General features: G+C 64.3%; 56 protein-coding genes and 1 pseudogene (2 of these 57 running past the window's edge). 39 read left to right on the top strand and 18 right to left on the bottom strand.

Going from position 1 to position 56385, the window contains the following annotated elements; translation table 11 throughout:
* Window positions 1-266, bottom strand: partial view of an Rne/Rng family ribonuclease gene (locus AAG612_RS02020; RefSeq protein ID WP_342506754.1) — the beginning only. 2641 nt of this gene lie to the left of the window's left edge; only the first 266 of its 2907 coding nucleotides appear in the window; its start codon is at window positions 264-266; its stop codon lies off the left edge, out of view.
* A gap of 482 nt (window positions 267-748) precedes the next feature.
* Here AAG612_RS02020 and AAG612_RS02025 point away from each other — a divergent pair, with 482 nt between their 5' ends.
* The 7 genes from AAG612_RS02025 (at window position 749) to AAG612_RS02055 (ending at window position 8793) form a co-directional block, all read left to right on the top strand.
* Complete coding sequence (locus AAG612_RS02025; protein WP_342506756.1) at window positions 749-1618, top strand: N-acetylmuramoyl-L-alanine amidase family protein; 870 nt, start codon at window positions 749-751, stop codon at window positions 1616-1618.
* 89 nt (window positions 1619-1707) lie between these two features.
* Window positions 1708-4200 (top strand): penicillin-binding protein 1A, encoded by a 2493-nt coding sequence (locus AAG612_RS02030; protein WP_342506757.1) that lies wholly within the window; start codon window positions 1708-1710, stop codon window positions 4198-4200.
* A 102-nt stretch (window positions 4201-4302) separates the two neighbouring features.
* Complete coding sequence (gene prfB / locus AAG612_RS02035; RefSeq protein WP_342506759.1) at window positions 4303-5430, top strand: peptide chain release factor 2; 1128 nt, start codon at window positions 4303-4305, stop codon at window positions 5428-5430.
* A 73-nt stretch (window positions 5431-5503) separates the two neighbouring features.
* Complete coding sequence (locus AAG612_RS02040; RefSeq protein WP_342506761.1) at window positions 5504-5752, top strand: phage tail protein; 249 nt, start codon at window positions 5504-5506, stop codon at window positions 5750-5752.
* Between the two features lie 112 nt (window positions 5753-5864).
* Window positions 5865-6605, top strand: coding sequence for a class I SAM-dependent methyltransferase (locus AAG612_RS02045; protein WP_342506763.1), 741 nt, complete (start codon window positions 5865-5867; stop codon window positions 6603-6605).
* A gap of 15 nt (window positions 6606-6620) precedes the next feature.
* Window positions 6621-8027, top strand: coding sequence for an NAD(P)H-dependent flavin oxidoreductase (locus tag AAG612_RS02050; RefSeq protein WP_342506765.1), 1407 nt, complete (start codon window positions 6621-6623; stop codon window positions 8025-8027).
* A 4-nt stretch (window positions 8028-8031) separates the two neighbouring features.
* Window positions 8032-8793: a lipase family alpha/beta hydrolase gene (locus tag AAG612_RS02055; protein WP_342506767.1), complete on the top strand. Its 762-nt coding sequence runs from the start codon at window positions 8032-8034 to the stop codon at window positions 8791-8793.
* On the opposite strand, the gene AAG612_RS02060 is transcribed toward AAG612_RS02055, so the two are convergent.
* Both AAG612_RS02060 and AAG612_RS02065 read right to left on the bottom strand, forming a co-directional pair.
* Complete coding sequence (locus tag AAG612_RS02060; protein ID WP_342506769.1) at window positions 8790-10103, bottom strand: ammonium transporter; 1314 nt, start codon at window positions 10101-10103, stop codon at window positions 8790-8792. The two genes, AAG612_RS02055 and AAG612_RS02060, sit on opposite strands and share 4 nt — an antisense overlap.
* Before the next feature lie 132 nt (window positions 10104-10235).
* Window positions 10236-11252, bottom strand: a complete 1017-nt coding sequence (locus AAG612_RS02065; protein ID WP_342506771.1) for a 2-hydroxyacid dehydrogenase — start codon at window positions 11250-11252, stop codon at window positions 10236-10238.
* Between the two features lie 121 nt (window positions 11253-11373).
* Between AAG612_RS02065 and AAG612_RS02070 the strand changes: the two genes are divergently transcribed.
* Window positions 11374-11844 carry an SH3 domain-containing protein gene (locus tag AAG612_RS02070; protein ID WP_342506772.1) on the top strand — a complete coding sequence of 157 codons (471 nt, stop codon included), beginning with the start codon at window positions 11374-11376 and terminating at the stop codon, window positions 11842-11844.
* Window positions 11845-11862: 18 nt separating this feature from the next.
* On the opposite strand, the gene AAG612_RS02075 is transcribed toward AAG612_RS02070, so the two are convergent.
* Window positions 11863-12258: a hypothetical protein gene (locus tag AAG612_RS02075; RefSeq protein WP_342506774.1), complete on the bottom strand. Its 396-nt coding sequence runs from the start codon at window positions 12256-12258 to the stop codon at window positions 11863-11865.
* Window positions 12258-13454, bottom strand: a complete 1197-nt coding sequence (locus AAG612_RS02080; protein ID WP_342506776.1) for a thiolase family protein — start codon at window positions 13452-13454, stop codon at window positions 12258-12260. Before AAG612_RS02080 ends, AAG612_RS02075 begins: the two co-directional genes overlap by 1 nt.
* 89 nt (window positions 13455-13543) lie before the next feature.
* On the opposite strand from AAG612_RS02080, the pseudogene AAG612_RS02085 reads away from it, so the two are divergent.
* The 27 genes and pseudogenes from AAG612_RS02085 to AAG612_RS02215 form a co-directional block, all read left to right on the top strand.
* A pseudogene (locus AAG612_RS02085) lies at window positions 13544-14980 on the top strand (coniferyl aldehyde dehydrogenase); the annotation flags it as partial.
* 126 nt (window positions 14981-15106) lie between these two features.
* Complete coding sequence (ndhC, locus tag AAG612_RS02090; RefSeq protein ID WP_342506778.1) at window positions 15107-15481, top strand: NADH-quinone oxidoreductase subunit A; 375 nt, start codon at window positions 15107-15109, stop codon at window positions 15479-15481.
* 33 nt (window positions 15482-15514) lie between these two features.
* On the top strand, window positions 15515-16093 hold the full coding sequence (locus tag AAG612_RS02095) for a NuoB/complex I 20 kDa subunit family protein (protein WP_342506780.1): 579 nt from the start codon (window positions 15515-15517) through the stop codon (window positions 16091-16093).
* Between the two features lie 3 nt (window positions 16094-16096).
* A complete protein-coding gene (locus tag AAG612_RS02100; protein WP_342506782.1) occupies window positions 16097-16945 on the top strand; it encodes an NADH-quinone oxidoreductase subunit C in 849 nt (282 codons plus the stop codon).
* A 61-nt stretch (window positions 16946-17006) separates the two neighbouring features.
* Window positions 17007-17552, top strand: coding sequence for a hypothetical protein (locus tag AAG612_RS02105; RefSeq protein ID WP_342506784.1), 546 nt, complete (start codon window positions 17007-17009; stop codon window positions 17550-17552).
* Window positions 17553-17560: 8 nt separating this feature from the next.
* On the top strand, window positions 17561-18778 hold the full coding sequence (locus tag AAG612_RS02110; RefSeq protein ID WP_342506786.1) for an NADH-quinone oxidoreductase subunit D: 1218 nt from the start codon (window positions 17561-17563) through the stop codon (window positions 18776-18778).
* Window positions 18778-18954 (top strand): hypothetical protein, encoded by a 177-nt coding sequence (locus AAG612_RS02115; protein ID WP_342506788.1) that lies wholly within the window; start codon window positions 18778-18780, stop codon window positions 18952-18954. The genes AAG612_RS02110 and AAG612_RS02115 overlap by 1 nt, the downstream gene beginning before the upstream one ends.
* Window positions 18947-19615, top strand: coding sequence for an NADH-quinone oxidoreductase subunit NuoE (gene nuoE / locus AAG612_RS02120; RefSeq protein WP_342506790.1), 669 nt, complete (start codon window positions 18947-18949; stop codon window positions 19613-19615). The genes AAG612_RS02115 and nuoE overlap by 8 nt, the downstream gene beginning before the upstream one ends.
* Window positions 19615-19785, top strand: coding sequence for a hypothetical protein (locus AAG612_RS02125; RefSeq protein WP_342506792.1), 171 nt, complete (start codon window positions 19615-19617; stop codon window positions 19783-19785). The genes nuoE and AAG612_RS02125 overlap by 1 nt, the downstream gene beginning before the upstream one ends.
* A complete protein-coding gene (locus AAG612_RS02130) occupies window positions 19782-19970 on the top strand; it encodes a hypothetical protein (protein WP_342506794.1) in 189 nt (62 codons plus the stop codon). Before AAG612_RS02125 ends, AAG612_RS02130 begins: the two co-directional genes overlap by 4 nt.
* Window positions 19970-20113: a hypothetical protein gene (locus tag AAG612_RS02135; protein ID WP_342506796.1), complete on the top strand. Its 144-nt coding sequence runs from the start codon at window positions 19970-19972 to the stop codon at window positions 20111-20113. Before AAG612_RS02130 ends, AAG612_RS02135 begins: the two co-directional genes overlap by 1 nt.
* Window positions 20110-20280 (top strand): hypothetical protein, encoded by a 171-nt coding sequence (locus AAG612_RS02140; protein WP_342506798.1) that lies wholly within the window; start codon window positions 20110-20112, stop codon window positions 20278-20280. Before AAG612_RS02135 ends, AAG612_RS02140 begins: the two co-directional genes overlap by 4 nt.
* Entirely contained in the window at window positions 20277-21572 is a 1296-nt protein-coding gene (gene nuoF / locus AAG612_RS02145) for an NADH-quinone oxidoreductase subunit NuoF (protein WP_342506800.1), read from the top strand. The genes AAG612_RS02140 and nuoF overlap by 4 nt, the downstream gene beginning before the upstream one ends.
* A complete protein-coding gene (locus AAG612_RS02150; RefSeq protein ID WP_342506802.1) occupies window positions 21569-22312 on the top strand; it encodes a hypothetical protein in 744 nt (247 codons plus the stop codon). The genes nuoF and AAG612_RS02150 overlap by 4 nt, the downstream gene beginning before the upstream one ends.
* A 166-nt stretch (window positions 22313-22478) precedes the next feature.
* The gene (locus AAG612_RS02155; RefSeq protein WP_342506804.1) at window positions 22479-23009 is read left to right on the top strand and encodes a hypothetical protein; all 531 of its coding nucleotides are present in this window, start codon (window positions 22479-22481) and stop codon (window positions 23007-23009) included.
* Window positions 23009-25051, top strand: a complete 2043-nt coding sequence (gene nuoG, locus AAG612_RS02160) for an NADH-quinone oxidoreductase subunit NuoG (protein WP_342506806.1) — start codon at window positions 23009-23011, stop codon at window positions 25049-25051. The genes AAG612_RS02155 and nuoG overlap by 1 nt, the downstream gene beginning before the upstream one ends.
* Complete coding sequence (nuoH, locus tag AAG612_RS02165) at window positions 25048-26094, top strand: NADH-quinone oxidoreductase subunit NuoH (protein WP_342506808.1); 1047 nt, start codon at window positions 25048-25050, stop codon at window positions 26092-26094. The genes nuoG and nuoH overlap by 4 nt, the downstream gene beginning before the upstream one ends.
* Window positions 26091-26576 (top strand): NADH-quinone oxidoreductase subunit NuoI, encoded by a 486-nt coding sequence (nuoI, locus tag AAG612_RS02170; protein WP_342506810.1) that lies wholly within the window; start codon window positions 26091-26093, stop codon window positions 26574-26576. The genes nuoH and nuoI overlap by 4 nt, the downstream gene beginning before the upstream one ends.
* 39 nt (window positions 26577-26615) lie before the next feature.
* The gene (locus tag AAG612_RS02175) at window positions 26616-27236 is read left to right on the top strand and encodes an NADH-quinone oxidoreductase subunit J (protein WP_342506812.1); all 621 of its coding nucleotides are present in this window, start codon (window positions 26616-26618) and stop codon (window positions 27234-27236) included.
* Window positions 27233-27538 carry an NADH-quinone oxidoreductase subunit NuoK gene (gene nuoK, locus AAG612_RS02180; protein WP_115492329.1) on the top strand — a complete coding sequence of 102 codons (306 nt, stop codon included), beginning with the start codon at window positions 27233-27235 and terminating at the stop codon, window positions 27536-27538. Before AAG612_RS02175 ends, nuoK begins: the two co-directional genes overlap by 4 nt.
* 8 nt (window positions 27539-27546) lie before the next feature.
* Entirely contained in the window at window positions 27547-29607 is a 2061-nt protein-coding gene (gene nuoL, locus AAG612_RS02185; RefSeq protein ID WP_342506817.1) for an NADH-quinone oxidoreductase subunit L, read from the top strand.
* Window positions 29607-31202, top strand: a complete 1596-nt coding sequence (locus AAG612_RS02190) for an NADH-quinone oxidoreductase subunit M (RefSeq protein ID WP_342506819.1) — start codon at window positions 29607-29609, stop codon at window positions 31200-31202. The genes nuoL and AAG612_RS02190 overlap by 1 nt, the downstream gene beginning before the upstream one ends.
* A complete protein-coding gene (nuoN, locus tag AAG612_RS02195; RefSeq protein ID WP_342506821.1) occupies window positions 31202-32665 on the top strand; it encodes an NADH-quinone oxidoreductase subunit NuoN in 1464 nt (487 codons plus the stop codon). Before AAG612_RS02190 ends, nuoN begins: the two co-directional genes overlap by 1 nt.
* 22 nt (window positions 32666-32687) lie before the next feature.
* Entirely contained in the window at window positions 32688-33401 is a 714-nt protein-coding gene (locus AAG612_RS02200; protein ID WP_342506823.1) for a biotin--[acetyl-CoA-carboxylase] ligase, read from the top strand.
* 20 nt (window positions 33402-33421) lie between these two features.
* On the top strand, window positions 33422-34204 hold the full coding sequence (locus tag AAG612_RS02205; protein WP_342506825.1) for a type III pantothenate kinase: 783 nt from the start codon (window positions 33422-33424) through the stop codon (window positions 34202-34204).
* 1 nt (window position 34205) lies between these two features.
* Entirely contained in the window at window positions 34206-35861 is a 1656-nt protein-coding gene (locus tag AAG612_RS02210; RefSeq protein ID WP_342506827.1) for a ribonuclease J, read from the top strand.
* On the top strand, window positions 35858-36136 hold the full coding sequence (locus tag AAG612_RS02215; RefSeq protein WP_342506829.1) for a DUF1467 family protein: 279 nt from the start codon (window positions 35858-35860) through the stop codon (window positions 36134-36136). The genes AAG612_RS02210 and AAG612_RS02215 overlap by 4 nt, the downstream gene beginning before the upstream one ends.
* Window positions 36137-36158: 22 nt before the next feature.
* On the opposite strand, the gene AAG612_RS02220 is transcribed toward AAG612_RS02215, so the two are convergent.
* Entirely contained in the window at window positions 36159-38612 is a 2454-nt protein-coding gene (locus AAG612_RS02220; protein ID WP_342506832.1) for a coiled-coil domain-containing protein, read from the bottom strand.
* A gap of 71 nt (window positions 38613-38683) precedes the next feature.
* Between AAG612_RS02220 and AAG612_RS02225 the strand changes: the two genes are divergently transcribed.
* The 3 genes from AAG612_RS02225 to AAG612_RS02235 all read left to right on the top strand — a co-directional run bounded on the left by AAG612_RS02225 (window position 38684) and on the right by AAG612_RS02235 (window position 41556).
* Window positions 38684-38995: an Hpt domain-containing protein gene (locus tag AAG612_RS02225; RefSeq protein WP_342506834.1), complete on the top strand. Its 312-nt coding sequence runs from the start codon at window positions 38684-38686 to the stop codon at window positions 38993-38995.
* 196 nt (window positions 38996-39191) lie between these two features.
* Window positions 39192-40166 carry a hypothetical protein gene (locus AAG612_RS02230; protein WP_342506837.1) on the top strand — a complete coding sequence of 325 codons (975 nt, stop codon included), beginning with the start codon at window positions 39192-39194 and terminating at the stop codon, window positions 40164-40166.
* Window positions 40167-40173: 7 nt separating this feature from the next.
* The gene (locus tag AAG612_RS02235; RefSeq protein WP_342506839.1) at window positions 40174-41556 is read left to right on the top strand and encodes a sensor histidine kinase; all 1383 of its coding nucleotides are present in this window, start codon (window positions 40174-40176) and stop codon (window positions 41554-41556) included.
* A 54-nt stretch (window positions 41557-41610) separates the two neighbouring features.
* Here the strand turns inward: AAG612_RS02235 and AAG612_RS02240 are convergent, their stop codons facing one another.
* Together AAG612_RS02240 and gltX are read right to left on the bottom strand one after the other, a co-directional pair.
* Complete coding sequence (locus AAG612_RS02240) at window positions 41611-42897, bottom strand: citrate synthase (protein ID WP_342506841.1); 1287 nt, start codon at window positions 42895-42897, stop codon at window positions 41611-41613.
* An 11-nt stretch (window positions 42898-42908) separates the two neighbouring features.
* Window positions 42909-44354 (bottom strand): glutamate--tRNA ligase, encoded by a 1446-nt coding sequence (gene gltX / locus AAG612_RS02245; protein ID WP_342506843.1) that lies wholly within the window; start codon window positions 44352-44354, stop codon window positions 42909-42911.
* A gap of 29 nt (window positions 44355-44383) precedes the next feature.
* Between gltX and AAG612_RS02250 the strand changes: the two genes are divergently transcribed.
* Window positions 44384-46678 (top strand): ComEC/Rec2 family competence protein, encoded by a 2295-nt coding sequence (locus AAG612_RS02250; RefSeq protein WP_342506845.1) that lies wholly within the window; start codon window positions 44384-44386, stop codon window positions 46676-46678.
* Here AAG612_RS02250 and lexA read toward each other — a convergent pair.
* The 10 genes from lexA to AAG612_RS02300 form a co-directional block, all read right to left on the bottom strand.
* Entirely contained in the window at window positions 46672-47358 is a 687-nt protein-coding gene (gene lexA, locus AAG612_RS02255) for a transcriptional repressor LexA (protein WP_342506847.1), read from the bottom strand. The genes AAG612_RS02250 and lexA overlap by 7 nt on opposite strands.
* A gap of 76 nt (window positions 47359-47434) precedes the next feature.
* Window positions 47435-48619: a molybdopterin molybdotransferase MoeA gene (locus AAG612_RS02260; RefSeq protein ID WP_342506849.1), complete on the bottom strand. Its 1185-nt coding sequence runs from the start codon at window positions 48617-48619 to the stop codon at window positions 47435-47437.
* Window positions 48616-49098 carry a cyclic pyranopterin monophosphate synthase MoaC gene (moaC, locus tag AAG612_RS02265; protein ID WP_342506852.1) on the bottom strand — a complete coding sequence of 161 codons (483 nt, stop codon included), beginning with the start codon at window positions 49096-49098 and terminating at the stop codon, window positions 48616-48618. The genes AAG612_RS02260 and moaC overlap by 4 nt, the downstream gene beginning before the upstream one ends.
* 160 nt (window positions 49099-49258) lie before the next feature.
* A complete protein-coding gene (trpC, locus tag AAG612_RS02270) occupies window positions 49259-50047 on the bottom strand; it encodes an indole-3-glycerol phosphate synthase TrpC (protein ID WP_342506854.1) in 789 nt (262 codons plus the stop codon).
* 121 nt (window positions 50048-50168) lie between these two features.
* Complete coding sequence (gene trpD, locus AAG612_RS02275; RefSeq protein ID WP_342506856.1) at window positions 50169-51161, bottom strand: anthranilate phosphoribosyltransferase; 993 nt, start codon at window positions 51159-51161, stop codon at window positions 50169-50171.
* Window positions 51158-51775 (bottom strand): anthranilate synthase component II, encoded by a 618-nt coding sequence (locus AAG612_RS02280; RefSeq protein WP_342506859.1) that lies wholly within the window; start codon window positions 51773-51775, stop codon window positions 51158-51160. Before AAG612_RS02280 ends, trpD begins: the two co-directional genes overlap by 4 nt.
* Window positions 51776-51890: 115 nt before the next feature.
* The gene (gene pip / locus AAG612_RS02285; protein WP_342506861.1) at window positions 51891-52847 is read right to left on the bottom strand and encodes a prolyl aminopeptidase; all 957 of its coding nucleotides are present in this window, start codon (window positions 52845-52847) and stop codon (window positions 51891-51893) included.
* Entirely contained in the window at window positions 52847-53713 is an 867-nt protein-coding gene (locus AAG612_RS02290; RefSeq protein ID WP_342506863.1) for a phosphodiester glycosidase family protein, read from the bottom strand. The genes pip and AAG612_RS02290 overlap by 1 nt, the downstream gene beginning before the upstream one ends.
* On the bottom strand, window positions 53710-55227 hold the full coding sequence (gene trpE / locus AAG612_RS02295) for an anthranilate synthase component I (RefSeq protein WP_342506865.1): 1518 nt from the start codon (window positions 55225-55227) through the stop codon (window positions 53710-53712). The genes AAG612_RS02290 and trpE overlap by 4 nt, the downstream gene beginning before the upstream one ends.
* 2 nt (window positions 55228-55229) lie before the next feature.
* On the bottom strand, window positions 55230-56385 hold the 3' portion of the coding sequence (locus tag AAG612_RS02300; protein ID WP_342506867.1) for a peptidyl-prolyl cis-trans isomerase. The gene runs 782 nt beyond the window's last position; only the last 1156 of its 1938 coding nucleotides appear in the window; its start codon lies beyond the right edge, outside the window; the stop codon is at window positions 55230-55232.

The raw sequence follows: 56385 nt of genomic DNA on the forward strand, positions 1-56385 counted from the left end.
AGCGCGTCGCGATCTTCCTTGGGGATCTGGTAATAGTCCGGATGAATCTCGCTAAAGGCGAGGAACCCGTGCCGGTTGCCGCCGAAATCGACGAATGCTGCCTGGAGAGACGGTTCTACCCGCGTGACCTTGGCGAGGTAGATGTTGCCCTTGATCTGTTTGTGTTCAGCCGACTCGAAGTCGAATTCTTCTATCCGGTTGCCCTTGAGGACCGCCACACGGGTTTCTTCCGCGTGGCGCGCATCGATAAGCATGCGCTGTGCCATTGATATTTCTCCACGCGCCTTGCGCGCCGACCCTGCCCTGTTGCGGGCGGTCGGCTGAGAAGCGCGTTATCTGTGATAAAAAACTGCCCGGCCCTGCGGCCATGGCGAGATGGGAAATCCCTCGTCGGCCGGTTGCCGGGCCAGCGGGGAGCGTATGTGTCTGCGACCAGGCGCACGTCTGCCGACATGTGAACCACCTGTCCGGCCCCCGCAGCGCACGCGTCCGCGCGGTCGTGAGACCTGGCGGTTTCGAGTGGGCGGGGGGTGCGCATTGGTCGCATCAACCTGTAATCTTGTTATGCCACCACGCGAACGGATCGCCGCGTGGCTAATGTAATATCCCGATCGCTTGCGGCCTGCAGAACCGGAAAAACGGTCCTTTCAAGGGCCTCGCGCCTCGTGACCCAATCTGGCTAGCATCGTGCGCAAGTCGCGGCAACTCTATTGCGCTGGCGATGCGCGGCCTTTTACAGCGGGCCTACATGGTGCGCTTCTTTCAGATCCTGGCAATTTTCCTGTTACCGGTCCTGCTGGTGGGTGGGCTGTATGTCTTCGGCCTGAGCCTGCCGGTCCCACATCTCGGGCGCGACTATGTCATCAGCCTGGTGCTGCCCGAGGCTGGCCAGCCGCTCGATCTGCCCACGATCTACGGCCCGCCCGACAATTCGCGTCCGCTGGTGGTGATCGATGCGGGGCACGGCGGCAAGGACCCGGGGACGGTTTCGGGAGGGCGGCGAGAGAAGGACATCGTGCTCGCCCTGGCGCTGGAGTTGAAGGAGCGATTGCTGGATGAGGGCGGTATTCGCGTCGCGCTCACGCGGGAAGACGACACCTTCCTGGTCCTGCAGGAACGCCCCGAAATCGCGCGTCGCTTGAATGCCGATCTGTTCATCTCGCTGCATGCGGACAGCGCGGGCGATTATACCCGGGCTTCCGGCGCGAGCGTCTATACCCTGTCGAGCGAGGCATCGAGCGAGGCGGCTGCCCGGTTCGCCAATCGCGAGAACAATGCCGATCTGCTGAACGGCGTGGTGGTTAAGAACCAGAGCGATCCGGTAAACGATATTCTCGTCGAGCTCTCGCAGCGCCGCGTTCAGGAGACGAGCCGCGAGTTCGGGAGACTGATCGAGCGCGAAGGGCAGGGGCGCCACCGCTTCCATTCGCAGACCCAGCGCTCCGCCGCGCTGGCGGTGCTGCGCGCGCCCGATGTTCCCGCCGTGCTGTTCGAAGTCGGCTTCCTGACCAATCCCGAGGATGCGGAGCGGCTATCTTCCCCAGAGGGGCAGGAGGAGTTTGCCGAGTTCGTCGCGCAGGCGATCCGTGTGTTCTTCGCCCGCCAGTCGGTCTCCTAGATCGCGCGATTTTTGCGAAAAGGATCGGGCATGTTCACCTTTGGTTATGGCGATTCTCTTCAAGCCCGTGCTAGGGGCTGCCTCGCATCATGACCGAAATCGACGTCGAACATCTTCGCTACCGGATCCAGCGCGGATCGTCGGACGCCTTTGCCGAGTTCAGGCAGACCTGGCGGGATAACTGGGCTGTGCGCTGGATCGTCTACGGCACCGCGGCGCTGCTGGTGCTGTTCGCGGTTGCATGGTTCCTGATCGGGCGCGACCTGCCCGACGCGACTGCCTTGCAGGATTACGAGACTCCGCTGCCCACCGTGGTGCGCGGCAATGACGGCGAAATCGTGGGCAGCTATGCGCGCGACCGGCGGGTTCAGCTGGATTATGTCGATTTTCCCGCGCCGCTGGTCAACGCCTTCCTGTCTGCGGAGGACGAGACGTTCTGGAGCCACAATGGCGTCGACATCACCGGCACCCTCAACGCGGTGCTCGACTATGCGCGCAAGGCGGGCACGGACGAGCGCGCGGTCGGCGGTTCCACCATTACCCAGCAGGTCGCCAAGAACGTTCTGCTGAGCGACGAATATTCGATCACCCGCAAGCTCAAGGAAATGCTGGTCGCAAGGCGGATCGAGCAGACCTTGACCAAGCAGGAAATCATCACCCTCTATCTCAACGAGATTCCTCTCGGACGGCGCAGCTTCGGGGTGCAGGCGGCAGCGCGCGCCTATTTCGACAAGGATGTCGGCGATCTCGACCTGCACGAGATGGCGTTCCTTTCGATCTTGCCCAAGGCTCCCGAACGCTATGGGCGCGAAAAGTACGAGGACATGGCGATTACGCGCCGCAATTACGTTCTCGACAAGATGGCGGAGAATGGCTGGGCGACTGATTCCGCCGTGGCCGCCGCCAAGGCCGAGCCGCTTGGGCTGACGTCGGGCGCGGCTTCGATCCGCAACGCCGATGCGGGCTATTTCATCGAGGAAGTGCGTCGCCAGTTGCTCGATCGCTTTGGCGAGACGGCGGAAGACGGCCCCAACAGCGTTTACGCAGGCGGCCTGTGGGTGCGCACCTCGCTCGACCTCGATTATCAGGACGCAGCCCGCGACGCTTTGCGCAAGGGCATGATGCGCTACCACGGATCACGAGGATTGAGCGGGCCGATCGCCACGCTCGATCCCAGCAAGGGCGACCTTACGAGCCAGCTTGCCAGCGCGAATATCGGCATCAACTACGAAGACTGGCGCGTGGCGGTGTTCACCGGCTCGGGTGCGATCGGCTTTTCGGATGGCGAGACCGCGACGCTTAACGGCGGGCCGAACTCGCTCCAGCTCGGTGACGTGATCGCAGTGCGCCCGCAGGGCAATGCGTGGCGCGTCGCGACCATTCCCGATGCGGCAGGCGGTTTGATCGCGCAGGACCCGCAGACCGGCCGGATCATGGCGATGCAGGGCGGCTTCGACAGCCGTTTGGAAAGCTTCAACCGCGCGACCCAGGCCAATCGCCAGCCGGGCTCCACCATCAAGCCCTTCGTCTATGCCGCCGGGCTCGACCAGGGTATGACCCCCGCGACCCAGATCGAGAACGGCAGTTTCTGCGCCTATCAGGGCGAGCGTTTGGGCGAGAAATGTTTCCGCGGCGGGCGCGGCGGGTCCTATCCGATGCGTTTCGGCCTCGAGAATTCGCAGAACATCATGACCGTCCACATCGCCAACGACGCAGGCATGGCGAACGTGATCAAGACCTACGAGCGCGTCGGGATCGGTTCCTACGACCCGTATCTCGCATTCGCACTGGGCGCGGGCGAGACGACGGTCGAGAAGATGGTCAACGCCTATTCCACGCTCGCCAACCACGGCCGCTACAATGATCCGACCGTGATCGACTATGTGCAGGACCGCCACGGCAAGGTGATCTGGCGCGCAGACCAGCGTGCGTGCGAGGGCTGCAACAGCCCTGAATGGGATGGCTCGGCCATGCCACGCCCCGGCCCGATGGGCCGCCAGGTGATCGACGCACGCACTGCATTCCAGGTCACCCACATGCTTGAAGGCGTGATCACTCGCGGCACAGCCAAAGTTCTTCGCGACCAGAACCTGCCGCTGTTCGGCAAGACCGGCACGACCACCGGTCCGAAGGACGTGTGGTTCATCGGAGGCACGCAGCAGCTGATGGTCGGCACCTATCTGGGCTTCGACCAGCCGCGCAACATGGGCGGCTATGCGCAGGGCGGTACGGTTGCGGCGCCGATCGTGAAGACTTTTATCCAGGAAACGCGCGATCGCTGGCGCGACAATCCGCCCGTAGCGCCGGCCGGCGTGCGGATGGTGCGGATCGACCGGCGGACCGGCGGGCGCGTGTTCGATGCCTGGCCGGGGACCGAGGATAATGCGGCGATCATCTGGGAGGCTTTCAAGCCCGATACCGAACCGCCGCGGTCGACCCGCGCTTCGGAGATCGCGGCCCAGCGGCAGGAATTGCTCGATCTGATCCGCCGTGCCCGCCGCGCCCAGGCAAGCCTCGACGCTCCGGTCGAGCGCGAGGAACCGCCCGAGAACTTCGTCGAGGAACAGGGCGGCATCTACTAGCCGCTGCGTGGGCCTGAAGGCGTCGCCGCTTGCGTCGGCGGCGCCATCGCCCTAGCGCTTCGCGCCCCGTCTCGTGCCCGAGCAAGTGAGAGAGATCAGCCTATGCGTGCCGAAGGGCAGGCCTTTATCGACCGGATCGAAGCTGCGTTGGCGCTGGTTCGCCAATCGCTCGACTGGGAGCGTGCGCTCCGCGAACTCGACGAGTTGAATGCGCGGGTAGAGGACCCGACCCTGTGGGACGATCCCAAGCAGGCGCAGGCGATCATGCGTGAGCAAAAACGCCTCGAAAGCGCGATCGGCACCGTGAACACGATCTCGTCCGAGATGGCCGACGCGATCGAGTTCGTCGAAATGGGCGAGGCCGAGGGCGACGACGAGATCGTGAACGAAGGCCTCGTCAGCCTCGAAAAGCTCGCCGCGCGCGCCGATGCGGACAAGGTGCAGGCGCTGCTCTCGGGCGAAGCCGATGCGAACGATGCCTATCTGGAAGTTCACGCCGGGGCAGGGGGGACCGAGAGTCAGGACTGGGCCGAAATGCTCATGCGGATGTATGTTCGCTGGGCGGAAAAGCGTGGCTTCAAGGTCGAGACGGTCGAGTATCAGCCGGGCGAGCAGGCCGGCATCAAGTCGGTCACGCTGCTCATCAAGGGCGAGAACGCCTATGGCTACGCCAAGACCGAAAGCGGCGTGCATCGGCTCGTCCGCATCAGCCCGTATGACAGCAGCGCGCGGCGGCACACCTCATTCAGCTCGGTCTGGGTCTATCCGGTGATCGACGACGATATCGAGATCGAAATCAACGAGAGCGATCTCAAGATCGACACCTATCGCGCCTCGGGCGCGGGCGGTCAGCACGTCAACACGACCGACTCAGCGGTACGGATCACCCACCAGCCGACCGGGATCGTCGTCGCAAGTCAGAACGACCGCAGCCAGCACAAGAACCGGGCGACCGCGATGAACATGCTGAAAGCGCGTCTGTTCGAGCGCGAGATGGCGGAACGCGAGGCGGCGGCTTCGGGCGAATATGCCGAGAAGACCGAGATCGGCTGGGGGCACCAGATCCGCAGCTACGTGCTCCAGCCCTATCAGATGGTGAAGGATCTGCGCACGGGCGAAACCTCTACCGCGCCGGGCGACGTGCTCGACGGTGCGATCGATCCCTTCATCTCCGCCGCCTTGGCGCAGCGCGTGACGGGCGAAGCGGTCGACGTGGAAGATGTGGAGTAGCGCTCCGGCAAGATTGGTGATCTAACCTGTCCGTCGGCCAGCGGCCGCGCGATCGACGAGGAGGGACCCGAACATGCCAAGTGAACCGTATATCGGCGAAATGATGCTCTATCCGGGCGATCGCGCACCCCAGGGATGGGCTGCGGCCAAGGGTCAGATATTGTCGATCTCGCAGAACACCACGCTTTTTTCGATCATCGGAGCCAGCTTTGGCGGCGACGGCAAGACGAATTTCGCTCTCCCCGACATGCGCGATGCCGCTCCGCAGACGAAGGGTTTGGGGTGGTATATTGCCTTGCAGGGAATCTATCCCAACTTCTAAACGGGAGAAATCTTTGCGGACTGGTGCGCGTCACCCCTTTGCCAAGCGAAGGACACGCGGCTAAGTGCGGCGCGAGATGATGGCGCGGGTGGCTTTTTCTGGATTGCTCGGCATGGCGCTTGCGTTGGCCGCATGCGGTGGTGCGGACGGCGATGCCGACCGGCCCGAAACCGCGCGCGCCTTTCCCGAACCCGACCGCCCGGTCTCCGATCTGGGGGCGAACGAGTTTTCCACCGAAGACGAGCGCGATAGCCAGGGCGAGGCGCAGAAGGTGATGGACCTTGCCGAAATACGCCCCGGGATGACCTTGGCGGATATCGGCGCGGGCGAGGGTTACTACACCATCCGCTTGGGCGATCGCGTGGGCAGCGAAGGGCGCGTGCTTGCGCAGGATATCGACAGCCCCGTGCTCGAACGGCTCGGCCGCCGGGTGGAGCGCGAGCGGCTCGACAACGTCTCCATAAAGCTCGGCGCAGAAGACGATCCGCGCCTGCCCGAAGACAGTTTCGACCGCGTTTTCATGGTCCACATGTATCACGAAGTAGGGGAGCCTTACGCCTTCTTGTGGCGCCTGTGGCCTTCGCTCAAGGAGGGCGGGAAGGTCATCGTAGTCGATATCGACCGGCCGACCGATCGCCACGGCATCCCGCCCGCGCTGCTATCCTGCGAGTTCGAACGGGTCGGCTACCGGCTCGACAGGATCGAGCAGGCCCCGGAGCTCGCGGGGTACTATGCACAGTTCAGTCGCGGCGCTACAAGGCCGGACCCAGATGAAATCGTGCCCTGTACCGGGCAGGAAAGCGCAGCCAAAGCCGACAGAGGCGAGGCCGGAGAGCCGGGCGCGCGTAGCTGAATAATTGGAAGTTTGATGGCATTTAAAGGACTGCGCCCGATCGAATATGGCGGTCGCGAGGTGTGGCCGCTGATCGAAGGCGGCAAGGGCGTTTCGGCAACCAATCACGCAAGTTCTGGCGCGTGGGCCGCTGCTGGCGGCATCGGCACCGTGTCTGCGGTCAACGCGGACAGCTACGATGAGGATGGCAACCCTATCCCGCAGGTCTATCCGCAGGCCACCCGCAAGGAACGGTTCGAGCAGTTGGTCCGCTACGCCATCGACGGCGCGACCGAACAGGTGAAGCGCGCGCACGAGATTGCCGACGGCAGGGGCGCGCTCAACATCAATGTGCTGTGGGAAATGGGCGGCGCGCAGCAGGTCCTCGAAGGCGTGCTGGAAAATTGCCAGGGCATGATCACCGGCGTCACGTGTGGCGCGGGCATGCCCTATAAGCTCGCCGAGATCGCGGCGCGCTATAACGTGCATTACCTGCCGATCGTCAGCTCCGCGCGCGCATTCCGCGCGCTGTGGAAGCGCAGCTATTCCAAGGTACCCGACCTGATGGCGGCGGTGGTCTACGAAGACCCTTGGCTGGCTGGTGGGCACAATGGCCTTTCCAACGCCGAAAACCCGCGCGAGCCGCAGGATCCGTACCCGCGCGTCAAGGAACTGCGCGATACGATGCGCAAGGAAGGCGTCTCCGAAGATACCGCCATCGTGATGGCGGGCGGCGTATGGTTCCTGCGCGAGTGGGAAGAGTGGATCGACAATCCCGAGCTGGGCAAGATCGCATTTCAGTTCGGCACGCGGCCCTTGCTGACCGAAGAAAGCCCGATCCCGCAGGTGTGGAAGGACATGCTGCGCACGGTCGAGCCGGGCGACGTCCTGCTGCACAAGTTTTCGCCCACCGGGTTCTATTCGAGCGCGGTCAAGACGCCATTCCTCTACGATCTGATGCACCGTTCAGAACGGCAAATTCCGATCTTCAAGCGCGACGAGGAAGAGGGCACGATTCCGCTGTCCGATCACGGCAAGGCCAAATATTTCTTCGTCCACCCCGGTGACCAGCGCAAAGCGCAGGCCTGGATGCACGAAGGCTTCACCGAAGCGTTGAAGACCCCGGATAACACCGTGGTTTTCGTGACCCCGGAAAGTGCCGAACAGATCCGCGCCGACCAGCAGGGTTGCATGGGCTGCCTGTCGCATTGCCAGTTTTCGAGCTGGAAAGATCACGACGATCACACCACCGGCCGCCTCGCCGATCCGCGCAGCTTCTGCATCCAGAAGACCCTGCAGGACATCGCACATGGCGGCGACCCGGACGAAAATCTCGCCTTTGCCGGTCACGCAGCCTATCGGTTCAAGCAGGACCCGTTCTATTCGAACAATTTCACCCCGTCGGTGAAGCAATTGGTCGATAGGATCCTCACCGGAGACTGACCGCATGCCGCAGCCAACAGACGAAAGACGTGACGACCATCGGGCGCCGTCTTTCGGCCATTGGCTGCGCGAACTGCCGAACCTGCCGAAGATCTGGTCCAGCTCGATCCGGCCGGTGCGGCTGCCGGACAGCGAAGCATCGCGCTTGCCGCCCGGCGTCGATCAGCAGCCGGTGCTGGTCATTCCGGGCATTCTCTCGCGCGATTATTCGAGCTCGCTCTTGCGGCGCACGCTGAACGCTGCCGGGTACGATGCCTATGCATCCGAACTGGGTGTTCTCACCGGGATAACGCGCGAGATGTTCGCCCGCGCGGAAGCGCGACTCGATGAAGTTTACACCCTGACCGGGCAGAAGGTCGCGCTGATCGGGATCAGTCTGGGTGGTCTGTACGCGCGCGTGCTGGCACAGCGCCATCCGGAAAAGGTCGCGCTGGTTATGACGCTGGGCACGCCATTCTCGGGCGACAGGCGGGCCAATAATGCGTGGCGGTTGTACGAGGCGATGAACGACCACAAGGTCGACGATCCGCCCCTTTCCGACGATCCGCGCCAGAAACCGCCGGTTCGCACCATCGCGATCTGGTCGCCGCACGACGGGATCGTGGCGCCTGCCTGTTCGCGCGGCGAAGAGGGCGAATGCGACCGGGCGATCGAAGTGCCCGAGCGGCATTTCGAATTTTCCGCCAGCCGCGCCTCGATCGAGCGTGTGCTGTCGATCCTCGGCGAAGAGCTGCCTATTGCGCGCTCCGGATGTCGGGACGACTAGTCGCCGAGATGCCAGCCACGTTCGCCGTGGCTGGTTATGTCGAGCCCCTCGATCTCGTCTTTCTTCTTCACCCGCATCGGCGCGATGAGCCCGACGCCCAGCGCCAGTACTGCGGTGAGCACGGCGCTCCACAAGGCGACCACCATCACGCCCATCGCCTGCGCGCCGATCTGGCCGAGCGGGGTCATCCCCTCGGCAAAGCCGGTCCCCCCCAGGTTGGAGGAGATGAACAGGCCGAGCAGCAAGGTGCCGAGGATGCCGCCCACGCCGTGCACCGCAAAGACATCGAGCGAATCGTCGATTCCCAGCTTGCGCACCTGCAGCACCGCGAAATAGCACAGGACCGAAGCAAGCGCGCCGAACAGGATCGAGGCCCCCGGCGAGATGAAGCCCGCAGCGGGCGTGATCGTTGCCAGCCCGGCGATCGCGCCGGTTGCCCAGCCGACCATGGTCGTCTTGCCGAACCCGATCCGCTCGATCAGCAGCCAGACCAGCGACGCGACGGCCGCTGCGACATGGGTGTTGATGATCGCGCTCGATGCGTCGTCGGTTGCCGCCAGCGCCGATCCGCCGTTGAAGCCGAACCAGCCGACCCACAGCATCGCCGCGCCGACCATCGTCAGTACGGGCGCATGCGGGATCATCGGCTTGTCGGGAAAGGCCCGCCGCTTGCCCATCAGGATCGCGACCACGAGAGCGGAGACGCCCGCGGTGGTGTGAACCACCAGCCCGCCCGCGAAATCCGCGGTTCCGAAACTGCTCGCCAGCCAGCCGCCGCCCCAGATCCAGTGCGCGACCGGGGCGTAGACGACCACGCTCCACAGCGCGCAGAAGATCACCACCCAGCTGAACCGCGCCCGGTCCACCCAGGCACCGATCATCAGCGCGGGCGCGATGATCGCGAAGGTCATCTGGAACAGCACAAAGGCGCTTTCGGGAATGGTGGTTTCGAAACGGACATTGGTCAGTTCGATCAGCATCCACGCGCGTCCGTTGCCGACCCAGCCGCTGGTCGGATCGCCGAACGCCAGCGTATAGCCCACGATAATCCACAGCAGCGACACGATGCTCGCCACCGCACCGGTCTGCAGCGCGACCGACAGGACATTCTTGGCCCGGACCAGCCCGCCGTAGAACAGCGCGAGGCCGGGCAGGGTCATCATCAGCACGAGCGCGGAAGACGTGAGGATCCACGCGGTATCGCCGGTATCGTTCTGGACGATCTCGCCGATTGCCTGCGCCGAAAGCGGCGTGGCCAACAGCCCTGCGAACACGAGCATGCCGAGCGAGCGGGCAGTGAATCTGGTCATGGGGTCTAAGATCCTTGGCCAACCGGTACGCGCGGATGATGGTATCGGCGCGTGCTGGACAAGCCCTATAGCCCGCCTTTTGCGCATAAGTGGTTAATCGCGCGTCAACGGCGAAGCCGAGGCAGAGGCGCGTCAGATCAGGGCGTCGAGCACTTGATCGGGCGGGCGATGCCCGTCGGTCCACATGTGGATATTGGCGATCACCTTCACCCCCGATTCCTCACGGCCCTCGCGCGTGGCGCTGCCGATATGGGGCAGGGTCATCACGTTCGGGTGGCGGATCAGGCGCTCGTCGACCCTGGGCTCGTCGGGATAGACGTCGAGGCCCGCGCCTGCGAGACGGCCGCTTTCGAGCGCCTCGATCAGCGCTTCCTGGTCGACCAGATCGCCGCGCGCGGTGTTGATGAGGCAGGCGCCATCCTTCATCGCACGGATCGCATCGGCATCGATCATGTGATGGCTTTGGGGGTTGGAGGGGCAGTGCAGGGTGAGGATATCGGTCTGCGCCAGCAGCTCGCCGAGCGTTCCGACATAGGTCGCCCCGAACATCCGCTCGACCGCTTCGGGCAGGCGCTTGCGGTTGTGGTAGGCGATGTCGAGCCCGAAGGCCTTGGCGCGGTGGGCAACCGCCTGGCCGATCCGGCCCATGCCAACGATCCCCAGCGTCTTGCTCGCCAGTTTGCGGCCGAGCATCGCGGTCGGAGCCCAGCCGCTCCATTCGCCGCTGCGCACCAGCGCCACGCCTTCGCGCATCCGCCGGGGAACGCCGATGATCAGCGCCATCGCGAGGTCGGCGGTGTCTTCGGTAAAGACGCTAGGCGTATTGGTCACGGTGATGCGGCGCTTCGCTGCCGCGGCGAGATCGATATGGTCGGTGCCCGCGCCGAAGCTGGCGATCAGGCGCAGCCGCTCGCCCGCCTGCTCGATCATGGCGGCATCGATCCGGTCGGTGACGGTCGGCACCAGCACATCCGCTTCGTTCATTGCCGCGATCAGCCCTTCGCGGGTGAGCGGCGTGTCGTCGCGGTTGAGACGGCAGTCGAACAATTCGCTCAGCCGCGCCTCGATCGATGGGGACAGGGCGCGGGTCACGATGACGCGGGGTTTGCCGTCGACGCGGCGGGCGGGGGTTTGCGATGCGCTGGCCATTGCCGTCACGCTTGGCGCGTGGTGGGGGGCGGGTCAAGCCGGGGCTCTTCGCCAGCTTGTCAGACCTCAATTGTCGGACCCCGTTGTCAGACTGGCGCGAACTGAGGTAAATGTTTCCCCCATGCTCAGACGCGTCATCACGCTCGCCATGGGGGGCATCCTCCTTACCGCAACGCCCGCCGGAGGGCAGAACGCCGAGACGCCCTATTGGGCGACGATCGACGTGACCGAGGCGAACATGCGCGTCGGGCCGAGCGCGGAATACAAGATCGACTGGGTTTACAAGCGCAAGGGCCTGCCGGTGAAGGTGCTGCGCGTGCGCGAAGGCTGGCGGCTCGTCGAGGACCCGGACGGCGACAAAGGCTGGATCGCCGCGCGGCTGCTCAGCCGGACGCGCGGCGGGTTCGTGACCGGCGACGGGCTGGCGGAGATGCACGAAAGCGAGCGCGCCGGTTCGGCGGTCAAGTGGAAGTTGCAGCCCGGCGTGGTCGGTGCACTTGGCGCATGCGCCGATAACTGGTGCGAATTCTCGGTCGGCAAGCGCAGCGGTTTCGTCGAGCAGAATCGGCTGTGGGGCGCGGGCGAGCCTTAAGGGCTGCCGACCTTCCGGCTATTCCTCAAGCGGCATCACCCGGTACTCTCCCTCGCCATCGACCTGGAGCGACCGAAAGCTGCCGTCTTCATCCGGGGCTTCGTTACGCCAGCAGCGTTCCTGCTGGTCCTCGCCGTCGCCTTCGGGATCGAAGCAGATCACATCCTCTCGGCTGGACCAGCTGCCGCCGCCCACCGTCTCGCCCGCCTCGGTCATATCGGTATAGGTTCCGTCGGCGGAGAGGCGCGTGCGGGCATAGACCGTGGTCCCGTCGCCCACCGCGTACAGGCCCGGACCCATCGGCTGCGTCGCAGGGATGAGCGCGGCCCCTTCGGTCGGCGCGGCCTCGTCGGGAATCTCGCCACCACAGCCTGCCAGTGCAAGCGCGCCGATGAGAGCAAGCCTCGCGCGCATCACACCATCTCCACCGCAACGGCCGTGGCTTCGCCGCCGCCGATGCACAGGCTCGCGATGCCCTTCTTCTTGCCCTGCTGCTTGAGCGCGTTGAGCAGCGTCACGATGATGCGCGTGCCGCTGGCGCCGATCGGGTGACCCAGCGCAGTGCCGCCACCGTTGACGTTGATCTTGTCGTGGGGGATGCCAATGTCGCGCATCGCGAACATGGCGACGCATGCGAAGGCTTCGTTGACTTCCCACAGGTCGACGTCTTCCGCGCTCCAGCCCGTCTGTTCGAGCAGTTTCTCGATCGCACCGATCGGCGCGACGGTGAACTTGCTCGGCTCCTGCGCGTGGGCCGTGAGGCCGACGATTTTCGCCACCGGCGTCTGACCATTTTCCTTGGCGACGCTTTCGCGGCTGAGGACCACTGCGGCGGCACCGTCGGAGATGCTGGACGAGGTCGCGGCGGTGATCGTCCCGTCCTTGGCGAAGGCGGGTCGCAGCTGCGGTATCTTGTCGGGCTTGCCCTTGCCGGGCGCTTCGTCATGCTCAACCAGCGTCTCGTCCTTGCGGGTGACGATCGCGACGGGGACGACTTCGCCATCGAAGGCGCCGCTTTCGATCGCGGCATTGGCGCGGCGTAGCGATTCGATGGAATATTCGTCCATTTCCTCGCGGGTCAGCTGGTACTCGTTGGCGGTTTCCTGCGCGAAGGTGCCCATCGCCCGGCCTTCCTCATAGGCGTCTTCGAGCCCGTCGAGAAACATGTGGTCGTAGGCGGTGTCGTGGCCCAGCCGCGCGCCAGAGCGGTGTTTCTTGAGCAGGTAGGGCGCGTTGGTCATGCTCTCCATGCCGCCTGCGACCACGTAGTTCACGGTGCCGCTGGCGAGCGCTTCGGAGCCCATGATGACGGTCTGCATGCCCGAGCCGCAGACCTTGTTGACCGTGGTCGCCTGCACCGATTTGGGCAGGCCTGCCTTGATCGACGCCTGGCGCGCAGGTGCCTGGCCGAGCCCGGCGGGAAGCACACAGCCCATGTAGGTCCGGTCGAACTTCTCCACCGGCACGCCCGAGCGGTCGACCGCCGCCTTCACCGCCGTCGCGCCGAGATCGGTCGCGGTGGCGTCGGCCAGTGCGCCCTGCATGCTGCCCATCGGGGTGCGCGCGTAGGAGAGGATGACGATCGGATCTGCTTCGGAAAACTGGGGCATTGGTAAGTTGTGCCTTTTCTGTTGTCGCAACGCTTTGGCGGTTTTCGCGTTCGATGTAATAGCACGGGCAAGAAACACAATCGGAGAGCCGAGACATGAGCGACACCGCACCCCAGACCCTCGATCGCATTCTGGAAACGCAGCGCAGCGCGTTCACCGCCGCGCGCCCTGAGGCGCTGTCGGTCCGGCGCGACCGGATCAAGCGGGCGATGTCGATCCTGTCCGATCACGGCAAATCGCTGGCCGAGGCGATGAACAGCGATTTCGGGAGCCGCAGCTACGAGGGTTCGATGATGACGGACATCGTCAGCACCATCGGCTTCGGTAAATACTGCCTCAAGAACATGGACCACTGGGCCGCGCCCGACAAACGCTCGGTCCGCTTCCCGCTCGGCCTGATGGGCGCGAAGGCCGAGGTCCGCTACGAACCCAAGGGTGTGGTGGGGATCATGAGCCCGTGGAATTTCCCGGTAAACCTGAGCTTCGGCCCGCTGATGCAGGTGCTCGCCGCGGGCAACCGCGCGATGATCAAGCCGAGCGAGTTCACGCCCGCCACAAGCGAGCGGATGCGCGAACTGGTTGCCGATGCGTTCGGTGAGGATGAAGTGGCGGTAGTGACCGGCGGCCCCGATGTGGCGCAGGCATTCTCCTCGCTGCCCTTCGACCACCTCGTCTTTACCGGGTCGACCGAAACCGGGCGCAAGGTGATGGAGGCCGCGGCCAAGAACCTCGTCCCCGTCACGCTGGAACTGGGGGGCAAGAGCCCGACGATCATCGGCAAGGGTGCCGATCTGAAGCGCGCAGGAGAGCGCATCGCGCTCGGCAAGATGCTGAACGCGGGGCAGATCTGCCTCGCGCCGGATTACCTGCTTGTGCCCGAGGATCAGGAAGAAGGCGTCGTAGCCGCCGTGCAGCTCGGCGTGCACGAAATGTACCCCACGCTGCTCGATAACGAGGACTATACCGCAATCATCTCCGACAAGCACTTCGAGCGCCTGAAGGGCCTGGTCGATGATGCAAAGGCCAAGGGGGCCGAAGTGATCGAGGTGAACCCCGCGGGCGAGAAGTTCTCCAGCGCCAACACCCGCAAGATGCCGCTGACGATCCTGCGCGGCGTCACCGACGACATGAAGGCGATGCAGGAGGAAATCTTCGGCCCTGTCCTGCCGGTGAAAACCTATAAGGCGGTCGATCAGGCGATCGATTACATCAACGACCACGATCGCCCGCTGGGGCTCTACTATTTCGGGTCTGACTCGAACGAGCGCGAGCAGGTGCTGGACCGCACGATTTCCGGCGGGGTGACCATTAACGACGTAATCTTCCACATTTCGGTGGACGACATGCCGTTCGGCGGGGTCGGCCCGTCGGGCATCGGCAGCTATCACGGGCCCGAGGGTTTCCGGGAATTCAGCCACGCGCGCAGTACCTATCAGCAGCCCAAGATCGACATTGCCAAGCTCGCAGGGCTCAAGCCGCCGTATGGCGATGCGGCGAAAAAGGCGATCGCCCGCGAAATGAAGTAGCGGGGGCGGGGCGTGCTCGCCCTATGTTGCGCAAAAGGATACAGGACTTGCGTCGCAGGCTCCCTTGCGCCGTGGCGGTGCCCGTCCTAGAGGCGGGGCCCGAAAGCCGGACTCTGGGAATCACACGTGATCGATCTCGAACAATACCTGCCCATCCTGCTGTTTCTCGGCGTCGCGCTGGCGATTTCGTGCGTCTTCGTGTTCCTGCCCATGGGCGTGTCGCGACTGACGGGCACGCATAATCCCACGGCCGAGAAAATCAGCGAGTACGAGTGCGGGTTTCCCGCCTTCGAAGAGCCGCGCAGCCAGTTCGATGTGCGCTTCTACCTCGTTGCGATCCTGTTCATCATCTTCGATCTCGAAGCGGCCTTCCTGTTCCCGTGGGCGGTCAGTCTCGATTTCACCGGCTGGTCGGGCTGGGCGACTATGATGGTCTTTATCGGCGAACTGGCCATCGGACTGGCCTATGCTTGGAAAGTGGGCGCGCTCGAGTGGGAGTAATCCCGCAAGGCGTACGGCTCGAATGGAATTGACATGAGCGAGAACCAGACGATCACCCCTGCGGGCCGCGACCCGCACCTGCAGCCCACGGCGCAGCCGGGCGAGGTGCGCGCACCCGACGCGGAATATTTCAACGCGCTGCAGACCGAAGTGAACGACAAAGGCTTCCTGCTGACCAGCACGGAAGACCTGTTCCAGTGGGCCCGCACCGGCTCGCTGTGGTGGATGACCTTCGGTCTTGCGTGCTGCGCGGTGGAGATGATTCACGTCAACATGCCGCGTTACGACATGGAGCGTTTCGGCGTCGCCCCGCGCGCTAGCCCACGCCAGAGCGACGTGATGATCGTCGCCGGTACGCTGTGCAACAAGATGGCGCCTGCGCTGCGCAAGGTCTACGATCAGATGTCCAACCCGAAATATGTCATTTCGATGGGCAGCTGCGCCAATGGCGGTGGCTATTACCACTACAGCTATTCCGTGGTGCGCGGATGCGACCGGATCGTGCCTGTCGACATCTATGTGCCCGGCTGCCCGCCGACCGCCGAAGCCCTGCTGTACGGCGTAATGCAGCTGCAGCGTAAGATACGCCGCAGCGGTACGGTGGAGCGCTAAGCTATGGCCGTTCTTCACTCTGCCCCCAAGTTCACCTTGATCGGTGGGCTCAAAGACAAGCTCTCCGGCGCGCTGGGGGATATTCTCCTCGAAGCGCGCGAAGAGCATGGCGAGTTGCTGCTGACCGTGCAGCGCGACCGGATCGAAGATGCCCTGCGCCTGCTGCGTGACGATCATGGCTATCAGCAGCTGATGGAGATTGCCGGCGCCGACTACCCCAGCCGCGCGGAGCGGTTCGAGGTGGTCTACATGCTGCTTTCGCTGACCGAGAACAGCCGGATCATGGTCAAGCTTACCGCCAGCGAGACGACAACCGTGCCGACGGTCACCACGCTGTGGCCTAACGCTGGATGGCTCGAGCGCGAAGTGTTCGACATGTTCGGCGTGGTCTTCGCGGGGAATGCGGACCTGCGGCGTATCCTGACCGATTACGGCTTCGAAGGGCATCCTTTCCGGAAGGATTTCCCGCTCACCGGCTATGTCGAATTGCGCTATTCGGAAGAAGAGCAGCGGGTCGTATACGAGCCGGTGGAACTGGCGCAGGATTTGCGCAGCTTCGATTTCATGAGCCCTTGGGAAGGTGCGGACTACGTTCTGCCTGGCGACGAAAAGGCAGACGTTCCGCCTGTCGACGAAGCCAAGACCACCGACAGCCCGAAGGAAACCGGGGCCGGACCCAAAGCGGACGAAAAAGCCGACGAGAAGGTCAGCGCCGGTGCTCCGGCCGAAGAGAACAGCGGCAAGGACCGCACGCCTGCGCCCGAGCCGACCGAAGATCGCGCCGAACGGCCCGAGCGCAAAGGCGACACCAAAGACACGGCTTCGGCCACACAGCCCAAGAAGAAGGATTGATCCGCAGCGGCGGGCGCTCGCGCCCTGCCTTTGAGGTTACGCGACGATGGAGTTGGTTTCGATGAAAACACTGCTGACGATGTCCGCCGCGATCTTTCTTGCGGCATGCTCGCAGGGCGAAGACACTGGCGAGAGCGGCGACGATTTCGCCGCGCGCGTCGGTGCGGGGCAGGGCGATGGCTCACCGGTCGTTGAAGGAACCAACGCGCCGGTCGAAAGCACCGAGGCACGCACTTCTGCGGTTCCGGCGGGTGCCGATCCCTTGGCGCTCGAAAAGCTGGGCAATATTGGCCGGGTCGACCTGGGTCCGCGCGATGGTGGATGCACCTATAGCCAGCAGGCCACCGAAGTCTTGCTGGTCGGCGCGCCCGACGATGGCGCTGTGAAAGGCAAGGGCGTCGTCCGCATTGGTGGCGAGCTGGTCAATCTGACTGCCGAGGAAGGCGGTCTGGACACGATTTATGCCGGGCCCACACTGAGCGCGGAAGGCGTGACCGTGAGGGTCGTGCCGGCTGCCGGCAATGATATGGTGCGGACCGCCGATCTGTACGTCGCGGCAAACGGCAAACAGCGCAAGTTCGCCGGCGGGCAATGGGCCTGCGGATAGGAAACGAGATGGCACACGGACTGACGATCGAAGAATCGCCGACCACCGGCGACGACGAGATCACGAACTACACGATCAATTTCGGCCCGCAGCACCCGGCGGCCCATGGCGTGCTGCGCATGGTGTTGGAGCTCGACGGCGAAATCGTGGAGCGAGTCGATCCGCATGTCGGCCTGCTGCATCGCGGCACCGAGAAGCTGATCGAGCACAAGACCTACCTTCAGGCGCTCCCCTATTTCGACCGCCTCGATTACTGCTCGCCGCTGTGTCAGGAACACTCCTACGTGCTCGCGATCGAGAAGCTGCTCAATCTCGAAGTGCCGATCCGCGCGCAGTACCTGCGGGTGCTGTTCGCCGAGCTGACGCGCATGTCGAACCACTTCCTCAATATCGGCGCGCACGTGATGGACGTCGGCGCGATGACACCGAACCTGTGGATTTTCGAGCTGCGCGAAGATTGCATGAATTTCTTCGAGCGGGCGTCTGGCGCGCGCATGCACTCCGCCTGGTTCCGCCCCGGCGGGGTCCATCAGGACGTGCCCGAGAAGCTGCTGGTCGATATTGGCGAATGGCTCGACAATCGTGTGCCGGAATTGTTCGGCGACGCGATGAGCCTCGTGATGGACAACCGCATCTTCAAGCAGCGTAACGTCGATATCGCGGTCGTCAGCCGCGAAGACGCGATTGCCTGGGGCTTTTCCGGCCCGATGCTGCGCGCGGCGGGCGTGCCGTGGGATCTGCGCAAGTCGCAGCCTTACGATGTCTATGACCGCATGGAATTCGACGTCCCTGTCGGCACCAATTCCGATTGCTACGACCGCTTCATGGTCCGCGTGCAGGAAGTCTACCAGAGCGCGCGCATCATCAAGCAGTGTCTCGCCGAAATGCCATCGGGCCCTGTCGCCAGCGACGACCGCAAGGTGGTGCCGCCCAAGCGGGGCGAGATGAAGCAGTCGATGGAAGCGCTGATCCACCACTTCAAGCTCTACACCGAAGGCTTCCACGTGCCCGCAGGCGAAGTCTACGTCGCGACCGAGAGCCCCAAGGGCGAGTTCGGCGTGTACCTGGTCAGCGACGGGTCGAACAAACCCTACCGCTGCAAGATCCGCCCGACCGCGTTTAGCCACCTGCAGGCGATGGACATGATGACCAAGGGCCACATGCTGCCCGACGCAACCGCCATCCTCGGCGCGATCGACGTCGTGTTCGGGGAGTGCGACCGGTAATGGACAGGCTGACGATCAATACGATCGGCGTTGCGGTCCTTGGGATTGTGCTCGTCCTCCACGTGTCCGGCGCGATCGACATCGGCGCCGGGGTCTGGGTGGTAGCGGTAGTTTCGATCTTCGCGGCCTTCAATGTGATCAGCAGGCGGCGCGAACAGGAAGAGTCCAATGGCTGACAGACACACCGCACCCGACACCCCCGAACTGCGCGAGCGGTGGGGCAATTTCGCGTTTTCCTCCGAGTACGAAGCGAAGGCAAAGAAGGCCATTGCGCGCTATCCCGAAGGTCGCAGCAAGTCGGCGGTGATGCCGCTGCTCGACCTTGCCCAGCGGCAGGTGGGCGAGGAAACCGATACGCAGGGCTGGCTGCCGCTGCCGGTGATCGAGTATGTCGCGAACTATCTCGATATGCCGGTGATCCGCGTGCTCGAAGTCGCGACCTTCTACTTCATGTACAACCTCGTGCCCGTGGGTAAGTACCACGTGCAGGTGTGCGGCACGACGCCGTGCATGCTGCGCGGCTCGGACGACATAATCGCCGCGTGCAAGAAGCGCGGGATGAAGAAGGGCCACGTTTCGGACGACGGGTTGTGGACGCTCACCGAAGTCGAATGCATGGGCAATTGCGCGACCGCGCCGATGGTCCAGATCAACGACGACAATTACGAGGATCTGACGGTCGAGCGGCTCGACGCGGTGCTCGACGCGCTGGCCAAGGGCGAGCAGCCAAAGACCGGCACGCAGGAGCCGGGTCGCCACACGAGCGAGCCCAGCGGCGGTCCGACTACGCTCAAGGAAATGGTCACCGATAACCACGATTACCGGGGTGAATGGTGATGGGCGATACCGCCAGGAAAGGCCTGCCGATCGTCGGGATCATGTTCCTGATCCTGGCTGTCGTGAATTTCCTGCAGGGTGACAACTGGGTCGTCTGGGCGATTCTCGGCTTCCTGTTCGGCGGCTTCGGCATTTTCGGTGCGCGGCGCGCCGAAGGTGGTGAGCAATGAGTGCCAAGCAGACCGACAATCAGGCGCTTGGCATCGCTTACCTGATGATGGGCGTCGGTCTCACCATTTCGCTGGGCCTGACGCTCGATCCGGCCTTCCTTGGCACCGGGCTGCCGTTTATCGTGCTTGGCATCGTTTTTCTCTCCAAGAGCAAGGCGGACGCGGCGGAAGAAGGAGACAAGTGATGGAAATCAACATCGTCACCATCATCGTCGCGCTGATCGCCATCGCGATCGCATGGAAAGTGCTGAGCGGCCTGTTCAAGACGCTCGCGCTGCTTGCGATCCTCGCTGTCGCGGCCTTCGTCGTCTTCGGGGTCATGGCATGAGCCACAAAATCGACAGCAAGGACTGGACGGGTGACTATTCCACCGCAGGCCATTATCCGCTCGCCACGGACCAAGAGCGCCGCGTGCAGAGGCGCGTTATGAAATACTCACTGGCTTTCGTCGTCGTTCTGATCGGCGGGCTTTCAATCTGGCAGGTGTTCGCATGAGCCTTCAGGACAAGGACCGCATCTTCACGAACCTGTACGGCTTTCAGGACTGGGGCCTGAAGGCCGCGCAGGCGCGCGGAGACTGGGACGATACCAAGGCGCTGCTCGCCAAGGGGCAGGATTCGATCATCGACGACATGAAGGCCTCGGGCCTTCGTGGGCGCGGCGGTGCGGGCTTCCCGACCGGCATGAAGTGGTCCTTCATGCCCAAGGAAAGCAAGGACGGGCGGCCCAGCTTCCTCGTCATCAACGCCGACGAATCAGAGCCCGGTTCGTGCAAGGACCGCGAGATCATGCGGCACGATCCGCACAAGCTGATCGAAGGCGCGCTGGTCGCAGGCTTCGCGATGCGCGCGCGCGCCGCCTATATCTACATTCGCGGCGAGTATATCCGCGAGGCCGAAGTGCTGCAGGCTGCAATCGACCAAGCGTACGACGCCGGGCTGATCGGCAAGAACGCCTGCGGTTCGGGCTACGACTACGATGTCTTCCTGCATCGCGGCGCAGGTGCCTACATCTGCGGCGAAGAAACCGCGCTGATCGAGAGCCTCGAAGGCAAGAAGGGCCAGCCGCGCCTCAAGCCGCCGTTCCCGGCGGGTGCGGGCCTCTATGGCTGCCCGACGACGGTGAACAACGTTGAGTCGATCGCGGTCGTGCCCACGATCCTGAGGCGCGGCCCTTCGTGGTTCGCCAGCTTCGGGCGCGAGAAGAACGACGGGACCAAGCTGTTCCAGATCAGCGGGCATGTCGAAAAGCCCTGCGTGGTCGAAGAAGAAATGAGCATTCCCTTCCGCGAGCTGATCGAGCGACACTGCGGTGGCATTCGCGGCGGGTGGGACAACCTGCTGGCGGTGATCCCCGGCGGCTCGTCCGTGCCGCTGGTCCCCGCCGAACAGATCATGGACGCGCCGATGGATTTCGACGGTCTGAAGGAAGTCGGCTCGGGCCTCGGCACCGCTGCTGTCATCGTGATGGACAAGTCGACCGATATCGTCCGGGCGATTTCCCGGATCAGCTATTTCTACAAGCACGAGAGCTGCGGCCAGTGCACCCCCTGCCGCGAAGGCACCGGGTGGATGTGGCGCGTGATGAAGCGGCTTGAGACGGGCGATGCAGATATCGACGAGATCGATATGCTCCACACCGTCACCAAGCAGGTGGAGGGCCACACGATCTGCGCGCTGGGCGATGCGGCCGCATGGCCGATCCAGGGCCTCATCAGGCACTTCCGTCCCGAACTCGAGCGGCGCATCGCCGAGCGTGGCGAGGCATTGCAGGAGGCGGCGGAATGATGGTTGCGAGATATGCGATGCTTGGCCTGGCGCTCGCTTTGGCAGCACCCTCGGTGCAGGCCCAGGTTCCGGACGAAAACAACGCCAGCATGGCCACAGGCACGCGCTTCAAGAAGGCGCCCGAGAGCCCGGATGCCGCCAAGGGGCGGTGGATGCAGAAGCGCGTCGCGAATTGCGTCTTCAATCGGAGCAAGGACGAGGTCCGCAAACTGCTGGCCAACAGCAATTTCTATACGATCGATTTCGAGCAGGCGGGCTTCGAAGCCGAGACCATGTTCGACGATCTGGGGGTGAGCTACTGCATCGGTCGCCTGATGCGTGGCGCCGATAACCGCGTGTATCAGATGTACATGCAGATCCAGTATTCGACCTTGCGCAACCTGTTGGCCGAAGAAGTCTATCTGCAGGATTTCGACAGTCCGCCCGCGATCGTGCCGGGAAGTGCGCCCGATGTCGCCGGTCGCTTCGATGGGCGTCGCGTCCATCCGCAGATCAGCACGATGGCCGCGCTGGCCGATTGTCTGACCTACAACGCCCCGCAGGCGTCGCATGATTTGCTCGAGGCCCGTCCCGGGTCTGGCAAGGAGGAAGATGCGATCGAAGTGCTCGGGCCGATTGTGGCGAGCTGCGCCAATACATCTGAAACGGAAATGACCGTCGCGACCTCGCTGATCCGCCAGATGGCTGCTGACGGTCTGTGGTCGCGCGGCCATTATACGGCTGCGGAAGAAGCCAACTGATGGCCGGCCTTACCGCAATCAGTCTGCTCAGCGGAGCCGAGCGATGACCTTCGCAACATCCTTGGTTGCTGCCGCGCTGCTTTCGCTCGCGGGTGCGCAGGCCGCGCTGCCCGATCGGCTGCGTTCGTCCCCATCGCCCAAGGCGGCGGAGCAGGGGCGCCAGGTTATGATGAATTACGGCCGGTGCATCGCCGATGCCGAAACCGAGCTTTCGCGAGACTTCGTGCTCACCGATCTGGCGGATATCGACGATCCGCAGTGGGACCGCATCGTCGACAATCGGTGCATGCGCCTTAGCGGCGGGCAACTCACCATGCAGTCGTATTATTTTCGCGGTGCGATAGCCGACCGGCTGATCGACAGGACGCTGCCGGACACTGCTTTGGAGGGCGTTGCGCAACTCGCCCCCATCAACGCGACCCATCCCGGTTCGGGCCCGTTGGCGGAGAATTACACCTTTATGTATCGCCTGGGCGAGTGCATTGCGCGTACCGATCCGGCGGGCACCCGTGCATTGTTGGATACCCGGATTGACAGCGGCAAGGAAGTCGATGCGATCAAGGCTTTATCGCCGACCATCGCAGGCTGCGTTCCTGAGGGCAGGAGTATGCAGATCGACCGGGTGCGTATGCGCCTGGGGCTTGCCACCATTTACTATCGGCTGGCCCATGCGCTGGCCTTTGAAAGCGAAGTATAATGCCTAAAGTCACCGTAGACGGACAGGAAATCGACGTGCCCGAAGGCGCGACCGTGCTGCAGGCGTGCGAGCTTGCGGGCAAGGAAATTCCGCGTTTCTGCTATCACGAGCGGCTGAGCATCGCGGGCAATTGCCGCATGTGCCTGGTCGAGGTGAAGCCCGGGCCGCCCAAACCGCAGGCAAGCTGCGCGCTGCCCGCCACCGAAGGCCAGGAAATTCGCACCGACACCGAGATGGTGAAGACCGCGCGCGAAGGCGTGATGGAATTTCTGCTCATCAACCATCCGCTCGATTGCCCGATCTGCGACCAGGGCGGCGAATGCGACCTGCAAGACCAAGCGATGTATTACGGGCGCGGCGCGACGCGCTATCACGAGAACAAGCGCGCCGTGACCGAGAAATACATGGGTCCGCTGATCAAGACGATCATGACCCGCTGCATCCACTGCACCCGCTGCGTCCGCTTTTCCGAGGAAATCGCGGGCGTGGACGAGATCGGCGCGCTCTATCGCGGCGAGGACATGCAGATCACGACCTATCTGGAGCAGGCGGCGGAGCATGAGCTTTCCGCCAATGTGATCGACTTGTGCCCTGTCGGAGCGCTGACTTCGCGGCCCTACGCCTACGAAGCGCGACCATGGGAGCTGAAGCGAACGCTCAGCATCGACGTTTCCGATGCGGTCGGCGCTAACATCTCGCTTCACTCGCGCGGTCGTGAAGTGATGCGCGCGCTTCCGCGGATCAACGACGACGTCAATGAAGAGTGGATTTCAGACAAGGCGCGCTATCAGGTCGATGGCCTGACGCGGCGTCGGCTCGATGCGGTTTGGATGCGCGGCGACGATAACAAGCTACAGCGCTCAAGCTGGGAAGATGCTTTCGGCGCGATCGTCGAGGCCGCCAAGAAAGGCGGGGAGGGCAGCATCGCTGCCGTCGCGGGCGATCTGGTCGACTGCGAAACGATGTTCGCGGCCAAGCGCCTGCTGGCCGAGCTTGGCTCGGACAAGCTCGAAGGCCGCCAGACCGGGCTCGATTACGATTGCTCCAGCCTTGCAGGGATCGGCTTCAATTCTGGCTTTGCTGGCATCGAAACCGCCGACGCGATCCTGATCGTCGGCAGCCAGGTTCGCCACGAAGCGCCGCTGATCAATGTCCGCCTGCGCAAGGCGGCGAAGCGCGGCGCGAAGATCTTCCTGATCGGGCCCGAGTGGGACACGACCTTCGACTGCCAATTCCTTGGCGAGGATGCGGGTCTGCTGCATGACCTGCCGGGCCATGTCGCCGATGCGTTCAAGGATGCCGCGCGGCCTGCGATCATCGTCGGTCCCGGCGGGCTCGCGGCGAATGCGCTGCACCCTGCGCTGACACTCGCCACAGAGTGGAACCTTGTGCGTGATGTCGATGGCCCGGACGGCAAGGAAAGCTGGAACGGCTTCAACGTCATCCACACCGCCGCATCGCGGATGGGCGGGGTCATGCTTGGCTACGCGCAGAAGAAGGGCATCAAGGACATCGTCGATGCCGCGCCTGCCGTATTGCTTTCGCTCGGCGCGGACTCGCTCGACTACGGGGCGTTCGAGAAGAGCCTGAAGGTCTATATCGGCCACCACGGCGATGCGGGCGCGCATGCGGCAGATATTATCCTGCCCGCGGCAAGCTATGCCGAGAAGGACGGGACTTACGTCAACACCGAGGGGCGCGTGCAATTCGCCGAGAAGGCGGTATTTGCCCCCGGCGACGCGCGTGAAGACTGGACGATCCTGCGCGCGCTGGCCGATGCCTTCGGCGTCAACGTCGGCTTCGACAGCTTCGCGCAGCTCCAGTCCGCGATGATCGCGGCGGTGCCCGCGCTGGGCGAAGAAGGCATTGCCGACCTCGGCAAGCTGCCCAAGGGCAAGAAAACGGCCAAGGCCAAGGGGGCGATTTCGTACCCGATCGCCGACTTCTACCTGACCAATCCCATCGCTCGCGCAAGCGAAACGATGCAGCGCTGCTCGGCCGAACTGGTCCACGGCGAGGAACTGGCGGAGGCAGCGGAATGACCGAATTTTTCCAGAACCTCGGCCTCAACTACGAATTCTCGTGGTTCATCGCGACCATCATCGGCATCCTGCTGATCGCGCTGCCGCTGATGCTCGCGGTCGCCTATGTCATCCTGATCGACCGCAAGGTCTGGGCCGCGATCAACCTGCGCAAGGGCCCCAACGTGGTCGGCCCCTTCGGCCTGCTGCAAAGCTTCGCCGACGGGCTGAAGGTGTTCCTGCAGGAAACCATCATCCCGAGCGCGGCGAACAAGGGTATCTTCATCATTGCGCCGATCATCACCTTCACCGTGGCGCTCGCCGCGTGGGCGGTGGTGCCCTTTGCCGATGGCTGGGTGCTGGCAGACATCAATGTCGGCCTGCTCTACATCCTGGCGATCAGCTCGCTGTCGGTTTACGGCGTGGTGATGGCGGGCTGGGCGAGTAACTCGAAATACCCATTCTTCTCCGCCATGCGCGCCGCCGCACAGATGATTTCCTACGAAGTCTCGATCGGCTTCATCCTGATCTGCGTCGTGCTGTGGGCGGGCAGCTTCAACCTGACCGAGATCGTCGAAAGCCAGCGCGGGCACGGCCTGGGCATCGTCAACGGCTATTACTTCAACCTGCTGCTGTTCCCGATGTGGGTTGTGTTCTTCATCTCCAGCCTCGCGGAGACGCAGCGCGTACCGTTCGACCTGACCGAAGCGGAGAGCGAGCTGGTTGCCGGTTATCAGACCGAATATTCCAGCATGGCCTTCGCGCTGTTCTGGCTGGGCGAATATGCCAACATCCTGCTGATGTGCGCGCTCAACACGCTGCTGTTCTTCGGCGGGTGGTTGCCCCCGATCGACTGGGCGCCGCTCTACTACGTGCCCGGCTTCATCTGGTTCTTCCTCAAGACGCTGTTCTTCTTCTTCATGTTCAGCTGGGTGATGGCGACCGTACCGCGCTACCGCTACGACCAGCTGATGCGGCTCGGCTGGAAGGTGTTCCTGCCGATGAGCCTGATCTTCGTTTTCCTTATCAGCGGCTACCTGATGGCCACCGGACACTATTCATGAGTATCGCCCAGACCCTGAAGGCCTTTACCCTCTACGAGTTCGTGAAGGCCCACGCGCTGACCCTGAAGTATCTCTTCAAGCCCAAGGTCACGATTAACTACCCCTACGAGAAAAACCCGGTTTCGCCGCGGTTCCGGGGCGAGCATGCGCTGCGTCGCTATCCCAACGGGGAAGAGCGCTGCATCGCGTGCAAGCTGTGCGAGGCGGTTTGCCCGGCGCAGGCGATCACCATCGAGTCGGAGCCGCGCGCCGACGGTTCGCGCCGCACCACGCGCTACGATATCGACATGACGAAGTGCATCTATTGCGGCTTCTGCCAGGAGGCATGCCCGGTGGATGCCATCGTCGAAGGGCCGAACTTCGAATATTCCACGGAAACCCGCGAGGAACTGCTCTACGACAAGACCAAACTGCTCGCCAATGGTGACAAATGGGAACGCGCCATCGCGGCGAACCTTGAAGCCGACGCGCCCTACCGCTAGGCGCGCCACAGACCACGTTCGGGGCAACTTTCAGAAGCTATGATTCAGGCCATCGCCTTTTACCTCTTCGCGTCCATGGTGATCGGCAGCGCCGTGCTCACGATCATGAGCCGCAATCCCGTGCATTCGGTGCTGTGGCTCATCCTCGCGTTCTTCAACGCGGCGGGGCTGATGGTCTTGCTGGGAGCCGAATTCATCGCGATGCTGCTGGTTGTCGTCTATGTCGGCGCGGTCGCGGTACTCTTCCTGTTCGTCGTGATGATGCTCGACGTCGATATGGCAGAGCTGCGCGCCGGATTTATCAAGAACTTCCCGCTCGGCATCGCGATTGCGCTGGTCCTGCTGGCTGAGCTGGTGCTGGGCATCGGCGCGCTCAATGCGGGTGCGCTGGAACTGGGCGCGGCGACGGGCGAGAATGCGCCCAACCTGCAGCGCAGCAACATCGAGAATATCGGCGCGCTGCTCTATTCCGAATATGTCTTCATCTTCGAGGCGGCAGGCCTGATCCTGCTGGTCGCGATGGTTGGTGCAATCGTGCTGACCCATCGCGATCTGAAGACCACGCGCGGACATCAGAACATCACCAAGCAGGTGCGTCGCAATCCGAAGGAGGCGACGCAGATGAAGCAGCCGACCATCGGCGAGGGGATCGAGCTGTGATCGGTATCGAACATTACATCATCGTCAGCGCGATCCTGTTCGTGCTCGGCGTTTTGGGAATTTTCCTCAACCGCAAGAACGTCATCGTCATCCTGATGGCAATCGAACTGATCCTGCTGGCAGTGAACATCAACCTCGTCGCATTCAGCGCCTTCCTTGGTGATCTGACCGGCCAGATTTTCGCGATGTTCGTGCTGACCGTGGCGGCGGGCGAAGCGGCCATCGGACTTGCGATCCTCGTCATATTCTTCCGTGATCGCGGCACGATCGCGGTCGACGACGTGAACCGGATGAAGGGCTAGATATCCAAGTGCAGTCCTCGATCCTCATCATCGTTTTCCTGCCGCTGCTGGCGGCGATCGTTGCCGGCCTGTTCGGCGGTGCGCTGGGTAAGACCGTCTCCAAGGCGATCACCACCGGCGCACTGTTCGTGTCCTGCGCGCTCAGCTGGCCGATCTTCCTCGGCTTTCTCGGCGGCACGCTCCAAGCGGACGTGGTCCCGGTGCTGCAGTGGGTGCAGTCGGGCGACCTCAGCTTCGACTGGGCGCTGCGGGTCGATACGCTGACCGCGATCATGCTGGTGGTCATCACCAGCGTGTCCGCGCTCGTCCATCTCTATTCGTGGGGCTACATGGACGAAGACCCGGACCAACAGCGGTTCTTCGCATACCTGTGCCTGTTCACCTTCGCGATGCTGATGCTGGTGACAGCGGACAACCTCGTGCAGATGTTCTTCGGGTGGGAAGGCGTCGGCCTCGCCTCCTACCTCCTCATTGGCTTCTGGTACAAGAAGCCCAGCGCCAACGCCGCCGCGATCAAGGCCTTCGTGGTCAACCGCGTGGGCGACCTTGGCTTCATGCTCGGTATTTTCGGTACCTTCCTGGTGTTCGGCACGGTCTCGATCCCGCAAATTCTCGAGATGGCCCCCGCGATGAGCGGCAGCTCGATCACCTTCATGGGCATGCGCCTGATGACGATGGATATCCTGTGTATCCTCCTGTTCATCGGCGCGATGGGTAAATCTGCGCAGCTGGGCCTTCACACCTGGCTCCCCGATGCGATGGAGGGGCCGACGCCCGTTTCCGCGCTTATCCACGCCGCCACGATGGTGACCGCAGGCGTGTTCATGGTCTGCCGCCTGTCCCCGATGTTCGAAACCGCTCCGGTGGCGCTGACGATCGTCACCGTGATCGGCGGCGCAACCTGCCTGTTCGCGGCCACGATCGGCACGACGCAGTGGGATATCAAGCGGGTGATTGCCTATTCGACGTGCTCGCAGCTCGGCTACATGTTCTTTGCCGCAGGTGCGGGCGCATACGGAGTGGCGATGTTCCACCTGTTCACGCACGCCTTCTTCAAGGCGCTGCTGTTCCTTGGCGCGGGCGCGGTGATCCACGCAATGCATCACGAGCAGGACATGCGCTATTACGGCGGCCTGCGTAAGCAGATCCCGATTACCTTCTGGGCGATGATGGCGGGCACGCTCGCGATCACAGGCGTCGGTATCGTCGGCGTGTTCGGCTTCGCGGGGTTTTATTCCAAGGACGCGATTCTCGAAGCCGCCTTTGCGCGCGGCACCGGTGCGGCCAACTTCGCCTTCTGGGCGGGCGCAATCGCGGCGCTGCTGACGAGCTTCTATTCCTGGCGCCTGATGTTCCTGACCTTCTGGGGCAAACCCCGCTGGGCCGACAGCGAGCATATCCAGCATGCCGTGCACCACGGGCATGACGAGCCCGAAGAGCACAACCCCGCGGCGCAGGAAGATGCAGGCAACAGCCCGGCACATCACGTCCCCTCGGCGCATGAGGATGACGGCACAGCGGGTTACCATCCGCACGAGGCGCCCTGGGTGATGCTGGTCCCGCTGATCGTGCTGAGCATTGGCGCGGTGTTCGCAGGCTTCGTCTACTACGAACCGTTCGTGGACTCCGAGGAATTCTGGGGCGACTCGATCTTCTTCAATTACGATCTGATCCACGCGATCCACGGCGTGCCGATGTGGGTGAAACTCACCGCGACGGTCGCGATGCTGCTCGGCCTGCTGACTGCCTGGTTCTCTTACATCCGCAATCCGAAATTGCCTGAAGCGGCGGCGGCTCAGCTTGGCCCGATCTACCGGTTCTTCCTCAACAAGTGGTACTTCGACGAATTGTATAACTTCCTGTTCGTGAAGCCCGCTTTCTGGTTCGGCCGGGTGTTCTGGAAGCAGCTGGACATCGGCATTATCGACCGCTTCGGTCCCGATGGTGCGGCATGGGTGGTGAAGCAGGGTGCGGACGGCGCGAAGCGCGTTCAGTCCGGCATGCTCAACACCTATGCGCTGGTCATGCTGCTCGGCCTTGTGGCTGCCGTCACCTGGGTTCTGCTGTGATGGAAGGTTTTCCCATTCTTACCCTGATGCTGGCCGTTCCGCTGATCGCGGCGGTGCTGTGCTTCTTCGTTAGCGCGTCCACCGCGCGCATGGTCGCGCTGGCAGCGACTCTGGCCAACCTCGCGCTGGGCATCCTGCTGTGGATCAATTTCGACATCGGCGGCGCACAGTGGCAGTTCCAGGAGGAAGCGAACCTGTTCGCGGGCTTCCAATATGCGCTCGGCATCGATGGCATCGCGCTGATGCTGATCATGCTCAGCGTCTTCCTGATGCCGATCTGCATCCTCGCGAGCTGGACGAGCGTGACCAAGCGCGTCGGCGAATACATGGCTGCGTTCCTGATCATGGAACTGCTGATGATAGGCGTGTTCGCCGCGCAGGATATCCTGCTGTTCTACATCTTCTTCGAAGCCGGCCTGATCCCGATGTACCTGATTATCGGGATTTGGGGCGGGGCGGACCGCATCTACGCCAGCTTCAAGTTCTTCCTCTACACGCTGCTCGGCTCGGTCGTGATGCTGATCGCGATGCTGTGGATGATCAACGAGGCGGGGACGAGCGACATTCCCACGCTGCTGCAATACGATTTCGCGCCGGAAGCGCAGACGTGGCTGTGGCTCGCCTTCTTCGCCAGCTTTGCGGTTAAGATGCCGATGTGGCCGGTCCACACCTGGCTACCCGCAGCGCACGTTCAGGCGCCGACCGCAGGTTCGGTGATCCTTGCCGGCGTGCTGCTGAAGCTGGGTGGCTACGGTTTCATCCGCTTCAGCCTGCCGATGTTCCCCGAAGCATCCGCGCAGTTCATGTGGCTGGTCTTCGGCCTGTCGATGGTCGCGGTGGTCGTCACCAGTCTCATCGCGCTCGTCCAGCAGGACATGAAGAAGCTGATCGCCTATTCCTCGGTCGCCCACATGGCGATCGTGACGGCGGGCCTGTTCGCTTTCAATGTGCAAGGCCTCGAAGGTGCGATGGTGATGATGCTGAGCCACGGGCTCGTGTCGGGCGCACTGTTCCTGTGCGTGGGCGTCATCTACGACCGGCTGCACACGCGGGAAATCAGCCGCTACGGTGGCCTTGCGACCAACATGCCTCGTTACGCGCTGTTTTTCCTGCTGTTCACGATGGCAGCCATTGGCCTGCCGGGGACCAGCGGCTTCGTGGCCGAGTTCGTGAGCCTCGCGGGGATCTATAAGGCGTCGAGCACCACCACATTCGTGCTGACCACCGGCATCATCCTTGGCGCAGGCTACATGCTCTATCTCTACCGCCGGGTCGTATTCGGCACGCAGGACAATGCCGACGCCGCTGCGATGCCCGACCTGAACGTGCGCGAATGGGCGATGCTGGCTCCGGTCGCCGCAGCAGTGCTGTGGATGGGCGTCTATCCAGAGAGTTTCATTGCCCCGATGCGGAGCGATATTGCCGCAATCGAGGCGCGCATTGCGCGTGCCGCACCGCCGAGCGATGCCGCACTCGTCGCCGGGCAGCCCCGCGATCACGCTGCGAACTACATCGCGCATGACGAGGGCGAGGGCGAGCACGGCGGCGGCTCCGAACATGAAGGCGAGGACCACGGGTCCGAGGGCGAACACTGATGGACTACGCGACTTCCTTTGCCCTCGTCATTCCGGAACTGGTGCTGACCGGCTCCGGCCTGATCCTGCTGCTGATCGCCGCCTTTGGTGGTGAGAAGACCAGCGGTCTCGTGTCGATTCTCGCGGCGGTTGCGCTGGGCGCTGCGGGCTGCCTCGTCCTTCCGTCGTTGGTCGAAGGTGCGGGCGGCGCGACTGCGATGGCCTTCAACGGGCAGTTCAGTGCCGATGCTTTCGCTGCATTCGCGAAGCTGCTGACCTATCTCGCGGCAATCGGCTGCCTGATGATCGCACCCGGCTTCTTCGGTCGCCTCCGTGCGATGCGGCCCGAGTATCCGGTGCTTATCCTGTTTGCGACGCTGGGCATGAGCATCATGGTCTCTGCGACCGATCTGATGACGCTCTATGTCGGTCTCGAATTGAACAGCCTGGCCGCCTATGTGCTCGCCAGCTTCCTGCGCAATGACAGCCGTTCGGCCGAAGCCGGTCTCAAGTATTTCGTGCTCGGTGCGCTCGCCAGCGGCATCCTGCTATACGGGATGAGCCTCACATACGGCTTCACCGGTACGACGAGCTTTGCGGGCATTCGTATGGCACAGGAAGCCGGGCTCTCCACCGGTGCGCTGTTTGGCCTGATCTTCGTGCTCGCCGGTCTTGCGTTCAAGATCAGCGCCGTGCCGTTCCACATGTGGACGCCCGATGTTTACGAGGGTGCGCCGACGCCGGTGACGACCTTCTTCGCGACCGCGCCGAAGGTTGCCGCCATTGCGCTCACCGCGCGTGTCGCACTCGACGCTTTCGGGTCGCAACACGACGCATGGCGCCAGATCGTGATTTTCGCCGCGCTCGCCTCGATCGTGGTCGGTGCGCTGGGGGCCATCGGACAGAACAATCTCAAGCGGCTGCTCGCCTATTCGTCGATCAACAATGTCGGTTTCATCCTGATCGGCCTCGCTGCCGCGACAGCGGGTGGCGCAAGCGCGATGCTGTTCTACCTTGCGATCTATGTCGTGATGTCGCTCGGCAGCTTCGTTGCAATTCTCATGCTGCGCAATGGCGATGGCGAGAACCTGGAAACCTTCGACGACATCGCAGGCCTTTCCAGCACGCGGTCGGCCATTGCCTGGTGTCTGCTGATCCTGATGTTCAGCCTTGCCGGCATTCCCCCGCTGATGGGCTTCTTCGCCAAGCTGGAGGTGTTCCGCGCGGTGGTTGAGGCGGGACTGATCCCGCTCGCGGTGATCGGCATCGCGGCAAGCGTGATCGGCGCGTTCTATTATATCAAGTTCGTCAAGGTGATGTTCTTCGACGAACCTGTGAACCGCGCGACCACGGGCGCCAGCACTGCCCAGTGGGCGATTCTGGCCATTTGCACGATCCTCATCTCACCGGTCGGATGGTTCCTCTCGCGGGGGCTGGAGACGATGACGCAAGCGGCCGCTGCGGGGTTGTTCGCAGGCGTCTAAGCCTGCCGACGCCGGCAACGCCTTGATCCGCACCGTCCCAGAGACCGGCTCGACCAACGCCGACCTTCTCGATGCGCTGCGCGAAGGCGATCCCTTGCGCGAAGGTGATTGGCTGGTCGCCGATCGCCAGATTTCGGGGCGGGGCCGTCAGGGCCGGGGTTGGCATGATGGCCACGGCAACTTCATGGGTTCGACCATCGTTCGCAACCAGCCCGGCCAACCGCCGGCGTATACGCTGTCATTGCTTACCGCGGTCGCGCTCTTCGATACGCTCCAGACGCTGCTTCCCACGCTGCATGGCCTGGTGCTCAAGTGGCCCAACGACTTGCTGATCGGGGATGCGAAGCTTTCAGGCATCCTGTTGGAGGCGGAGCGTGATGCGGTGGTCATCGGCATTGGCGTCAATCTGGTATCGGCGCCCGAGCTACCCGACCGGAAGAGCGCTGCGCTGACGCAATTCGGGCCGGCGCCCAATCGTGACGCTTTTGTCGAAAGTCTCGCCGCGCATTTCGCGGGCGAACTTGATCGCTGGCGGACCTACGGACTCGAGCCGCTGATCCGTACCTGGAACGCGGCAAGCATGGCAAAGGGAACGCCGCTCAGCGTGCACGAACCCAATGGCGGCAGAGTGAGCGGGCATTTCGACGGGCTTCAGCCCGACGGGTCGATGCGGCTTCGCTTGGCCGACGGCACCACCCGTGTCATTCACGCAGGCGATGTGATGCTGGCCCCTTGATGCGGGCGGAAGGATAGCTGATGCTTCTCGCGATCGATGTCGGAAACACCAACCTTGTCTTCGCGCTGTTCGACGGTGACGACTTGCGCGCGCGCTGGCGCATCTCGACCGACGGACGGCGCACGGGCGACGAATACGCCGTGTGGCTGTTCCAGCTGCTGGGCATAGAGGGCGTGGCCCGCGAGGATATCACACACATCATCTTCGGTTCGGTCGTGCCGCGTGCAGACCATAACCTGACCGTGCTGTGCGAGAAGTATTTCGGGATCACCCCGATCGTCGCTGGGCAGGGCGCGGCGGCCTGGAATTTCGAGATCGACGTCGATCTGCCGAACACGCTGGGCGCAGACCGGGCGCTGAACTGCATTGCGGCGCATGCGCTGGTCGGCGGCGACATGATCGTGGTCGACTTCGGCACCGCGACGAAATTCGAGGCGGTCGATTACAATGGTGCCTACAAGGGAGGAATCATCGCGCCCGGCATCAACCTGTCGCTCGACGCGCTGGTCGGCAAGACCGCCAAGCTCCCGCGGATCGCGATCCACGCGCCCGAAACCGGCAGCGTGATCGGCCGTAATACCGAGGATCAGATGCTGATCGGCGTCTTCTGGGGCTATGTCGCGATGATGGAAGGCCTGATCGCGCGCATGAAGGCGGAGATCGGCAGACCGACCAAGGTTGTGGCCACCGGCGGTCTTTCGGTCTTGTTCGACGACCATACCGACATATTTGATGTGGTAGATACGGATTTGACGATACGCGGCCTGCAACTGCTCGCCCAGCGGTCGATCAACAAGGAATAGAATGAAAAAGAACTTCAAGCCGGAGAACGAACTCCTGTTTCTGGCGCTCGGCGGGTCGGGCGAAATCGGGATGAACGTCAATCTCTACGGCTGCGACGGTAAGTGGCTGATGGTCGATCTGGGTATGACTTTCGGCGCCAACGAATATCCGGGTATCGAACTGGTCTTCGCCGATCTCGAATTTATCGAGGACCGGGTGAAAGACCTGCTCGGCATCGTGCTGACCCATGCGCATGAGGATCATATCGGCGCAGTCCCCTATTTCGCGGCGGATCTTGGCGTGCCGCTGTACGCCACGCCGTTCACTGCCGATCTCGTCCGGCGCAAGCTGCAGGAAGCAGGATTGCAGGACGAGGTGCCCTTGCACATCGTGCGGGAAGGCGACGCCGACATGCAGATCGGCCCCTTCGGCATCCGCTACCTGCCGCTCGCGCATTCGATCGCCGAGGGCAATGCGCTCCTGATCGACACGCCCTACGGCAAGGTCTTCCACACCGGGGACTGGAAGCTCGACGAAGACCCGATCATCGGCGAGCCTACCACCGAGGAAGAGCTGCGCGAGATTGGCGAGGACGGCGTGCTGGCGCTGGTCTGCGATAGCACCAACGTCTTCAATCCTGAACCGAGCGGTTCGGAAGGCGCGGTCTTCAAAGGGCTGCTGGAAGAGGTGCAGAACTGGCCCGACCGCCGGATCGTCGTCACCACCTTCGCCTCCAACGTCGCGCGGCTGCATACCCTGGGCGAGATCGCGAGGGAGACGGGCCGCGAGGTCGTGATCGCGGGCCGCTCGCTCGATCGCATCATCGAGGTCAGCCAGGCCAACGGCTATCTCACCGATTTCCCCGACCGGGTCGACTGGGATACGGCGATGAAGCTGCCGCGAAGCAAGGTCCTGATTCTTGCGACCGGCGGACAGGGCGAGCCGCGCGCAGCGCTCAGCCGGATGGCGGACAACAACCATCCGCTGGAACTGTCGCGCGGCGATGTCGTGCTGTTCTCCAGCCGCCAGATTCCGGGTAACGAGATTTCGATCGGCAAGGTGATGAACCAGCTGGCCGAACGCGGCATCGCGATGGTGACCGACCGGCAGAGCATGATCCATGTCTCCGGTCACCCTGGTCGCCCCGAACTGCAGGCGCTTTACGAATGGCTGAAGCCCGAGGTGCTCGTCCCCGTCCATGGCGAGGTGCGGCATATGCAGGAGCAGGCACGGCTCGGCCTGGCGGAGGGGATCCCGCACGCGATCTTCCAGAAGAACGGCGATATCGTCAGCCTCGCGCCGGGTGAGCCGGGCAAGATTGCCAAAGTGCCGACCGGGCGCCTCGTGCTTGATGGCGACATTATCGTGCCTGCCGATGGCGGCGCGATTACGGAGCGTCGCCGGCTCGCGCGTGACGGCGTATTGATCGTGGTGGTGACCGAGCAGGAAGATGTGACGATCCGCGCGCTCGGCATGCCGCTGGACGAGGACTTCCCCGATTTCGTCGCCGAGGCGACCCGCGACGTTCAGGAGGCGTTGCGGCGCCTGCGTGGGCGCGATGCGAAAGACCCTGCTGCCCGGCAGGAGGCCGCACGTCTGGCCGCCCGCCGCGCTGCAAACCGATGGTCGGGCAAGAAGCCTCAGGTTCAGGTCGTCATGCCGGAAACGCAAGGATGAGCCCGTGGTCCATCCTTGCGATCTATTTCCTCGTATGGATTTTCGTCGCCTTCGTGATGCTGCCCTTCGGCGTGCGGACGCATGAGGAGTTGGGGGAGGAACTGGTCCCGGGACAGGCCGAGAGCGCACCCGCAAACTTCCGGCCCGGCAGGCTTGCCCTGCGTGCCTCGGCGATTGCAGCGGTGCTGACCCTGATCTGGGTACTCAATTGGGAGAACGGGTGGGTCACCCGCGATATTTTCGACTTCATGCTGCCGCCGGGCGAGCGCGGTTAGACTCCGCGGGGCGGGTCGTCGCTCAGCTCGTCCGCAGCCGCTCCAGCGCCTGGGCCACCGCCACGTAAAGCTTGCCGACCTCCGAGCCGAGCAGCGTTACTGCCAGTGCGTTGCCGTCGCGCGTGGACAGCAGGGTGCGCAGCATCGCCTCGAAATCGTGGATGTAACGGTTCACGTTGTCGCGGAAGTCCTCGTCTTCATCGTACAGCTCGGCGATTTCGCGTGCCTGACGATTGTCGAGCAAGCGCACCGCGCGGCGGGTGAAGACGCCCCGGTCCCCGCGCAGATAGCTTGCCCACGCTGTATCGGTGACCTCGCTAGAAAGCGATTTGGCAATGTCGATCGCATTCGAATTGAGGCTCTCGGTAATGAGTGCCACGCGCCGCGCGAAGTCGTTATCGACCTGCTCTTCCGCCCGTTCGCGTGCCACCGACACCCGCGTTTCGAGATTACCCGCCAATTCGTTCACCAGCGCGAGCTGGTCGCGAAGCTGGCGTGCGGCATCGCGCGCCGCATCGGCGGAGCGTGACGTCGCCTCGCGCAATTCGGCAAGCGCCTCGTCGGCCTGTTTGCGCATCGAGGAGTTGAGGCCGTCGGCCGCATTCTCGCCGATCTGCACCCCCAGATCGCGGCCCTCGTCCGAACCGTAGCGCTCCAGTGCGCGGCGTGCCTTATCGGCCGCGCCCTCCAGTTGTTCGACCGCTTCGGAAACGCGGGTCGCCGTGGTTTCTGCTACCACGCCAGCTTCTTCGTCGAGGAGGGCGAGGGCGGTGCGCAGCGATGCGATATCTTCGGTCATCTTGTCGCGTGTCGATGCGAGGCGATCATCGATGCGGTCGGCAACACCGAATATCTCCTCGCCCTTCTCGCGCGTCTCGATCACGTAGGAGGACAGGCGCTCGCTCTTTTCCGCACCCTCGTCGATCGTCCGGCGCAGCTTCTCGCCGTTCTCGGTCAGGGCGGCAAGCCGCGCTTCGGCTGCCTCCATCGCATCGGGCAGCACCTCGCGGCTGTGCTTTGCGCCTGCCTGAATCAATTCAAGCAGGCGAACCCCCGCCTCGGTCGCATCGTCCAGCCCGGTTTTTAGTGCCGAGAGGTCGGTGCTGCCGGCCGTGAGCCTCTTCTCCAGACCGTCGGTTGCATCGAGCAGGGTCTCGCGCGCGGACGAGGCATCTGCCGCGATTTCTGCAATTCGTGTACTAGCGGCAGCCAGCTGATCGGCAGCCGTGGCGCTGTGTTCGGCGATTTCGCGCGAGATGGTCTCGTGGCATTCACGGCGTTCGGCCATCGCATCGTCGATCGCCTGAATTCGGCCTTCGAGTGCTTCGAGCGCGGTCTTCTCGACTTCTTCGAGGTTCGCGCGGCGCGCATCGATCCAGCCGACGAACTCGCGGTCGCGTGCCTTCATGGATTCGTCGATCCGCTCGGCCTCATCGCGCAGCGATGCGAGCCGCGACTGAGCCGAGCCCATCGCGGCCTCGTCGATCTGCTGCACCTCGCCGATGGCATCCGTCAGCCGCTCGCGAAGCTTGTCGATCCGAGCCTGCGCGGCAGCCAGCGCTTCCACCTCGCGTCCGTCGAGGTCGGCGCGGAAGCTCTCGCTCTGTTCGCGCAACGCGGTGAAGCGCGCGTCGGCCATGGCCTCGAGTTCGGAAACGCGATCGCCAAGGGTGGTCAGCGTGCGATCCACCTGGGTGCGGAAATGCTCGACATGGCGCTGGCTCGCTTCGCCATACTCGTTGAGCTTTGCGAGGCCCACGCCCAACCCGTCGAGCGCACCCTGCGCCTGGTCGCCAGCCGCCCCAACCGCATTGGTAGCATCGCGTGAGGCATTGGCGATCACCGGCAAATCGTCGCGGAGCCGGGCCATGTTGGCGAGCGCGGTTTCGGAAATTCGCGCGATCCGCTCGACCTCTTCGCCATTCTCGGCAACCAGCGCCTCGATCCGGTCGGCATTCTGCGAAAGGCGCGAGGCGGCGACTCGGCCATGCGATTCCAGCTCGCGCGTCTGCCGGGTGAGGAACTCGCGGGCGAGGCTCAGCTCGCGATTGATTGTGGTGAGCCGCGTTTCCAGCTCGGCAATGTCGGTTGCCGCTGCTCTTGCGGTATGGCGAAAGCGCGCGCTTTGCCGCCCGAGCCGCTGGCTCGCGGCGAACCACACGAACGCAATGAGCAGCGCTGGCACCGACCATTCGCCGATCGCTGCGCTCCAACCCGCCAGATCGAGTGCGGCGAAACTGGCGGGCCCGCGCGCCATCGCAAACAGCGCGGTCCAGCCGATCAGAGCCAATGCGGCGATTGCAGTCGCGACCGGGCTGGCGAAGAACGGCATATGGTCGGGCGCATCGGTGTCTTCGTCTTCGAGCCGTTCCGCGTCGTGCATGGTGACGTGCGCATCCTCTACGCGCGGCGTTTCCTCGCTCTCGGCGATCGCGCCGTTTTCATCCACGGCTCTGATCGATGATCCCCCGCTCATATCCGGCGACCTAGCATCTTTCCCATACGGTTAAACCCCGCCTTAACTCTTCGGCTTCTAGTTACGGCACCATGGCTCTCGAAAATGCTGCCTTTACTGCCACGCTCGCCGCTGCTGCGGGAGACGACCCCGCGCTGCTCAACGAGCTGCGCGGCGCATTTCGCGAAAGCCTTGCCCAGCAAATCGATCTTTTGCGCCGAGCGCGATGCGATGGCAACTGGGTGATTGCGGCACAACGGATCAAGGGGCTTGCCGCGAGCTTCCATGCCGAAGAACTGCTGGTCCTCGCGCAGAACGCGATCGACGCTGCACCGGGCGATCCTGTGGCGCTGCGCGGGCTCGAAGCTTTCCTCGCCGAATTCGACGATATCGACACCCGCTGAGCGTGATTTTCGCGCGATCCGTGTATTGGATCGCACGTGACGCACCCTAAATCGCAAAAATGTAGATACGGGCTCGTCCGGTCGGTGTGCGGCAATGCAAGCCGACCGAGCCTGTGCTAAAGCACTATGGCTATCGGGCAGGGATAATGCGCCCTTAACGATCGCGGGCTAAGCAAGGGCGGTGACGGACGGACAGATGACCAGCGTGCCGGAAAACATGCCGGGTACGATCCACACCGATCAGGCGGTGGATGCTGGCCTGCGCGCCGAACTGGCGCGCGGGGACATGGCGCTGTCGACATTGACGCCGGTGCTCACGCATTTCCTTAATACGCAGGACCGATCGCTGTTCAGCGACTCGATCGTGGCGCGGGTTCGGGGCATGCTTCGCAGCGCGTCCTTCCGGCTGCTGCGGGTCGAGGCAGAGGAAATCGGCGCAAACGATGTCTTCGCCTATGCCGAGGCGCGGGCGGATGCACTGGGCGAGGAGCTGGCGCGCCATGCTGCTTTTCTCGGCCATTGCCATGCGCTTGCCATAGAATGGCAGTTGGCGGACCGTCTGCGCGGGCGCGACGGGATCGATCCGGTGCTCTCGCCGCTGCTCCAATCGCTGATCGCTTCCGACGATGCGGAGCTGGCCGATGCGGCGATGGGCACGCTCGCGGCGCAGGCCCGCTTCATCGAGCAACAAAAGCGGATGGAAATGCCGCTGGCCGAGCTGCCCGAAGACCAGTTCGTGAATTTCATCTCGACCTGGCGGCGCCAGCGCGAAGACGTGAGCGAGGATCTTGCTACTACGGTCGAAGCGCGCATCCGCCAGATGCGGGCAGATAACGAGGCGCGCCTTTCGCTGCTGGACCGCACGATGAGAGGTTTGGGGGCGCGGGCCGATGCCGCTCTCTCGCTGACCCATGCGGGTGCCGCGCTGTTCCTCACCGCGCTTGCGCACCGGGCGGGGCAGGACCGCGACATTGCCGTCGTCTCCACCAATGATCGACAGCTGGTGCGCTTTGCTCTCTCGCTCCGGGCCGCCGGGTTGAACGCCGCCGAGGCCCGCGCGCAGCTGCGCTGCCTGCACCCCGATGCGACCATGCCCGCCAGCCTCGCGCACCTGAGCACGGCCGATGCCCGCGCATTGCTGGAATCCTCGCCCTACGGGCAAGCCGAATAAGAGCCCCATGGAACACGACGGACAGACTTATATCGCGCGCGCGCGGACCGATGCGAAGGATCGCCTGGTCGCCGCCGACGAGCCGCTTTCTACCCTTCAGCGCCGCTGCGGGGGCGAGATACCCGGGACTATCGCGATTCCCGAATTGCGTGAGCAGGTTCGTAATGCCCGTCGCACAAATCTGCGGCTCGGGCGCACGATCCATGCGTTTGATGGGGCGGACCGGATCAAGGCGTGGATGGAGATCGTCCCGGCCGGCGGTGGAGACGACGATCCGAACGCGGGTTGCTCCATCGGTATCGTGACCTGGCAGGCGAGCCCCCCGCCGGTAGAACGCGACGACGATGCCGCCGCACGGCGCGACGCGATCGATGATGCACTGGCGGAACTGCATGCGCGCCTCGACCCCGCTCAGAAACTGCTGACCGTTCACACCGAGGCGGAGGATCTCCAACCGCTGCTCAAGCGGATGAGCGAGAATCTGGGTCAGGTGTGGACCGACTTTGTCAGCATCGAGGGCAACAGCCATGCCCAGCCACTGCATTGGCGGCTGCTCGATCAGTCGCGTGTCAGCGTCGACGGCAGCCCGCGCAGCTGGACAGCACGGCTGATCCCTCTTGGTGCCCCTCATCCCGGATCGCAGGGTTTCGAGCTTTACCTGATCGCCAACCGTGCCTGGGTTCGGCGCGAGCAGCGGACCAACCGAAGGGCCGAGGACGGCGCGTCGATTGGCCGCGATCTGACCCCGATCCTGCGCCAGCCGATCGCCCGCATCGTCGCCAATGCCGAGACGATCCGATCGCGGCTAGCCGGGCCTTTGGGCGAGGAATACAGCGATTATGCGCGCGATATCGTGAATGCCGGACAGCACCTGCTGTCGCTGGTCGACGACCTGACCGACCTCGAGGTCGTCGAATCCGACGGTTTTCGCGCGGCGCCCGATCGGATCGATCTCGCCGATGTTGCGCAGCGCGCGGCAGGCATTCTCGCGGTGCGGGCGCAGGAGAAGCGGATCACCATCGCGGCGCCTGGTTCGGGCGCAAGCCAGCCCGCCATCGCCGAATTCCGGCGCGCGCTGCAAGTTCTGCTCAATCTGGTGGGCAACGCTATCCGCTATTCGCCCGACGGCTCGACCATCAAGGTTTCTCTCAGCGAGGAAGGCGGAAAAGCGCGGGTTTCGGTGACCGACGAGGGTCCTGGTTTGGACGCGCAGGCCCAGCAGATCGTGTTCGACAAGTTCGAACGTCTCGGCCGCAGCGGCGGCGGAGGTTCGGGCTTGGGGCTCTATATCTCGAAGCGTCTTGCGCAGGCGATGGGCGGCGATCTGTCGATCGAAAGCACACCGGGCGAGGGCGCGACTTTCACTCTGACGGTTCCGGCCGGCACCTGACACAAAAAGGGCCGCAGCTTGCGCCGCGGCCCTTTTGTGTAAGCGTGCTACCGATCAGCGCTTGTCGACTGGCACGTAGTCGCGTTCGGTCGGCCCGGTGTAGAGCTGACGCGGACGGCCGATGACCTGAGCGGGATCGGAGATCATTTCGTTCCACTGCGCGACCCAACCCACGGTGCGGGCGAGCGCGAACAACGCGGTAAACATCGTCGTCGGGAAACCGATCGCCGAGAGGATAATCCCCGAGTAGAAATCGACGTTGGGGAACAGCTTCTTCTCGATGAAATAGGGATCGTTGAGCGCCATTTCTTCCAGCCGCAGGGCGGTTTCGAAGACCGGATCGTCGACCTTGAGCGCGCTGAAAACTTCGCGTACGGTTTCCTGCATTACGGTCGCGCGCGGATCGTAGTTCTTGTAGACGCGGTGGCCGAAGCCCATCAGGCGGAACGGATCGTCCTTGTCCTTCGCACGCTCGATATAGTGCGGGATGTTCTCCGGACGACCGATCTCGCGCAGCATGTTGAGCGCCGCTTCGTTCGCGCCGCCATGCGCCGGGCCCCACAGGCAGGCAATCCCGGCAGCGGTGCATGCGAAGGGGTTCGCGCCCGATGAGCCGGCAAGGCGTACCGTGCTGGTCGATGCGTTCTGTTCGTGGTCGGCATGGAGGATGAAGATCCGGTCCATCGCCTTTTCGACTTCCGGAACGACTTCGTATTCCTCTGCCGGCACGCCGAAGGTCATGCGCAGGAAATTGCCCGTGTAGCTGAGCGAATTGTCCGGCTGCATGAAGGGCTGGCCGATCGAATACTTGTACGCCCACGCCGCGATCGTCGGCATCTTGGCGATCAGGCGATGGCTCGAAATCTTGCGATGTTCGGGATCGGCGATGTCGGTGCTGTCATGGTAGAATGCCGACAGCGCGCCGACCACGCCACACATGATCGCCATCGGGTGCGCATCGCGGCGGAAACCCTGATAGAATTGGCGCAGCTGATCGTGCAGCATCGTATGCCGGGTGATCGTGTAGGTGAAATCGTCCAGCTCGTCCTGCGAAGGCAGCTCGCTGTTGAGCAGCAGGTAGGCGACTTCCATGAAGCTCGACTGCTCGGCCAGTTGGCCGATGGGATAGCCGCGATGGAGCAGCACGCCCTCTTCGCCATCGATGAAGGTCAGCGCGCTTTCGCAGCTGGCCGTCGACTTGAAGCCGGGATCGTAGGTGAACTTGCCGGTCGTTCCGTAGAACTTGCGGATGTCCATGACCTCGGGCCCGCAGGTGCCTTCGAGAACCGGGAATTCCTGCGTGTTGCCGCCGATATCCAGCTTTGCTGTGGTGTCTGCCATGGGGGTCTCCTTCAATCCTGTGTGGGGTCCGCCGAAACGGCCTGCGCTGCAATACGCGCAAGCGACTCCTCTTTTCCGAGGAGGGCGAGAACATCGAAAATGCCGGGGCTTGTCGTGGTCCCGGTGAGGGCCGCCCGCAGGGGCTGGGCCAGCTTCCCGAGGCCAAGTTCAAGCCGCTCGGCCAGCGATTTGGTAGTGGCTTCCAGGGCCTCGATTGTCCAGTCGTTTTGCTCTGTCAGAGCGCCGTGCACCTCGGCCAGCCGCGCACGCGCTTCGTCGTCGAGCAGCGCGGTCGCTTTCTCGGTCATGGTCAGCGGACGCGAAACGAACAGGAAGCGTGCATTGTCGGCGAGTTCGTGCAGATCCTTCGCGCGGGTCTTGAGCACGGGCATGGCACGCGCCAGCAGATCGCGGTCGATCTCGCCATCTACCTCGCCCGACAGCTCCTGCGCGACGAGCTGCGCCAGTCGGGTATCGTCCGCCTCGCGGATGTAATGCCCGTTGAGATTCTGCAGCTTCTTGATGTCGAAGCGTGCCGGGCTGCGGCCCACGCCATCGAGGTCGAACAGCTCGATCGCCTCGGCCTGCGTGATCTCTTCCCGGTCACCGTGGCCCCAGCCGAGCCGCAGCAGGTAATTGAACAGCGATTCGGGCAGGATGCCCAATTCGTCGCGATACGCCTCTACCCCAACGGCACCATGGCGCTTGGAAAGCTTGGCCCCGTCGCTGCCGTGGATCAGCGGGACATGGGCATAGACAGGGTCGGGCCAGCCACCTTCGATCGCGTCCATTGCGCGGTAAATAGGCAGCTGGCGGAAGGCATTGTTCAGGTGGTCGTCCCCGCGGATCACATGCGTCACGCCCATGTCGTGATCGTCCACCACCACCGCCAGCATGTAGGTCGGCGTGCCGTCGGCGCGCAGCAGGATGTAGTCGTCGACCTCCTCGTTCTTCACCGTCACGCGGCCCTGAACGGCATCGTCGATCGCTGTCTCGCCGTCCTTCGGAACCTTCAGACGGACGGTGAAGGGCGCACCCTCTTGCTCTGCGCCGGGCTCACGGTCGCGCCAGCGGCCGTCGTAGCGCATCGGTTGCTTGTTGGCGCGCTGCTCGGCGCGCATCGCTTCCAGCTCTTCGGGCGTTGCGTAGCAGCGATAGGCATGGCCATTGGCGAGCAGAATGTTCGCGACTTCGGCGTGACGTTCGGCGCGCTCCGACTGGAACACGGTGTCCCCATCGAAATCGAGGCCGAGCCAGTCGAGACTGTCGATGATCTTGTCGATCGCGTCCTGGGTGGAGCGCTTCTGATCGGTATCCTCGATCCGCAACATCACCTTGCCGCCATGGTGGCGGGCATAGAGCCAGTTGAACAGGGCGGTGCGCGCGCCGCCGAGATGCAGATATCCGGTCGGTGATGGAGCGAAGCGGGTAATGATCGTGCCGGTTTCGCTTGCCATCTAAGCGCGCTTCCTTTCCATTTCAAAATATGGCTGCACAGCCCACGTATCCCAGCCCGTCCGATGACGTAACGCCCGGCCACAATGGTCGATCCGACGGCGTGACTGGCGCGGGTGATGGTGCAGCGCAGCAGCGGCTTTGGCAGGTGGTTCGCCGTGTGTCCAGCCCGGTGAAGCACGCGGTGCGACGCGTGGATGCAGGTCTGTCGCAAGCGGGGTTGGAGCGGGGCCCCTGGCTCGTGGTCGCAGTTATCGCAGGCATCGCGCTTTGGCTTGCCTTGCCGACGCCGTTGACATGGGCGGGGGCGGCGCTTGCGGCGGGCGCTAGCGCGGGCACGGGGCTCGTGCTGCTGAGATCGGGGCGGGTGCCCGACCTCGGGCTGGCGTTGTTCGTTCTTGGGTTGGCGGTGGCTTTCGGCATCGGGCTGATCTGGGCCCGCTCGGCGACAGTCGGCGCGCCCGCCATCGACTACCCGCAGATGCGGACAATGGACGTCGCCGTTCTCGAGCGTGAGGAGCAACCTGCCAGAGAGCGCATCAGGCTGATTGTCGCCACCCGCGAGGCGACGGTCGATGGCACGGGTGGGAAAGCGATCAAGCTGCGGATCAATGTGCCGATCGAGCAGGCGCAACCCGTCATGCAGCGGGGCGCGGTCCTCCGGATGACCGCGCGGCTGATGCCTCCTGCCGCGCCGCTGGTGCCGGGCGGATACGACTTTGCGCGAACCGCGTGGTTCCAGGGACTCGCGGCGACCGGATCGGCGGTCGGGGAGGTCGAGGTGATCAAACCGCCGCCGCCCGGGTGGGGCGGCATCGCGCAGGTCCAGCGCGATCTGTCGGCCCATGTCCGCTCGCGGCTGGGCGGATCGGCGGGGAGCATCGCGGCGGCTTTTGCAAGCGGGGATCGCGGAGCGATCGCCGAAGGCGACGAGGATGCGATGCGCGATGCGGGACTGACCCACCTGCTCTCGATCAGCGGACTGCATGTGAGCGCGGTGATCGCGGCGGCGTATTTTCTGGCGTTAAAGCTGCTCGCCCCGTGGCCGTGGCTCGCCCTGCGTGTGCGCCTGCCGGTGGTCGCGGCGGCGGTCGGCGCGCTTGCGGGCGTCGGGTACACCTTGCTGACCGGCGCCGAAGTCCCCACCGTGCGCAGCTGTGCCGCCGCTGTGCTGGTGTTGATCGCGCTTGCGCTGGGGCGAGAGCCGCTGACCTTCCGGCTGCTGTCGGTGGCGGCGGGGTTCGTGCTGCTGTTGTGGCCGGAAAGCGTGGCGGGGCCGAGCTTCCAGATGAGTTTCGCCGCAGTGCTCGCGATCGTCGCCCTGCATAACAGCGCGCCCGCGCGCGCCTTCCTCGCGCCGCGAGAGGAAGCGTGGTTCATGCGGCCCCTGCGCGGCGGCGCGATGCTGCTGGTAACCGGGCTGGTAATCGAGATCGCGTTGATGCCGATCGTCCTGTTCCACTTCCATCGGGCGGGGTTTTACGGCGCGTTTGCCAATATGGTCGGCATTCCGCTGGTGACCTTCGTTTCCATGCCCTTGATCGCGCTCGCGCTGGTGGCGGATCTCGTAGGATTGGGCGCGCCGATCTGGTGGCTCGTCGGCAAGTCGCTCGACCTGCTGCTGGGGATCGCGCATTTCACCGCGAGCCGGCCCGGGGCGGTCAAGCTGGCGCCGCATATGGGCAGTTTCGCCTTCCTTCTGTTCGTCGGCGGTGGCCTGTGGCTGGCGCTGTGGAGCGGGCGAGCGCGGTTCGCGGGGCTGGTGCCCGTCGCAATCGCCACCGTCCTGACCATCACCACCCCGCGGCCTGACATCCTTATCTCGCGCGACGGGCGCGATGTCGGGATTGTGGAGGCTGGCGAACTGCTGACCTTGCGTGAAAGCCAGTCCTCCTATGCCAGTGATACGCTGGCCGAACTCGGAGCGCTCGATAGCGAACCGGTGCCGCTTGCGCAGTGGCCCGGAGCGCGGTGCAGCCCCGAATTCTGCGTTGCCAGCATCACGCGGGAAAGCGAGACATACCACCTGCTGCTCGCCCGTGGGCGCGATTACGTGACCGAGCGAGACCTTGCGGCGGCCTGTGCGCGGGTCGACATTGTCGTTGCCGACCGCTGGTTGCCGCGAAGCTGTGCCCCGCGCTGGATCAAGGCCGACCGGCGCATGCTGTCAGAGACCGGCGGCCTCGCGATCCGGCTTGCCGACCGCGATATCCAGACCGTGGCGGAGGGGCAGGGCGCGCATGGCTGGTGGCATGGGGAGGGAGGTGTCGCACGCGAACCGGACGATCCCCCTCCTGCACGCAATCAGACCGACCGCACTCAGTGATAGCGGCGCAGCAGCCCCGCCAGTTTGCCCTGCACCTGAACTGCGCGGCTTTCGTACACTTGCGGCTCGTAGCTCGCATTGGCCGGATCGAGCCGAACGTTTCCGCCATCGCGCCACAAGTACTTGAGCGTCGCTTCCTCGTTTTCGACCAGTGCGACCACGATATCGCCGTCGCGCGCGGTGTCGGCGCGGCGGATCAGCGCGTAGTCGCCATCGAAAATGCCCGCCTCGATCATCGAGTCGCCCGAAACCTCCAGCGCGAAATGCTCGCCTGGGCCGAGCAGCGCGGCAGGGACCGGCAGGCTCTGGTGATCCTCGAACGCTTCGATCGGGGCACCTGCCGCAATCCGCCCATGGAGCGGAATGTCGATCACGTCGTTGGCGGCTTCGGGCATCTGCGCGGGAACCCGCGTCGTCTGCGCGCCCAGATCGTTCGCGGGCTTGGGCATCGAGCCGGCAACCGCGCTGTCGGGCATCTTGAGCACTTCCAGCGCGCGTGCGCGGTTGGGCAGGCGGCGGATGAAGCCGCGTTCTTCCAGCGCCGATATCAGGCGATGCACACCGGATTTGCTCTTGAGATCGAGCGCATCCTTCATCTCTTCGAAAGACGGCGAGATGCCGGTCCCTTCGAGACGATCATGAATGAACCGGAGCAGTTCATGCTGCTTCGCCGTCAACATCGGGCATTTCTCCGCTTTACCTGTTCGCCTGTCATGCGAACGAATACGGAACAATTAGGAAACTCATTTCGGCAAGTCAAGCATATCCGCCACTTTCCAACAGGTAGCATGGAACAAATGTACCCGTTTTGGCTGGATCGGCTCCCGCGGCACGGTCGATCAATACTTGCGCTTGGGCCAGCGGGCGCAGGGCGGAACTGTCCTGAACGTCCGCCGCGATCACCCCGTCGCCGGTCCATGCGGCGCGCACGAATTCGCGGCGCTTCCCGCCTTCGGGCACAGGCGCGGCGAGGCGCAGGGGCACCGCACGTGGCACGCAGTCTCGCGCGCCCGCCATGCGCCGGATCGCGGGCATCATGAACAAAAAACCGGTCACGAAGCTCGATACTGGATTGCCGGGAAGCCCGAGGACCACCGCATCGCCGCGCGTCGCCACGAGCAGCGGCTTGCCCGGCTTGATCGCAACGCGCCAGAAATCGAGCGCAAATCCGGCCGCTTCCAGAGCCGGTTTCACGAGGTCGTGCGGGCCGACCGACGCGCCGCCGGAGATCACGATCAGCGCAGCCTCTGCCTGGCTCTCGATCGCGCGAACCAGCGCGTCGGCATCGTCGGGCACCGGGGCTGTCGCGGTGACCTCGCCGCCCGCCTCTCGGGCCATTTCGGTCAGCATAGCTCCGTTGACCGCCGGGATTTGCGGGTCGCGGCAATCCTGAGGGTCCGCGCAAAGCTCGTCACCGCATTCGATGATGGCGACGCGCGGGCGTTCGTGCGCGACGACCGATCCGCAACCGCCTGCGCGGGCGAGTGCGATCTGGGCCGCGCCCATCCGGGTGCCGGGTTCGAGCAGGATGTCGCCGCTTGCGAAGTCGAGGCCGGCCCGCCGGATGAATCGCGCGGTCGGCGGAGCATTTGCGGTGAGGTCCGTTCCTTCGACCTGCGCGTCTTCCTGGAGCAAGACCGCGTCTGCGCCGAGCGGCATCTGTGCGCCGGTGGAGATGCGCACGGCATCGCCTTTACCAAGCAGCTTGTCATAAGGCGCGCCTGCGCGCGATTCCCCTTTGAGGAACCACGGCCCGCCGCCGCAGGTCGCATAGCCATCCATCGCGGACAGATCGACCGGGGGCTGGCTGCGGCGCGCCACGACCTTCTCGGCCACGTAAAGCCGGGCCGAGCCGTCGACGGGGTAGGTGCGCACGGCCAACGGCTGCAGCAGGGCCAACAGACGCGTCTGCGCGTCTTCGAGGTTAAGCGGCGGGGTCATGCCCCGGGGTCTTCCGCACGCCAGTCCCCCGACTTGCCGCCGGTCTTGGAAACCAGCCGGACCTCGCCGATCACCATGCCCTTATCCAGCGCCTTGGCCATGTCGTAGATCGTCAGCAGCGCGACCGAGACCGCGACCATCGCCTCCATCTCGACCCCCGTCTTGCCGGTCAGCGAAGCGGTGGCGGAAACCCGCACGCCGTCTGTTTCGATCGTGCAATCGAGGGTCACGCTGTCGAGGCCGAGGGGGTGGCAGAGCGGAATCAGCGAGGCGGTCTGCTTGGCTGCCATGATCCCGGCGATGCGCGCTGCGGCGAGCACATCGCCCTTGGGCACCGCATCGTCGCGGATCGCGGCAATCGCGGCGCCGTTCATGGTAATCCGCCCCGTCGCGGTCGCGCTGCGGGCGGTCTGCGCCTTGGCACCGACATCGACCATGCGCGCCGAGCCTGCTTCGTCGAGATGGGTGAGGCCGCTCAAAAGACCGCTCCGGCGCAGGGCCTGACACACCTGACACAGTGTCCAAGGGCAAAAAAGCGGCTTGCCCCCAATGCGCGGGAATGCAGGGTTTGCGTGCGGTGAGGGGATGGAGTTCGGGCCATGGGGCCATCATGCCACGGAGTATGCTTGTAGGACAATCTCACCGTGTGAGCAAATCGCGCGTGGCCGCCTCCAGGTCGGTCTGCCGCATCAGGCTTTCGCCGACGAGGAAGCCATGCGCACCTGCCGCCTCGAGCCGCGCGCACTCCGCGGCGCTGGCAATACCGCTTTCGGACAGGAGAAACGCGCCTTCCGGGGCGAGCGGGATCAGGCTTTCCGTGTTGGCGATATCGGTCACGAAGCTACGCAGGTCGCGGTTATTGACCCCGATGAGACGGGAGTTGAGCTTGTGCGCGCGCTCCATCTCGGCAGCGTCGTGGACTTCGACCAGCACGTCCATGCCGAGTTCGTCCGCCGCAGCTTCGATCTCGGCCGCCTGCTGGTCGGTGAGCGCGGCGATGATGATCAGGATCGCATCCGCACCCATCGCGCGCGCTTCGCCGCATTGCCACGGGTCGACCATGAAATCCTTGCGTAGCGCGGGGAGGGCGCAGGCTTCGCGCGCGGCGACGAGATAGTCGGCATGGCCCTGGAAATAGGGCGCGTCGGTGAGGACCGAGAGGCAGCTTGCGCCAGCGCCGGCATAGGCCTTCGCGTGTTCGGCGGGTTGGAAGTCCTCTCGGATCAATCCTTTGGAGGGCGAAGCTTTCTTGATTTCTGCGATCAGCGCGCGGCGGCCATCTGCGTGGGTCTGACGCAACGCCGCCTCGAACCCGCGCGGTGGAGCCTGCGCGGTGATACGCGCGATTAGTTCGCTGACGTCGGTTTGCGCCTGGCGCTCGGCGACCTCTTCGCGCTTGGTGGCGCAGATTTCTTCGAGTTTGTTCAACCGTCTAACCTCAATGTCCGCTCACCCTGAGCCTGTCGAAGGGTCGTGCTTGTGTTTGGGCGGATGCGCAGAAGAAGGGCGGTCCTTCGACAGGCTCAGGACGAGCGGAGTTCTATGAAACTCACTTCGCCATCGCAATCCAGCGCTGAAGCAGCCGCTGCGCCGCGCCGCTGTCGATCGCCTCGGCGGCGCGCGCAGCTCCGTCTTTCCAGTCTTCGGTCTCGCCAGCCGCGATCAGCGCGGCGGCGGAGTTGAACAGCACCGCGTCGCGATAGGGGCCGGGCGTGCCCTGCAACAGCGCGCTCAATGCCTTGGCGTTGTGCTGCGGGTCGCCGCCACGGATCGCCTCGACCGGAGCGTGTTCGAGCCCCGCCATGCCGGCATCGACGCGGCGCATCACGAACTCGTTGCCGCTGACATCCGCCATCTCGTTCCCGGCGGCGAGGCTCAGCTCGTCGAGGCCTTCGTCGCCCGAGACGATCAGCGTCCGCTCGCTGCCAAGGCGCGAGGCGGCCTCGCCATAGATCGGGACGTAGCCGGGGCGCGCGATGCCGATCAGCTGGCGCTTGACGCCCACGGGGTTCGATAGCGGCCCCATCAGGTTGAAGATCGTGCGGCGGCCCAGCTCCTTCCGGATCGGCTGAATGCGACGCATCGCCGGGTGGTGGTTGGGCGCGAACAGGAAGCAGATGCCGATCTCGTTCAGCGTCTTCTCCGCCGTGCGCCCGGCGGCTTCCATGTCGAGCCCCAGCACCTCCAGCGTGTCCGCCACGCCCGAGAGCGAGGAAATCGCCCGGTTGCCGTGCCGCGCCACGGGCACCCCGCAGGCGGCGACCACCAGACCCACGGCGGTCGAGACGTTGAGCGTATGGTGCCCGTCACCGCCCGTGCCGCACACGTCGATCGCATTGTCGGGACCCTCCACGGGTATGTAGCGGGCGCGCAGAGCCCGCGCCGCGCCAGCAATCTCGTCGGCGGTTTCGCTGCGTTCGGTCATCGCGAGCAGGAAGCGGGCGATCTCCTGATCACTGGCCTCCCCGTCGAGGATCCAGCCGAAGACCTCCTCGGCCTCCGCCTCGTTCATGTGCGGGACTGCGAGCGGGAGCGATTTCATGCCGCCTGCCTTTCGCGTGCTTCGATGCCGCAGAGCCGCAAGAAATTGGCGAGCAGGTCGTGGCCGTGCTGGGTCGCGATGCTTTCCGGGTGGAACTGGACGCCGTGGATCGGCAGCTCGGTGTGGCGGAAGCCCATCACGCTGGTTCCGTCGAGGCCCCCATGTCTATTGGGCGTCTCGCTGGTCGCGTTGACTTGCAATGCCTCGGGAATGTCCTCGACCACCAACGAGTGATAGCGCGTGGCATCGAAGGGGCTGGGGAGGCCTGCGAACACGCCGCTGCCGTCATGCGTCACCGCGCTGGTCTTGCCGTGCATCAGCCCGCCCTGAACCACGCGCCCGCCGAAATGCTGCCCGATCGCCTGATGGCCGAGGCACACGCCCAGCAGGGGGAGCTGCGCGTCGGCGCAGGCGGCCACGGTATCCAGCGTAACCCCCGCCTCGTTGGGCGTGCGCGGGCCCGGCGAGAGCAGGATGCCCTTTGCGCCGCTCGCCACCGCCTCGCGCGCGGTCAGCGCGTCGTTGCGCTCGACGCGCACCTGCGCGCCCAGTTCCTGCAGGTAGTGAACCAGGTTGAAGGTGAAGCTGTCGTAATTGTCGATGACGAGGATCATTGAAAAGGCTCTGTACCATGTCCGCGCTTCGACAGGCTCAGCACGAACGGGTTTGCTTGGAAGTCTCCCTATCCGCTCGTCCTGAGCTTGTCGAAGGGCGAGCGTGCGGGAGGGTTCAGCCGTCCGCAAGCTTGTCCGTAGCCCTCACCAGCCCGTCGATGATTCCCGGCTCGCCTGCAGAGTGGCCCGCGTCGTGGACGATCCACAGCTCGGCTTCGGGCCAGGCTTTTTTCAGTTCCCACGCAGAGACGGGCGGGGTGCAGATGTCGTGGCGGCCCTGCACGATAATGCCGGGGATGTCCTTGATCTTGCCGACGTCGCGCAGCAGCTGGCCTTCTTCGAGGAAGAAGTTTTCCAGGAAGAAACGCGCGCAGATGCGGGCGAAGGGGACGGCCTTGGATGGGTCGGCGAAGCTGCCGAGCAGATCCTCGTTGGGCAGCAAAGTCGCGACATTGCCTTCCCACAGCGACCATTCCTTCGCGGCGGCGAGGCGGGTTTCCTCGTCGTCGCTGGTCAGGCGGGCATGGTAGGCCTTCACCAGATCGCCACGCTCTTCCTCGGGGATCAGGCCGGTGAACTTGTCCCACTGTTCGGCCATGATCTCGCTCGCGCCATAGGAGTAGAGCCAGTCCTTCTCCTTCTGGCGGCCGAGGAACACGCCGCGCAGCACGATCTCGCTGGTGCGTTCAGGGTAGGTCTGCGCGTAGGCGAGCGAGAGCGTCGCGCCCCAGCTGCCACCGAACACCTGCCATTTCTCGTGGCCGCACATCTGGCGCAGCCGCTCGATATCCTCGACGATCCGCCAGGTGTCGTTGTTCTCGATCTCCGCAAACGGGAGCGACTTGCCGCAGCCGCGCTGGTCGAACAGGAGGACGTCGTATTTCTCCGGGTTCCACTGGCGGCGGTGATCGGGGCTCATCCCGCCGCCCGGGCCGCCGTGAAGGAACACCGCAGGCTTCGCGCCCTTTGTCCCGACCCGCTCGTAATAAAGCGAATGCCCCTCACCGACATCGAGCATGCCGGTCTCGTAAGGTTCGATTTCGGGATAGAGGGTGCGTTCGTATTCCATCATCAATCCTTGAATTCGACGACCACCAGCGGGCCGAGATCGGCGCGGGTATCCATCCGCCCGCGCGCAGGGTCCCACAGGCTCGATACCGTGCCGTCGAGATAGAGCGCGTTGGGCGTCTTCGCCACATCGCGGAAGAAGCGCGCGAACTGGCCGAAGCTCACCGGGCGCGCGGTAATCGCGAAATGCGCCTTGCCGTCCGCATCCACCCCCACGCCGTTGCGGATGCGTTTAGAGGGTCCATCCTCGGAAATCTTCGGATGAATCACCCCGTCGATCACCAGCATCGGGCCGCTCTGGGTGCCGAAATCGGGTCGGTCGCCGACGGTGCTATAGAAGTCTTCGGTCGTCTTGATCCGCCACGTGCCCCCGGTGCCGTAGAACACGCCATTGGGCTTGAGGTGGAAATTGCCCGAGCCATCGTTGCGGTTCAGCTCCTGCAACCGCTCGCGCTCTTCGACATAATAGCCGATCGGCTTGCCTTCGCCGTCATACATGCCCGCATTCATCGCGAAGGCGACGCGCGGCGCATTGTCCGGCCGCGAGGCGGAGAATTTGGCGAGGCTGCGGAAAGTCGGCGAGCCGAGCACCATGCGGACGCGATGCTCCGCCGGATCGGCGACGCAATGGGTGAACACGACATCTTCGAACCGGACCGGCTGACAGGCCGAATCCTCGGGCTGCGCGGTCTCGCTCGGCGTCGGGGTAGGGCTGGGCGAGGGCGGTGGTGCCTCGTCGGCCTTCATCGCGACTTCCTTGCCCTTTTCGCCGCTGATATCGGTGCGGATCACCGGATCGCCCGCCTGTGGCTGATCGCAGGCGGCCAGCGAGAGCAGGCTGGTGGCAAGGAGGATGGTTACGCGCTTCATTGCCCGAATCCCGCCTGGTCGTGGCGCCTGATGGCTTCGCGTGCGGCGGCGAGGAGCGCGCTTGCCTTGGCCTCGCACTCGCGCTGTTCGGACGCCGGATCGCTATCCGCCACGATGCCTGCGCCGGCGGTGACATGGAGCGTGCCGTCCTTCACCAGTCCGGTCCGCAAGACGATGCACGAATCGAAGCTGCCGTCGGGCGCGAAATAGCCGACGCCGCCTGCATAGGGGCCGCGCTTTTCGGTTTCCAGCTCAGCAATGATCTCGCACGCGCGCAGTTTGGGCGCGCCGCTGACGGTGCCTGCGGGGAAGCCCGCGAACAGCGCGTCGAGTGCATCCTTGCCTTGCGCGATGCGGCCGGTGACGTTGCTGACGATGTGCATGACGTGGCTATAGCGTTCGACCGCGAAGCTGTCTGTCACAGCGACGCTGCCCGCCGAAGCGACCCGCCCCACATCGTTGCGCCCGAGATCGAGCAGCATCAGGTGCTCGGCGCGTTCCTTGGGATCGGCCAGCAGCTCGCTCTCCGCCGCGCGATCGGCTTCGGGCGTGGCGCCGCGCGGGCGCGTGCCCGCGATCGGGCGGATGGTGACCTCGCCGCCGCGCAGGCGCACGAGGATTTCCGGGCTCGAGCCGACGACGCCCGCCTCGGGCAGGTCGAGCAGGTAGAGAAAGGGCGAGGGGTTGACCCGCCGCAGCGCGCGATAGAGCGCCATCGCAGAATGCGGGAAAGGGGTGGTGAAGCGCTGCGCCAGCACGACCTGGAAGATGTCGCCCGCCACGATGTATTCCTGCGCGCGCGCCACCCGCGCGGCGTAGTCTTCGGGCGCGACGGTCGGTTGCAGTGCAAGGCTCTCGGGATCGATCGCAGACGGGCTGGCGCTCTGCCCGCTCGCCGGGGCCGGCTGCGCGAGGCGCCGCAGTGCATCCTCGATCCGCTCCTCGGCGGCATCCAGCGTGCTCTCTGCATCGCCCGATCCGGGCCAGACCGGCGCGACCAGATAGACCTCGTCGGTCAGCGCATCGAATACCAGCAGCAGTCCGGGGCGCGCAAAGACCATGTCCGGCAGGCCGAGCGGATCGGCCTCGGCGCGCGGCAGGTGTTCCACCAGTGCAACCGTCTCGTAGCCGAAATAGCCGACGAGGCAGGCCAGCGCGGGCGGCAATTCCTTGGGCACCGGCATTTCGATTTCGGCGAGCAGGCCGCGCAGGGCGGCAAGCCCGTCACCCTCGACCGGCTCGAAAGCCGTGCGGTCGCTCCGCCAGCTGCGGTTGATCGCCGCGCCGTCGCCTTCGCCGCGCAGCATCAGGTCGGGGTCGATACCCAGCAGGCTGTAGCGCCCGCGAATCTCGCCGCCTTCGACCGATTCGAGCAGGAAGTCGCCGCGCCCGCGCTCCATCAGTGCCAGCGCCGCGCCGACGGGCGTCAGCGTATCGGCGACATGCCGCTGCCAGACGAGCGCGGGTCGCCCCTGCGCCAGCCTGTCGCGCGCGGCCTCGCGATTGCGAAGCATGTCTAGTTCGTCGCGCCGGTCAGCTCGCGGCGGACCGCGGCCACGGCATCGTCGCTCTGTTCCACGCCAACTTCACTGCGGATGGCGACGCGCATCTGGTCGCCATATTCGCGCAGCAGAATCTGGCCGTAGCCAGCGCGGGCCTGGCCGATCAGCGGATCGTCCGCGTCCAGTTCCCCAGCGGTGACATCCTCCAGCGCGACGAGGAAATAGCCCTGGTCGCCCGGTGCGGGGAGCCGCTTGGCCGAGCCCTCGGTCATCGCGAACATCAGCGCGATCGGCGGATTGGGCTGCTGCTGCTGCATCAACTGCTCACGCGTGACGTTGACCGGGCGTGCCGGCGGCAGCGGCGTATCTTCCGCACGCATCGCCGCGGCCAGGGTGCTGCCCGAATTGACGCGCTTGAGAATGCGGTCCGCGGCCTTGCGCGCTTCTTTCTGCCCTTCGGCGAGTTTCCACATCACCGAAACCTCCTCGCGGATTTCGGCCAGCGGCGGGGCGGCGGAAGGCGTGATCGATTCGGTCTCGAACAGGATGAAGGTGTCGCCACCCTGGCCCTGCGCGATCTGCGGCCGGCCCTCTTCCATTTGGAACACCGTGGTCAGCAGCGGCTGCACTTCGGGTGGCGCGCGTTCGCCCTGCTCGCCATCGAAGACGGCACCCGAGGCGAGGAGCGGAGCGGTGACCTTGGCATCGAGGTCGAGGCCTTCGGCGACCTGTCGGAACGATTCGCCGCTGTTCATGCGATTTTCGATCTCGGAAGCGAATTCGTTGATCGCGCTCCGCTCCTTCTCGTTCCGGATCGCCTGCTCGATTTCGGGCCGGGCTTCGGCGAGCGACCGTGCGGCGATCGGGGTAACGTCGTCGATCCGCACGACATGGAAGCCAAGCGGGCTGCGCGCGATTTCGGCAACGTCGCCTTCATCGGCGGAGAACACCGCGCTGGCGACCGCGTCGTTGACCTGCTGGGCGTAAGCCTCGCGCCGGATCGGGCCGATCTCCGCCGATTCCAGGCCCGCGTCGCGCGCAACCGAGGCGAACGAGGCGCCGCCTTCGATCCGGTCGCGGAAGCTTTCCGCCGCCTGCCGGGTGGGCACGATCAGCTGGGTGAAAGTGCGTTCCTCGCTGGCGCGATAGAGGTCGGCGTTTTCCTGGTAA

Origin of the sequence: Citromicrobium bathyomarinum (assembly GCF_038594605.1) — a bacterium.
Taxonomy (GTDB): Bacteria; Pseudomonadota; Alphaproteobacteria; order Sphingomonadales; family Sphingomonadaceae; genus Alteriqipengyuania; species Alteriqipengyuania bathyomarina_B.

Coding starts and splice junctions, on each gene's coding strand:
- AAG612_RS02225 (WP_342506834.1), top strand. CDS start 38,684: ATGGCTCTCGAAAATGCTGCCTTTACTGCCACGCTCGCCGCTGCTGCG.
- nuoN (WP_342506821.1), top strand. CDS start 31,202: ATGGACTACGCGACTTCCTTTGCCCTCGTCATTCCGGAACTGGTGCTG.
- AAG612_RS02280 (WP_342506859.1), bottom strand. CDS start 51,775: ATGATCCTCGTCATCGACAATTACGACAGCTTCACCTTCAACCTGGTT.
- AAG612_RS02045 (WP_342506763.1), top strand. CDS start 5,865: ATGGCGCTTGCGTTGGCCGCATGCGGTGGTGCGGACGGCGATGCCGAC.
- prfB (WP_342506759.1), top strand. CDS start 4,303: ATGCGTGCCGAAGGGCAGGCCTTTATCGACCGGATCGAAGCTGCGTTG.
- AAG612_RS02030 (WP_342506757.1), top strand. CDS start 1,708: ATGACCGAAATCGACGTCGAACATCTTCGCTACCGGATCCAGCGCGGA.
- AAG612_RS02060 (WP_342506769.1), bottom strand. CDS start 10,103: ATGACCAGATTCACTGCCCGCTCGCTCGGCATGCTCGTGTTCGCAGGG.
- AAG612_RS02080 (WP_342506776.1), bottom strand. CDS start 13,454: ATGCCCCAGTTTTCCGAAGCAGATCCGATCGTCATCCTCTCCTACGCG.
- AAG612_RS02240 (WP_342506841.1), bottom strand. CDS start 42,897: ATGGCAGACACCACAGCAAAGCTGGATATCGGCGGCAACACGCAGGAA.
- nuoG (WP_342506806.1), top strand. CDS start 23,009: ATGCCTAAAGTCACCGTAGACGGACAGGAAATCGACGTGCCCGAAGGC.
- lexA (WP_342506847.1), bottom strand. CDS start 47,358: ATGTTGACGGCGAAGCAGCATGAACTGCTCCGGTTCATTCATGATCGT.
- AAG612_RS02260 (WP_342506849.1), bottom strand. CDS start 48,619: ATGACCCCGCCGCTTAACCTCGAAGACGCGCAGACGCGTCTGTTGGCC.
- AAG612_RS02175 (WP_342506812.1), top strand. CDS start 26,616: ATGATTCAGGCCATCGCCTTTTACCTCTTCGCGTCCATGGTGATCGGC.
- AAG612_RS02100 (WP_342506782.1), top strand. CDS start 16,097: ATGGCCGTTCTTCACTCTGCCCCCAAGTTCACCTTGATCGGTGGGCTC.
- AAG612_RS02110 (WP_342506786.1), top strand. CDS start 17,561: ATGGCACACGGACTGACGATCGAAGAATCGCCGACCACCGGCGACGAC.
- AAG612_RS02215 (WP_342506829.1), top strand. CDS start 35,858: ATGAGCCCGTGGTCCATCCTTGCGATCTATTTCCTCGTATGGATTTTC.
- nuoF (WP_342506800.1), top strand. CDS start 20,277: ATGAGCCTTCAGGACAAGGACCGCATCTTCACGAACCTGTACGGCTTT.
- AAG612_RS02065 (WP_342506771.1), bottom strand. CDS start 11,252: ATGGCCAGCGCATCGCAAACCCCCGCCCGCCGCGTCGACGGCAAACCC.
- nuoE (WP_342506790.1), top strand. CDS start 18,947: ATGGCTGACAGACACACCGCACCCGACACCCCCGAACTGCGCGAGCGG.
- AAG612_RS02150 (WP_342506802.1), top strand. CDS start 21,569: ATGATGGTTGCGAGATATGCGATGCTTGGCCTGGCGCTCGCTTTGGCA.
- AAG612_RS02230 (WP_342506837.1), top strand. CDS start 39,192: ATGACCAGCGTGCCGGAAAACATGCCGGGTACGATCCACACCGATCAG.
- AAG612_RS02105 (WP_342506784.1), top strand. CDS start 17,007: ATGAAAACACTGCTGACGATGTCCGCCGCGATCTTTCTTGCGGCATGC.
- AAG612_RS02210 (WP_342506827.1), top strand. CDS start 34,206: ATGAAAAAGAACTTCAAGCCGGAGAACGAACTCCTGTTTCTGGCGCTC.
- AAG612_RS02040 (WP_342506761.1), top strand. CDS start 5,504: ATGCCAAGTGAACCGTATATCGGCGAAATGATGCTCTATCCGGGCGAT.
- AAG612_RS02055 (WP_342506767.1), top strand. CDS start 8,032: ATGCCGCAGCCAACAGACGAAAGACGTGACGACCATCGGGCGCCGTCT.
- AAG612_RS02095 (WP_342506780.1), top strand. CDS start 15,515: ATGAGCGAGAACCAGACGATCACCCCTGCGGGCCGCGACCCGCACCTG.
- AAG612_RS02155 (WP_342506804.1), top strand. CDS start 22,479: ATGATGAATTACGGCCGGTGCATCGCCGATGCCGAAACCGAGCTTTCG.
- AAG612_RS02190 (WP_342506819.1), top strand. CDS start 29,607: ATGGAAGGTTTTCCCATTCTTACCCTGATGCTGGCCGTTCCGCTGATC.
- AAG612_RS02115 (WP_342506788.1), top strand. CDS start 18,778: ATGGACAGGCTGACGATCAATACGATCGGCGTTGCGGTCCTTGGGATT.
- AAG612_RS02075 (WP_342506774.1), bottom strand. CDS start 12,258: ATGCGCGCGAGGCTTGCTCTCATCGGCGCGCTTGCACTGGCAGGCTGT.
- AAG612_RS02070 (WP_342506772.1), top strand. CDS start 11,374: ATGCTCAGACGCGTCATCACGCTCGCCATGGGGGGCATCCTCCTTACC.
- nuoH (WP_342506808.1), top strand. CDS start 25,048: ATGACCGAATTTTTCCAGAACCTCGGCCTCAACTACGAATTCTCGTGG.
- AAG612_RS02140 (WP_342506798.1), top strand. CDS start 20,110: ATGAGCCACAAAATCGACAGCAAGGACTGGACGGGTGACTATTCCACC.
- trpD (WP_342506856.1), bottom strand. CDS start 51,161: ATGAAATCGCTCCCGCTCGCAGTCCCGCACATGAACGAGGCGGAGGCC.
- trpE (WP_342506865.1), bottom strand. CDS start 55,227: ATGCTTCGCAATCGCGAGGCCGCGCGCGACAGGCTGGCGCAGGGGCGA.
- AAG612_RS02220 (WP_342506832.1), bottom strand. CDS start 38,612: ATGAGCGGGGGATCATCGATCAGAGCCGTGGATGAAAACGGCGCGATC.
- AAG612_RS02050 (WP_342506765.1), top strand. CDS start 6,621: ATGGCATTTAAAGGACTGCGCCCGATCGAATATGGCGGTCGCGAGGTG.
- AAG612_RS02235 (WP_342506839.1), top strand. CDS start 40,174: ATGGAACACGACGGACAGACTTATATCGCGCGCGCGCGGACCGATGCG.
- AAG612_RS02125 (WP_342506792.1), top strand. CDS start 19,615: ATGGGCGATACCGCCAGGAAAGGCCTGCCGATCGTCGGGATCATGTTC.
- AAG612_RS02250 (WP_342506845.1), top strand. CDS start 44,384: ATGGCTGCACAGCCCACGTATCCCAGCCCGTCCGATGACGTAACGCCC.
- AAG612_RS02130 (WP_342506794.1), top strand. CDS start 19,782: ATGAGTGCCAAGCAGACCGACAATCAGGCGCTTGGCATCGCTTACCTG.
- gltX (WP_342506843.1), bottom strand. CDS start 44,354: ATGGCAAGCGAAACCGGCACGATCATTACCCGCTTCGCTCCATCACCG.
- pip (WP_342506861.1), bottom strand. CDS start 52,847: ATGATGGAATACGAACGCACCCTCTATCCCGAAATCGAACCTTACGAG.
- AAG612_RS02135 (WP_342506796.1), top strand. CDS start 19,970: ATGGAAATCAACATCGTCACCATCATCGTCGCGCTGATCGCCATCGCG.
- AAG612_RS02025 (WP_342506756.1), top strand. CDS start 749: ATGGTGCGCTTCTTTCAGATCCTGGCAATTTTCCTGTTACCGGTCCTG.
- AAG612_RS02290 (WP_342506863.1), bottom strand. CDS start 53,713: ATGAAGCGCGTAACCATCCTCCTTGCCACCAGCCTGCTCTCGCTGGCC.
- AAG612_RS02205 (WP_342506825.1), top strand. CDS start 33,422: ATGCTTCTCGCGATCGATGTCGGAAACACCAACCTTGTCTTCGCGCTG.
- nuoI (WP_342506810.1), top strand. CDS start 26,091: ATGAGTATCGCCCAGACCCTGAAGGCCTTTACCCTCTACGAGTTCGTG.